This is a genomic window from Nostoc sp. KVJ20 (genome assembly GCF_001712795.1).
In the GTDB taxonomy this organism is placed as follows: domain Bacteria; phylum Cyanobacteriota; class Cyanobacteriia; order Cyanobacteriales; family Nostocaceae; genus Nostoc.
In genome coordinates this window covers 1-41500 of record NZ_KV757753.1, presented here as the reverse complement: position 1 = coordinate 41500, position 41500 = coordinate 1, and the positions used below count along the sequence as shown (strand labels likewise).

Annotated in this window: 34 protein-coding genes and 1 pseudogene; 22 read left to right on the top strand and 13 right to left on the bottom strand. The window is 40.1% G+C overall.

The features are described 5' to 3' along the window. The first annotated feature begins 19 nt into the window (after positions 1 to 19). On the top strand, positions 20 to 604 hold the full coding sequence (locus A4S05_RS34830; protein ID WP_069074331.1) for a TetR/AcrR family transcriptional regulator: 585 nt from the start codon (positions 20 to 22) through the stop codon (positions 602 to 604). Between the two features lie 142 nt (positions 605 to 746). On the opposite strand, the gene patD is transcribed toward A4S05_RS34830, so the two are convergent. Beyond that, positions 747 to 1100 carry a heterocyst frequency control protein PatD gene (gene patD, locus A4S05_RS34825; protein ID WP_069074330.1) on the bottom strand — a complete coding sequence of 118 codons (354 nt, stop codon included), beginning with the start codon at positions 1098 to 1100 and terminating at the stop codon, positions 747 to 749. Between the two features lie 295 nt (positions 1101 to 1395). On the opposite strand from patD, the gene A4S05_RS34820 reads away from it, so the two are divergent. Beyond that, positions 1396 to 3666 (top strand): RelA/SpoT family protein, encoded by a 2271-nt coding sequence (locus A4S05_RS34820; RefSeq protein ID WP_069074329.1) that lies wholly within the window; start codon positions 1396 to 1398, stop codon positions 3664 to 3666. 205 nt (positions 3667 to 3871) lie between these two features. Here A4S05_RS34820 and A4S05_RS34815 read toward each other — a convergent pair whose 3' ends face one another. Further along, positions 3872 to 4912, bottom strand: a complete 1041-nt coding sequence (locus A4S05_RS34815; protein ID WP_069074328.1) for a hemolysin family protein — start codon at positions 4910 to 4912, stop codon at positions 3872 to 3874. A 947-nt stretch (positions 4913 to 5859) separates the two neighbouring features. On the opposite strand from A4S05_RS34815, the gene A4S05_RS34810 reads away from it, so the two are divergent. Continuing rightward, complete coding sequence (locus A4S05_RS34810) at positions 5860 to 6885, top strand: D-alanine--D-alanine ligase family protein (protein WP_069074327.1); 1026 nt, start codon at positions 5860 to 5862, stop codon at positions 6883 to 6885. Positions 6886 to 7033: 148 nt separating this feature from the next. Here the strand turns inward: A4S05_RS34810 and A4S05_RS34805 are convergent, their stop codons facing one another. The 3 genes from A4S05_RS34805 to A4S05_RS34795 all read right to left on the bottom strand — a co-directional run bounded on the left by A4S05_RS34805 (position 7034) and on the right by A4S05_RS34795 (position 10623). Continuing rightward, complete coding sequence (locus A4S05_RS34805; protein ID WP_069074326.1) at positions 7034 to 8422, bottom strand: ATP-grasp domain-containing protein; 1389 nt, start codon at positions 8420 to 8422, stop codon at positions 7034 to 7036. A 130-nt stretch (positions 8423 to 8552) separates the two neighbouring features. Continuing rightward, the gene (locus A4S05_RS34800; protein WP_069074325.1) at positions 8553 to 9386 is read right to left on the bottom strand and encodes an O-methyltransferase; all 834 of its coding nucleotides are present in this window, start codon (positions 9384 to 9386) and stop codon (positions 8553 to 8555) included. A gap of 4 nt (positions 9387 to 9390) precedes the next feature. Next, entirely contained in the window at positions 9391 to 10623 is a 1233-nt protein-coding gene (locus tag A4S05_RS34795) for a sedoheptulose 7-phosphate cyclase (RefSeq protein ID WP_069074324.1), read from the bottom strand. 946 nt (positions 10624 to 11569) lie between these two features. On the opposite strand from A4S05_RS34795, the gene A4S05_RS34790 reads away from it, so the two are divergent. From A4S05_RS34790 to A4S05_RS34775, 4 genes are all read left to right on the top strand, one after another. Next, positions 11570 to 12286 carry a class I SAM-dependent methyltransferase gene (locus A4S05_RS34790; protein ID WP_069074323.1) on the top strand — a complete coding sequence of 239 codons (717 nt, stop codon included), beginning with the start codon at positions 11570 to 11572 and terminating at the stop codon, positions 12284 to 12286. A 402-nt stretch (positions 12287 to 12688) separates the two neighbouring features. Next, a complete protein-coding gene (locus tag A4S05_RS34785; RefSeq protein WP_069074322.1) occupies positions 12689 to 13768 on the top strand; it encodes a M4 family metallopeptidase in 1080 nt (359 codons plus the stop codon). Between the two features lie 176 nt (positions 13769 to 13944). Further along, positions 13945 to 14244, top strand: a complete 300-nt coding sequence (locus A4S05_RS34780; protein ID WP_069074321.1) for a protealysin inhibitor emfourin — start codon at positions 13945 to 13947, stop codon at positions 14242 to 14244. A gap of 160 nt (positions 14245 to 14404) precedes the next feature. Next, a complete protein-coding gene (locus A4S05_RS34775) occupies positions 14405 to 15310 on the top strand; it encodes a DUF4437 domain-containing protein (RefSeq protein ID WP_069074320.1) in 906 nt (301 codons plus the stop codon). A 30-nt stretch (positions 15311 to 15340) separates the two neighbouring features. On the opposite strand, the gene A4S05_RS34770 is transcribed toward A4S05_RS34775, so the two are convergent. Continuing rightward, positions 15341 to 16825 carry an amidohydrolase family protein gene (locus A4S05_RS34770; RefSeq protein WP_069074319.1) on the bottom strand — a complete coding sequence of 495 codons (1485 nt, stop codon included), beginning with the start codon at positions 16823 to 16825 and terminating at the stop codon, positions 15341 to 15343. Positions 16826 to 16942: 117 nt separating this feature from the next. Here A4S05_RS34770 and A4S05_RS34765 point away from each other — a divergent pair, with 117 nt between their 5' ends. The 3 genes from A4S05_RS34765 to A4S05_RS34755 all read left to right on the top strand — a co-directional run bounded on the left by A4S05_RS34765 (position 16943) and on the right by A4S05_RS34755 (position 19441). Beyond that, positions 16943 to 17737, top strand: coding sequence for an aspartyl/asparaginyl beta-hydroxylase domain-containing protein (locus A4S05_RS34765; protein WP_069074318.1), 795 nt, complete (start codon positions 16943 to 16945; stop codon positions 17735 to 17737). 259 nt (positions 17738 to 17996) lie between these two features. Next, positions 17997 to 19004: a zinc-binding dehydrogenase gene (locus tag A4S05_RS34760; protein WP_069074317.1), complete on the top strand. Its 1008-nt coding sequence runs from the start codon at positions 17997 to 17999 to the stop codon at positions 19002 to 19004. 38 nt (positions 19005 to 19042) lie between these two features. Then, the gene (locus A4S05_RS34755; RefSeq protein ID WP_069074316.1) at positions 19043 to 19441 is read left to right on the top strand and encodes a nuclear transport factor 2 family protein; all 399 of its coding nucleotides are present in this window, start codon (positions 19043 to 19045) and stop codon (positions 19439 to 19441) included. 36 nt (positions 19442 to 19477) lie between these two features. Here A4S05_RS34755 and A4S05_RS34750 read toward each other — a convergent pair whose 3' ends face one another. From A4S05_RS34750 to A4S05_RS34725, 6 genes are all read right to left on the bottom strand, one after another. Then, a complete protein-coding gene (locus tag A4S05_RS34750; protein WP_069074315.1) occupies positions 19478 to 19954 on the bottom strand; it encodes a transglutaminase-like domain-containing protein in 477 nt (158 codons plus the stop codon). Positions 19955 to 20079: 125 nt separating this feature from the next. Then, the gene (locus A4S05_RS34745; protein WP_069074314.1) at positions 20080 to 22476 is read right to left on the bottom strand and encodes a hybrid sensor histidine kinase/response regulator; all 2397 of its coding nucleotides are present in this window, start codon (positions 22474 to 22476) and stop codon (positions 20080 to 20082) included. Positions 22477 to 23431: 955 nt separating this feature from the next. Next, entirely contained in the window at positions 23432 to 24031 is a 600-nt protein-coding gene (hpsU, locus tag A4S05_RS34740; RefSeq protein ID WP_069074313.1) for a hormogonium polysaccharide biosynthesis acetyltransferase HpsU, read from the bottom strand. A 95-nt stretch (positions 24032 to 24126) separates the two neighbouring features. Continuing rightward, on the bottom strand, positions 24127 to 25083 hold the full coding sequence (locus A4S05_RS34735; protein WP_069074312.1) for a glycosyltransferase family 2 protein: 957 nt from the start codon (positions 25081 to 25083) through the stop codon (positions 24127 to 24129). Between the two features lie 23 nt (positions 25084 to 25106). Next, entirely contained in the window at positions 25107 to 26039 is a 933-nt protein-coding gene (locus tag A4S05_RS34730) for a glycosyltransferase family 2 protein (RefSeq protein WP_069074311.1), read from the bottom strand. A 134-nt stretch (positions 26040 to 26173) separates the two neighbouring features. Continuing rightward, positions 26174 to 27001 carry a hypothetical protein gene (locus tag A4S05_RS34725; RefSeq protein ID WP_069074310.1) on the bottom strand — a complete coding sequence of 276 codons (828 nt, stop codon included), beginning with the start codon at positions 26999 to 27001 and terminating at the stop codon, positions 26174 to 26176. A gap of 215 nt (positions 27002 to 27216) precedes the next feature. Here A4S05_RS34725 and cobU point away from each other — a divergent pair, with 215 nt between their 5' ends. The 12 genes and pseudogenes from cobU to A4S05_RS34665 all read left to right on the top strand — a co-directional run. Beyond that, a complete protein-coding gene (cobU, locus tag A4S05_RS34720; RefSeq protein ID WP_069074309.1) occupies positions 27217 to 27792 on the top strand; it encodes a bifunctional adenosylcobinamide kinase/adenosylcobinamide-phosphate guanylyltransferase in 576 nt (191 codons plus the stop codon). 52 nt (positions 27793 to 27844) lie between these two features. Continuing rightward, the gene (locus A4S05_RS34715) at positions 27845 to 28264 is read left to right on the top strand and encodes a hypothetical protein (RefSeq protein WP_069074308.1); all 420 of its coding nucleotides are present in this window, start codon (positions 27845 to 27847) and stop codon (positions 28262 to 28264) included. Positions 28265 to 28716: 452 nt separating this feature from the next. Continuing rightward, entirely contained in the window at positions 28717 to 28968 is a 252-nt protein-coding gene (locus tag A4S05_RS34710) for a CTB family bacteriocin (RefSeq protein WP_084227372.1), read from the top strand. 167 nt (positions 28969 to 29135) lie between these two features. Continuing rightward, a complete protein-coding gene (locus tag A4S05_RS34705) occupies positions 29136 to 29387 on the top strand; it encodes a CTB family bacteriocin (RefSeq protein ID WP_084227372.1) in 252 nt (83 codons plus the stop codon). A gap of 131 nt (positions 29388 to 29518) precedes the next feature. Next, the gene (locus A4S05_RS34700; protein ID WP_069074306.1) at positions 29519 to 29770 is read left to right on the top strand and encodes a CTB family bacteriocin; all 252 of its coding nucleotides are present in this window, start codon (positions 29519 to 29521) and stop codon (positions 29768 to 29770) included. A 165-nt stretch (positions 29771 to 29935) separates the two neighbouring features. Beyond that, positions 29936 to 30181, top strand: coding sequence for a CTB family bacteriocin (locus A4S05_RS34695; protein ID WP_069074305.1), 246 nt, complete (start codon positions 29936 to 29938; stop codon positions 30179 to 30181). 286 nt (positions 30182 to 30467) lie between these two features. Further along, positions 30468 to 30764, top strand: coding sequence for a hypothetical protein (locus tag A4S05_RS34690; RefSeq protein WP_069074304.1), 297 nt, complete (start codon positions 30468 to 30470; stop codon positions 30762 to 30764). Between the two features lie 121 nt (positions 30765 to 30885). Continuing rightward, a complete protein-coding gene (locus tag A4S05_RS34685; RefSeq protein ID WP_069074303.1) occupies positions 30886 to 33036 on the top strand; it encodes a peptidase domain-containing ABC transporter in 2151 nt (716 codons plus the stop codon). Between the two features lie 243 nt (positions 33037 to 33279). Further along, on the top strand, positions 33280 to 34683 hold the full coding sequence (locus A4S05_RS34680; protein ID WP_069074302.1) for an HlyD family secretion protein: 1404 nt from the start codon (positions 33280 to 33282) through the stop codon (positions 34681 to 34683). A 322-nt stretch (positions 34684 to 35005) separates the two neighbouring features. Then, positions 35006 to 35665, top strand: a complete 660-nt coding sequence (locus A4S05_RS34675; RefSeq protein WP_069074301.1) for a hypothetical protein — start codon at positions 35006 to 35008, stop codon at positions 35663 to 35665. A gap of 144 nt (positions 35666 to 35809) precedes the next feature. Further along, complete coding sequence (locus tag A4S05_RS34670; protein ID WP_069074300.1) at positions 35810 to 36487, top strand: response regulator transcription factor; 678 nt, start codon at positions 35810 to 35812, stop codon at positions 36485 to 36487. Positions 36488 to 36782: 295 nt separating this feature from the next. Beyond that, a pseudogene (locus tag A4S05_RS34665) lies at positions 36783 to 37727 on the top strand (histidine kinase); the annotation flags it as partial. A 1038-nt stretch (positions 37728 to 38765) separates the two neighbouring features. Here the strand turns inward: A4S05_RS34665 and A4S05_RS34660 are convergent. After that, a complete protein-coding gene (locus tag A4S05_RS34660; RefSeq protein ID WP_069074299.1) occupies positions 38766 to 40514 on the bottom strand; it encodes an endonuclease in 1749 nt (582 codons plus the stop codon). Between the last annotated feature and the right edge of the window lie 986 nt (positions 40515 to 41500).

Genomic DNA, 41500 nt, shown 5'->3' with positions numbered 1-41500 from the left:
TCCCCATTCCCCATTCCCTATGTCAAGTTCTTCTGGACGCCCACGTAGCATCCACGCCGACCAAGCCATTCTGCAAGCGACCCTAGATTTGCTTGCAGAGGTAGGATATGAAAGCATGAGTATAGAAGCGATCGCTTCCCGTGCTGGAGTTGGTAAAACGACCATCTATCGGCGTTACACTTCCAAAGAAGAATTAGTTGCAGACGCGATCGAAAGTTTGAGAGATGATTTAGTGATCCCCGATACTGATAGCTTTTGGGGAGACATGGATATCCTGATTAATAATGCCGCCAAAAAAATAGATAGTCCCCTTGGTCGTCAGACACTTGCGCTGATCATTAGTACAGCGTCTAGCAATCCTCAGTTTGCAGAGGTTTACTGGACAAAATATACAAAACTCCGACGTGAAGCCTTTTCTAAAATACTTGAGCGTGCCAAGTCTAGAGGCGAAATTCACAAGGATGCAGACGTAGAACTAATTATCGACCTTGTAAGCGGGTCACTATATTATGCACTGATCTTCAAACCCACAACTGAGCCAGTAGAAGCATACATGCGCCGCACCATGAATCTTCTTATGAAGGGAGTAGGGAATAGGGAATAGGGAGTAGGGTGCAAAGGAGACGGAATAACCAATGCCCAATGCCCCATTCCCCATGCCCAATTCCAACTTGTTAGCAAAATAACTTTTCACTATAGGTCATAAATGAGATGATGGAGAAATTAGAGAAAAAGGTGAACAATTGTTATTTTTCTCCTTCCGCTTCTGGTTGCAGAATGGCATCACAGTATTGAATGAGGGTTGTCAAGCGATCGCAAATCGTCTGAAGTCTCGTTTGTGCAGTAGATGCTTGCCGCGCTCCTTGGAAAAACATCACATCTATTTCCAACAAGCGCAATTGCTTGCTCATCTCCGTTTGATAAGACTGCACTCGCCAGTTTTCATCAGCCAAAGGCACAATCTCTTGCCCGAAAAATTGCTGCAACGAGGCTATACGCTGTCGCAGTTCAGGCGCAACTATTTGGGTAGTTGTGGCATCGGAGCGTAATTGCTCTAGCAAGGTTACGAGTGCCAGATATTTCTCACGGTTTAAAGACATCCAGTGCTAGTTAAGATAGTATTAATGTCAAGTAATTTTTCTTCTACAATAAACTTTCTTAAGTACTTATCAGCACTAAAAGCCTCAAATCATGGTTTGAGGCTTTGTTTGCCATCAATGGATTTTCAAGTTTATGATCCTTGAAACCCGCAGTGGATGACTACCGTCTGCAATTGGAGAATCATCCTTACACTGTTTTTTCTACCCTTCTCTGGGCGACAGCATCTTCTTAGAGCGATGCTGCCAGTTTTATTTATCATTCAGTTATCTACCGATCCTATCCAAACCCAATTGTATGAGCAGTCTAGCTATAAATTCATCAGTTGATCTCGCCATTCCGGAATGGTTAAAAAAATGTTTGAAGGAGTCATCCACAACTAGCGGTGTAGGGGAAGATGACCGAAGGCATAGTGATACAGTCTTGATTGGTCGCGCATTTGAATTTGCTTACCAACTGCATCAAGGTCAATACCGCAAATCTGGAGAACCATACATTGCCCATCCCGTTGCTGTAGCCGACTTGCTGCGTGACTTGGGAGGTAGTGCTGCTATGATAGCAGCTGGATTTCTCCATGATGTCGTTGAAGATACAGAAGTTACAAGTCAAGAAATAGAAGAACGCTTTGGCCCAGAAGTGCGGCAGTTGGTTGAAGGTGTCACCAAGCTTTCTAAGATCAATTTCACCAGCAAAACCGAAAGCCAAGCCGAAAACTTCCGGCGGATGTTTTTGGCAATGGCGCAAGATATTCGGGTAATTGTGGTGAAATTGGCAGATCGTTTGCATAATATGCGAACTTTACAATATATGTCAGAGGCCAGCCGCCGCCGCAGTGCCCAAGAAACGCGAGATATATTCGCGCCCTTAGCCAATCGCTTGGGAATTTGGCGAATTAAATGGGAACTGGAAGATTTGGCTTTTAAATATTTGGAACCAGAAGCTTTCCGCCAAATGCAAGAGCATGTTTCCGAAAAACGGACGGCGCGAGAAGAGAAATTGGCTAGAGCTACGAACATGTTGCAAGAGCGTTTGCAGCAAGCCGGAATCCAGTTTCAGGATATCAGCGGTCGTCCCAAGCACCTTTATAGCATTTACCAAAAAATGCACCGCCAGCAAAAGGAATTTCATGAAATTTACGATTTGGCAGCGCTGCGAATTATTGTTCAAACTAATGAGGAATGCTATCGGGCGTTGGCGGTGGTTCATGATGCTTTTCGCCCAATTCCTGGGAGATTTAAAGACTACATTGGACTGCCAAAGCCTAATCGTTACCAGTCGTTACATACTGGGGTGATTGGACTAACTGGCCGTCCTTTAGAGGTGCAAATTCGGACAATCGAAATGCATCATATCGCCGAGTATGGGATTGCCGCCCATTGGAAGTATAAAGAAACCGGAGGTTCTAGTATTAGCCATTTGACAGCGACAGATGACAAGTTTACTTGGCTACGGCAACTGCTAGAATGGCAAACTGATCTCAAGGATGCCCAAGAATATCTTGATAGCGTCAAAGATAATCTATTTGAAGATGATGTCTATGTCTTCACCCCTAAGGGGGATGTTGTTCCTTTAAGTCCTGGTGCTACCACTGTAGATTTTGCTTATCGCATTCATACGGAAGTGGGGAACCACTGTTCAGGGGCGCGGGTGAATGGGCGAATGGTGCCACTGTCAACGCGGCTGCAAAATGGCGATATTGTCGAGGTTTTAACCCAAAAGAACTGCCATCCGAGTTTAGATTGGTTGAACTTTGCCAGAACTTCGGCAGCGAAATATCGGATAAAACAATGGTACAAGCGATCGCGCCGGGAAGAAAATGTTGCCCGTGGACGGGAGTTGTTAGAAAAGGAACTTGGTAAAACTGGTTTTGATAGTTTGCTGAAGTCCGATGCGATGCAGATTGTCGCTGAAAAGTGTAACTACCACAGCGTAGACGATTTACTTGCCGGTTTGGGTTACGGTGAAATTACCTTGAACCTAGTGCTAAATCGTTGGCGAGAAGTAGCGAAGGGACAACAACCAGCTTCCACTGTGTCGCCATTTATCCCCAAAGAACCAGCGACATCAAAAGCTTTGCGAGATGCACCTCCAACTACCTCACGCTCCACAGATTCGCCAATTTTTGGGGTGGAAGGTTTGGTATATTATTTAGCTGGGTGTTGTACCCCGATTCCTGGCGAACCAATTATTGGTGTGGTGACGCGAGGTCGGGGGATTTCAATCCATCGCCAAGGCTGCCATAATTTGGAGACTGTGGAGTATGAGCGCTTAGTACCAGTTAGGTGGAACCCAGGCGCAGAAAATAGTGGTCGTCCGCACACATACCCAGTGGATGTTCAAATTGAAGCCCTTGACCGCGTAGGGGTGCTAAAGGATATTTTGTCACGCTTAAGTGACCAAGGGATTAACGTTCGCCATGCTCAGGTGAAAACCTCTGCTGGTCAACCTGCATTGATCGACTTAGGAATAGATATACGCGATCGCTCACAACTAGAGCAAGTGTTCGTCCAAATTAAGAAAATGAGCGACATTTTGAATATCCGCCGCCTTGGTCAAATTGACGAGTAAGTTTGCCAATTGCTAGGGTGCGTTAACGCAGTGTAACGCACCAGTTTATACCAACCTGAAAAAATAAATGCGACAAATAGACCATCTTGCTTGTAGAGACGCGATTCATCGCGTCTTCACTCAAGGATTTATTACAAAGAGTCTGCACTGTCAGCATGGAAACAATGCAGATTATTTATCATATTCAGGCTGCTCAGAATTAAGGTTAATTGTTAATATTCATAGACTGCAACATTTTTTCTCGCTTCTTGCGGGCAATTTCTTGCAAGTCAACAGTTCTATCAGTCTCATCTACAATTTCACCAGTTATCACCTCAAGCACATCTTCCAAAGTGATGACACCAGCGATACTTCCATATTCGTCTACCACTACTGCAAGATGTTCACGAGCTTCTATAAAATTTTTCAACAATTTATCTGCCCGAATTATCTCAGGAACAAAGTTGACTTTTCGAGTCAGACTAACAATTTTTTGATCGTTACTTCCTTCAACCATTGCTGTCAGTAAATTCTGTTTTAAAGCAAATCCAATGACTTCATCAAGAGATCCATCTATTACAATAATCCGGGTGTGTTGGGACGCAATAATGTTGGTTTTCGCTTCCGCAAGAGTCATATCTCCGTAGATATATGTCAGCATGATTCGGGGTGTCATTAAATCAGATGCAGTCACATCATTTAATCTAAACACCCGCTGAATCATTTCTGCTTCCTCACTTTCGATAATTCCCTCTTGATGACCAATCTTCGCCAACAGCTTTATTTCAGCCTCATTTGTAGTTGGTCGTTTTTGCCCTTTAGAAAAAGGTGCAGTAACATTTTCTAGAATCCAAACTAAGGGTGTGAAAGCAATAGCAAGTCCAGCCACAGGTATAGCCGCAAGTATAGCGATTTGCTCAGAATAACGTTCTCCAATTGTCTTGGGAATGATTTCACCAAAGATGATAATCAGAAATGTCAATACTCCTGAAAATACACCAAGCCATCTATCTCCTAATACTTGAGTAGCAATATTACCTGTGAGAATACTGCCAATGATATTGAAAGTATTGTTGAGGATTACAATAGCCGCAATCGGTCGATTCATGTTTTCACGAATCGCTAAAAGTGTTACTAATGAACGGTTATTTGATTGTGCTAATTGTCTGACTCTTAGGGTCGAAACAGAGAACAGGGCCGTTTCTACACTAGAACAAAGGGCTGAACCTAAAAGAACAACAAACACAATGATTACAAGCTGTAGCATAAAGTTTCCCAAATATGGGAAGCGAAAGTTGAGCTTAAATGATAGCTAAAGGAGTTGCTATCTTGTTATTTTCTGAGTTTAGCGTTTTCCTATTTTAAGCTCATTGTCCGGGAAGGCTTTGCTCCCATAGCACTAGATTTTCAGCTTGTAGGTACTTTATTTATTATGTCTGCTTGATTGGTTATTAAACCTGGAGAACCTACCCTGACAAAGCTCTGACAATTCAGGTTATGTGAAAAAGTCCACAAAAACCTAACCCCCTTCCCGACGCGGGAAGGGAGAAACCGGAAAATCTTGTTCCCTCCCCAATGCATCGGGAGGGTTAGGGTGGGGTAAAACCTTGGTTAATCAGCTATTTCAGACTTGTGTGTACACCGTAGCTCCTTTTAGGAGAGAGGAATGAAAAACTCCACGCCACTTGCGGGATGGAGTTTCCCGCCGCTTTCAATGAAATTTTTCTCTCTTCCCGAAGCCTACGGTGTACACACAAGTCCTAAAAACCTAGCTTGATAAGCATTTCCTCGTTCCCAGGCGGAGCCTGGGAATGCATTCTTGAGTCAGAGACTCAATATCTGACTAGAGGCAGAGCCTCTAATCAGGCATTCCTATGCAGAGCATAGGAACGAGATAAACGAGAGAATAATGCGAAATTGATCTTTTTTTGACTTGTGTGTACACCGTAGCTTCCCGAAGCGGGAAGGGAGATAGAGATTAGAACTCTAGCATAAATATTTTATAGTGTGATTGAGAGTTATTTTTTTTCTAAATTATAGCAATTAAAAATAGTAATAATTTACCAACTTGTCTTCAATAACTGTTCTTTGAGAGTACTAAAACACCTGAAATAATTAATTTGTTTATTCCATATTAACTATATGATAATAAGAGGAATGCGATATTGTATCCAGCATTGAATAACCATTAAAGCTTACTCAAGAAGATGAATTATGCCAGTACTTAATATCCTTCATTTAGTTGGGTCTGCACACAATAATTTTTACTGTGATTTATCACGCCTTTATGCCCAAGACTGTTTAACAGCAATAGCAGATAAATCACTTTATAACTTTCAGATTGCATACATCACACCTGATCGTCAGTGGCGATTTCCTCACTCACTTAGTCGAGAAGATATTGCTCTCACTAAACCAATTCCTCTGTTTGATGCGATACAGTTTCTAACAGGACAAAACATTGACATCATGTTACCACAAATGTTTTGTATTCCTGGAATGACTCAGTACCGCGCCTTATTCGATTTGCTCAACATCCCTTATATAGGGAATACTCCCGATATCATGGCCATAGCGGCCCACAAAGCTAGAGCCAAAGCAATTGTCGAAGCCGCAGGGGTGAAAGTGCCTCGTGGAGAACTGCTCCGCCAAGGAGATATTCCGACAATTACACCTCCAGTAGTCATTAAACCTGTAAGTTCCGACAACTCTTTAGGAGTGACTTTAGTCAAAGAGGTTACTGAATATGATGCTGCTCTGAAAAAAGCATTTGAATATGCTTCGGAGGTCATTGTAGAAGAGTTTATTGAACTCGGTCGAGAAGTCAGATGCGGTATCATTGCCAAAGACGGGGAACTAATCGGTTTACCCCTTGAAGAGTATCTGGTAGACCCCCATAATAAACCCATCCGCAACTATGCTGATAAACTCCAACAAACTGACGATGGAGACTTGCATTTGACCGCTAAAGATAATATCAAGGCTTGGATTTTAGACCCTAACGACCCAATTACCCAAAAGGTTCAAGAAGTGGCTAAGAAGTGTCATCAGGCTTTAGGTTGTCGCCACTACAGTTTATTTGATTTCCGCATCGACCCAAAGGGGCAACCTTGGTTTTTAGAAGCCGGATTGTATTGTTCTTTTGCTCCCAAAAGCGTGATTTCCTCTATGGCGAAAGCAGCAGGAATCCCTCTAAATGATTTGTTAATAACCGCTATCAATGAAACGTTGGGCAAGTAATACAACAGAGTTCAGAATTAATTCATTGGTCAAAATGGGCTTGTTCGTAATAAGGACTTTAGTCCTGTCTTTGGGGACTGAAGTCCCCACTACAAACTGTTTATTATGGGTAATTTGGCGGACATCATAATTACGAATTACGAATTACTTAGTCCCCGCCTAATTCCACGAGTTTACCGATATTGAAGTCAATTTTTACCCAACCTTTGAGTTTTTGCAGATTTTGTAGCAAAAGTAAAGTAATCTGCCAATGGTGCAAAGTTAAAAACGGTATTGGATCATTTATTTGATAAATAGCATCTGTACCTCGTACTAATCTCTGAAACCAAGTTTGCAATTGTTTTGCAGAACGAATACCAGTCAGTCGCCAGATTTCGTGATATATCCAGTAAGTGGGCTTGCTATCAGCTAAAGGTTCTAGGGGTGCAGCTAGGAGAGTTTTCCCAAAATAGGCTTCTGCAACACCTGGGTGATTGTAAAACATTGTAATCGCCGAATGGGTGCGGGGATTACATTCAATGGCGTAGGCTGTACCATCTTCAGCTTGGATAAAGTCGAAAGAGACTTGTCCAGTTAGTCCCAAACTTTTGACGAAATGTTGCACCCATTGCCGAATTTGGGGATTTTCGACATTTTCATAATTAATCTGAAACGCAGAAGAATCTGAGCAGCAATGCAACCTTAATTCACCATCCCGCACTGTGCTATGGGTGCATAATTCTTTCCCAGGAATAAACTCTTGCATAATCCAAGGTTTTTCTGGGCTGATGGGTAAACTCTTGACAAAGGCTGCTGTCTCTTCTGGAGTGTCACAGGGAAGTTTGGTTAAATTTAAGCGGCGAACGGAGTCGTAAGAAATACTTTTTATAATATATTTGCGCGTTTCTTTACTAAAATCAAAGTTGATAACTTGTTCAGCATCGGTAATTTTAAAAGATTTGGGAACAGATAAACCAAGCGATCGCGCCTGATCGGTAAAGGCAAATTTATCATCCAGCATCTTGGTTATCTCAGCATCGAAGTGGAAAACCTCGCAGTATGCTGACAGTGAAGGTTTTGCTAAAGAGTCGTAATAACTAGCCACAGGACTGCATACTGGTACATAAATGTCAACTTTTTCTTTTTTGACGATTTCCAATAGCGCCTGTATATAGCCTTCTGGGTCATCTTGTGGTGCTGGAACTGTATAAAAACGACTCACAGCATTTGAGAATCTATGCCCGGATAACCAGTATTTGTGACCTTCAACCAGAATAACTCTGTGTCCGGCGGCATGGAATGAGCGAGCAAGTTGCAATGCTTTGGTCATTTTGCCGCCACTGACTAAGATAGTCTGAGGATGGGCTGCTACGGCAGGTTTTTTTGTAAATAGAATGCTCCACAGCAGAGATAGTAATACGATCAAAGCGTTGATAGGTAAAGCTATCAGCAGTAATGTTAGAGTTCCCAGAGTCTTGAATAGAGCTACTATTTTTATTCTTATACCCGTTGAGGGCGTTGTGGATTCAGGGAGTGATAAGGAGATTGATTGAGCCATAAGTTTTTCTTTTACGTGGAATGCGGTCTTTTGTAGGGGCGCACAGATATGCACCCCTACCGGATATTGCATCCAAATAAGAACCGCTATAGAGTCGCCTTTTTGTGATGCTTTGAATTGATAGTGCCTATTACACCAAGCGTCTAATCAGGGTTATACCATCTCGTATGGGTAACAGAACTTGCTCTACACGCGGATCTGCGGCGACAATGCGGTTGAATTTAGCGATCGCCTCACCATTAGCAGTACGCTGTTCGGATGGTAAGTAAACTTGTCCTTGCAACAACGTATTATCGACGCAGATTAACCCGTCGGGAGCCAGTAAGTGGCTATCCAAGATAATTTGGAAGTACTCTACATACTCCTTTTTATCGGCATCAATGAAGATCAGATCAAATGATTCTTTTTTAGCCGCCAACTTGTGCAATGTCTCTAATGCAGGTGCTACTTCTACAACAATCTTGTCGCCGTGTGGAGACTCCTGAAAACAAGTTTGAGCAAATTCAGCCACATAAGAGTCTACTTCACAAGCAATGAGTCGTCCATCGTGTGGTAACGCTTCCGCCATCGCCAAAGCCGAATATCCTGTAAACATTCCCACTTCCAGGATGCTCTTAGCTTTGGTAATATGCACAAACATCTTTAGTGTTTGTCCTTCAAGATGTCCTGAGAGCATTTCCTGCTCTAGTTGACGCACCGTTTCACCATCACTAAAGCGTTTGCTCCAGTCTTCTTTGCTGGTCTTTTGCGCTAGTGCTGTCAATGCGGCCGATTCGGGAGTAGTGCAATCATCCAAATAGGGATCTAAACCTGCTGCTAATTGCAAACCTTGGCGCAGAGATGTCAATATCTCTAAAGGAATATTACTCTCTTCTGCTATTCGGAGAGTTTTCTGTAGCTGTGCTACGAGGATGCTGTGTGGCGTAATTGGTCTTGCGGTATCTCGTCCTAAAATACTGGTCATGTTTTCACACTCCCAATAGTTTGGATTCTTCTTGAGTTTCTATGTAAGCGTCAATCCCATCTCCACCACGAGGGTATTTAGCACACAAACGTTTGTGTTCAGCTAAGGCTACATCTAGTTCTTCACGGGTGAAATCGTTAACAAAGAAGCACTCACCAATGGGTTTTGGCATAGCTGCGCGTTGTTTACCGTCTCGCGTCAAGCTGATAGATTGGGTTGCATACCAGAGCAAATCGCTATCTAGTAAAGGATGATCGATTGATAAACCGATACGGCTCATCAAGCTTAAAATGCGATCGCGTTCTCCAGTTGTAATGTAACCACGTCTTGCTGCAATGGTTGCAGATAAAGCCATGTCTATATTCACAGCGTGACCGTGAAATAGCGGTACCATCGGAGCTAATTCTAAGGTAGGACTCCAAGTGTGACCGTAGGCGATGACGCGATCGAGGTCTAACTCATGCAAATTAGGAGTTTCCAACTCCAGCATAGTTTTAATTGCCTCGTAATTGAGTTTGTGTGCGATCGCTTTCAGTTCACTTGTGCCATTCACATGTCCAAAGTGAGTACGCAGCAACTCTTCGCCATATTCATCCAGCAATTCAAAGACTTCAGAGTTGGCAACAACAGCAATTTTGATTAATTCTGCCATGCCATTACGAACTTGAGCCGTTGGTAATGTTTGCAAAAAGGAGAAATCGAGGATCACTTTCAAAGGAGCATGATATGCACCCAAACGATTTTTTAACTTGCGATGGTTGACTGCAACCTTAATCGCCACACCTGCATCAATTAAACCAATCAGTGTAGTAGGAATACGAATGTAGTTACTCTTGCGACGGTAAGAAGCACATGCAAACCCAGCTACATCAGTGATTAAACCACCACCCACAACTAACACCGGTTCCTTGCGGATTAAGCCAAAATCAGAAAAAGCATCAACAATTTTTTCAAAGGTTGCAAGGGTTTTAGTCGGTTCAGTAATGACAATAGGAACTACAGTCAGATCAATGCCATAGTGTTTAAAATATGACTTGATTTGCTTCCCGTATAGCCTATTGACATTGGCATCAATCACTGTCAAACAGCGGCCAAATTTCTCATAGCTGTCTGCAATTTCTCTGTTATTGATATCAAATGCACCGTTCACATAGACCAGACTAAACTCAATTTTTTCGTAACCTTCCACGCGAAATTCAGCTTCCGTTGCTTCAAAGGATGCTTGAACATTATTCATTGCTGTTGTCCTTAATACAAGTGAAAAAGTTGTGATATTCAGGCAATATTTCAGATTTACCTGATGTATGGCAATAACAAATGATGCTATTAGTTGCCTAAAATTTTAGGCATCCTAAAGCAAGCTTTCACTAGAAAAGCTGATTATTATTACCAGATGATGTTAATAAATAACACCATCACTTAGTTAAATTCTTTCAGCCAACCTTTTATAGGTTGCTTCAAAATTGGTCAAATTACCCCATCGAAAACTTATCGCTATAACGCTTAAGCTCTTTTGGGATTGTTGACATTAATTAAGCAAGTTAACCTTAATTTAGATTAACTCAGCATGAGTTTTCAGAAATTACCCTAAATGCAGATTAACTATAGGATAAAACCTACTATATCGAGACTATAGTGGCTTTCCGACCGTTCTACTTCGCAAAATTTCTAACAGAGAAAACCGCACAGATAGTTTACCTCCGGGCTTCCATTTGAGATTACAGCCTTCATTAACTTTCTGTTCGCTGTTTTTTAGCATTAGTCTTGAACCTTGTATCGCTACACTCTGTTTGACTCAGAATGACAGTGGACTTCTAGTTTGATTTAGTTAACTTTCTGTTCAGTATTTAATATACCAACGTCAGTAACTTTTGAAAACCAAGAATTTATTTATCAGAGTTACTAATCACACACATTAGTTTAACTCAATATGTGAACATTTTTATCTTTACAAATCTTAAAAAAGAGTTAAATTGGCTTTTTCCCTTAAAATCATGGGATTTCAGCTTCAATTTAAGAGATAATTTTCTTGCACATAACATAAAATGTGATGTATGTATTCTGCCAAAAGTATACTGAGTGAATATTTTTTAATACAAAAACTTGTTTCTATCGATGTAGCACGTACCTCGGTAATGATGGATGATTAATATGGAAAAGTGTGTCTATTTATTCCAATACCTATGCAACAGTTATTTCCCGGAGAGGTATTCGCCAAAACTGCTGATTTTGACATTGGTATTCGCCAACTGTTACCCAAATACGATGAGATGTTGGAGGTAATTACCCGTTGTCTACCTTCCACAAGTCGGCGTATTTTAGAATTAGGTTGCGGTACTGGTGAACTTAGTCTCAAGATACTCAACCACTTTCCAGATGCCCAAGTAATTGCCTTAGATTATTCACCTCGAATGCTGCAATTTGCCCAAGATAAAATTACAGCAGTTGGGCATCAAAAACGTTGGACTGGCATACAAGCAGATTTTGGTGACTGGGCAAATAATCCAGAAAAATTGGATATTGGTAGCGAATTTGATGCTTGTGTCTCATCCTTGGCAATTCACCATCTCCAAGATGAAATGAAATTCAAGTTATTTGAGCGAATTGCTGCTAGCCTGACTCAAGACGGCTGTTTTTGGAATGCAGACCCCACTTTACCAGAATCACCAGCCTTAGCAGAAGCTTACAAGGCGGCACGAGAGGAATGGTCAGTTGAACAGGGAACTAGTTTAACAGAGATTCGAGCCAAGCTTGGCACTAGCAGCACCCAAGGTTACTCCAGTCAAGATCAGCTAGCTACCCTGGATGCTCATTTACAAATGTTGAGCAAAGCTGGATTTAAGACAGTTGCAGTGCCTTGGAAATATTATGGACTGGCGGTGTTTGGTGGCTGCCTGTGAAAATTTGAGGTTTTGGATGCTTTAATTTGGCTCCAAGTGGGTATTTATAGCATTAAGAGCTTGATAGTAACAAAACAGCAATAAATAACATGATCTTTTTTAAGAAGAACTAATATATAAACGCATTAGGTCTGTAAAGGAGGTTTTGCTAACTCACGCAAGGATTTTAGCTGAAATTTGCGGTATATAAGCTTGCCTTGTGTTTTTATGCAATATTTCTACATCAGAAGTACCCGTGAGGGTACTATCAATCCTCCACAGACCTATCCCAAAATACAGAGTAGAAAATTTTATTCAAAAAAACCAGGGGCACGCGATTTGGATTCGTTTTTCTGCTCGTTTCAAAAGTGGAGTTAAAGCCACTGTTTGCCATCACCTAGTTTCAAAAGGAGAATATCTTGGATGGCTCGAAATAAAAAGAAATCAGCCGGGTTTAAGTATGAGCATCCACTTTACTCTAGATGCCCGATTTGTTGTATCATCCCGCCCCACATGCTGGAAAATGTTGTGGTGAATGGCAACCCCCAGCAACGGAGTTGGGCTTTTCATACATTAAATGCTTCAGCACAGTTTCGCGGACGGAGAGATGTCATAGGTACTGTATCATTTGCACCTTCTCCGGGTGAAAAGCGCCGCACCATCTACGATGCAAAAAATGGCCAGCAACTTCCTGGTACATTGGTGCGAAGTGAAGGAGACCCACCAAGCAGTGATGCAGCAGTGAATGAAGCCTATGATTCTGCTGGTGCTACTTATGACTTGTTTTATGAGATATTCGATCGCAATTCCATTGATGACAAAGGACTACGTTTAGACTCCACCGTGCATTATGGCGTCAAGTATGACAACGCCTTTTGGAACGGCGACCAAATGGTTTATGGTGATGGCGACGGAGAAATGTTTCAGCGCTTCACAAAGTCGATTGATGTGATTGGGCATGAGTTAGCTCATGGGATAACTCAGTATGAAGCGGGTTTACAGTATTATGGCGAACCTGGGGCACTAAATGAATCATTTTCTGATGTCTTTGGTTGCCTGGTGAAACAAAAGACTAAAAATCAGACTGCACAAGAAGCAGATTGGATAATTGGCGAAGGTCTTTTAGTACCGACTGTCAAAGGTGTTGGCATCCGTTCCATGAAAGCACCAGGAACAGCATACAATGACCCAGTACTAGGTAAAGATCCCCAACCAGGTCACATGAAAGATAAATATACTGGTGCTGAAGATAATGCTGGGGTGCATATCAACTCAGGAATCCCTAACCATGCCTTTTATCTAGCATCTGTTGAGATTGGTGGCTATGCTTGGGAAAAAGCTGGTAAAATCTGGTACATAGCTTTGCGCGATCGCTTGCGTGCCAAAGCAGATTTTAAAAAAGCTGCCAACGTTACTATTCAAGTTGCTGGCGAACTCTACGGTAATGACAGTGATGAACAAAAAGCTGTGCAGAACGCTTGGCAAAAGGTAGGAGTTATTTAGAAGTTAGGAGTGTTGAGTGAGGAGTTAGGAATAATGGTCAATACCTTCCACTGCCTCACTCAACACTCAGGACTGATAAATCTGTTGTTTGTTATTGCTAAAGTGGGAGGTGAAAACTATCACCTCCCAATATTTGTATTTATCCCAACCAAATAACACAACGGAGAGCAAAAAAAATGCGAGTATCACTTGAACGCACAGGTGGCTTTGCCGGAATTAGCAAAAAGACAACCGTTGATACAGATACTCTCCCACCACATGAAGCAGCGACACTTCCCCGACTGGTGGAAGTTGCAGATTTATTTAGGCTACCTGAACTAATTACCTCGCCAAATCCTCAGAGCGATCGCTTTCAGTATAAGTTAACAGTGGAAGATAACGGTAAGCAGCATACGGTAACTGTCAGTGAGTCAGCATTACCAGGAACCTTAAGACCACTGATTGAATGGTTGCAAACCGTAGCACAAAAAAAGTAATTTGCTGAATTAACAAATAAAATTAAATGCCTATCAGATAAAACCAAAACACTTGTAGAGACGGCGATTTATCGCGTCTCAAAAACTCGAAAACCCATAGTTTTGTACAATTAGCCCTTAACCCAAGCGTATTGGCATATAAACAGGAGAATGTGAAGTCGTGGGCGAAGAAAATATAAATTTTAATTTTGCAGAAGAAAATCAAACTGATGATTTTTTGCACGTAGCATCTATAAAAGAGGATTGGGGTGGAGACGGAAGAGGGCGCATGAACCTATCAGGTAGGTGTACAGCCATCTCCAAACACGTACCTCGCAAATACCAGTTTTTTGACACCAATACTCTGCCAGAAGAACAACAGTGGCGAGTCAGTGGAATGCCAGAAGGTGTTGTGCCTGGAAGCCGCCGAACACTAACATGGCATGACTCTGGTGCATCCACTTCAAAAGTAGTTTTACCGCCTCAGTTTGAAGCACCTTCTGGCTTCTTTACTACCGATTTAGAGATTTTTGTACTCAGGGGCGCTATTCAATTAGGAGAGTGGCAATTAAACAAGCATGGCTACTCCTTTATCCCCGCAGGAGTGAAAATAGGCCCTTGGAAAGTTCTAGGTAATGAAGAAGTTGAAATCCTCTGGATGGAGAATGGCCCTATTCCATTGAAATATAAAAATGCAACAAACGATCATCCAGATGCTAGACTACGTGACTTTATCCCTGCCTTGAATAGTAAATTGCTACCGTGGAACAAGACAGATACAGTTCAATTTGAAGTATCTAAAAAAAAGTATTTAAGAAAAGATAGTAATGGCGGTGGAGTATGGTTGCTTGGTATCTTGGCACATTATGATGGCAGTTATCCAATGATTCAATCATATAATGAAGAAGCATATTGCTTGGCTGGATACTGTGATATAGGAGATTTTCGATTTGTAAAGGATTGGTTTGGCTATGTTCCTAGTTTTACCACTGTCCCTTGGCACAGAACAGATGATGGTTCCTTATTCTTTATCCGCGTTGATAGGGATTTATCAAAGCTTGCAACAGTATTATCATATTCACACTAATAAACACATAGTTTGTAAACAGCAAGGTTTCTATGTGGCCATTCTAGAAGGTCTTTTTAAATAACGTCCAATAGGTGAACCTAGAACTTTCCCATTGTTGCAAATCAAGTTTCCGCGCAGAAAAGTACTCTTCACCTTTCCAGTTAATTCCACTCCTTCAAAAGGTGTATAACCTTGTTGTGACTCTGACTCAGCAGCACTTACCACAAAGCTTTCATTTGGGTCTAACAGCACCAAGTCAGCATCATAACCAATAGCAATATCGCCTTTTTCTAACAAACCAAAGCGTCGGGATGGGTTCCAAGATAGCAATTTAGCCATCTGGTTGTAAGACATCCCCCGCTTACTACCTTCACTAAACACACCAGAAAGTAAATATTCTGTACCGCCAAAACCAGACTTTGCTAACCAAATATTATTCGGGTCTTTAACATTTCTTTTTTGTTCAGCAGAACAGCAAGCATGGTCACTAACTATCCAATCTACTTGATTGTTGAGTACTGCTTGCCATAAATATTCAACATCGGCACGGGGACGAATAGGAGGGTTGACTTTTGCCCAAATCGTATTAGGAGTATCGACATCTAACAACAAATGTCCAACAGTAACTTCTCGCCGAAAGTTGATATGAGGAAAAGCAGCTTGCATAGTTAAAGCTGCTTCCATTGCTTTACGCGAACTCAAGTGCAATAAATTAATATTTGCACAGTTAGTCTCGTTTGCTAAATAAGCAGCAATGCAAATTGCTAATCCTTCGGAATGAGGTGGACGCGCTGCACTATAAGCGTGTAATCCGCTCAGACTAGAGTCATTTTCAACTATTTTGGTATAAGCATTTAGAATTTCTGCAACTTCGCAGTGCAAACTCAAGCTGATAGTATCTCGCGCTTCTGGATGTTTTTCCATCAAGCGAGTTAGACCGCGCATAATAAATTCAAAATGGGCGAAATCATACCGTTCCTCTTTATTAATCATTAAAAAGAGGTTTTGCTGGTCTGACAAACCATGCAATCCATAGCCGCCATAAAACATGAATATTTTAAACGAAGATACACCGTGTTCTTCAAACAATAAAGGTATTTCGTCGATATGCTGGCTAGCTATAGGTGCGATGTGATAGCTGTAATCTACAAAAAAATTACCTGCGGATAAAGCCAACACCTCTGGAAAAAAATCGCGGTAGGAGCCGCCTTTGTTGAGATAATACTGCCCTGTACGGATATAATTTAAGCTGGTAGTTACGCCTCCCATTGCGGCTGCTTTGGTTTCAGTTACAGCATCTTTGTCGAGAGATTGATAGATACCGATGTGCATGTGGGCATCTACGACCCCAGGAAAGCCCAGTAAATTTTTGCCATTAAATACCTCTTTGCCTGTGTCTGGGCTAATATTAGGGGCAATCTGAGCAAATTTTCCATCCTTAATTCCTAAATCAAGTAGTTCGATTACATCCTGATGGGGACGAACTACCCGCACATTTTTGATAATTTGATCTAATACGGGAGTTTCAGACACAGTAGACCTCACACTAAAATGAGTTTAGTTAGAAATTCCAACATCGAATCGAGACGAAGACCAAATCTCATCATTATATAACGGTTTTTTATGAAATCACCTTCAGGGGAAAAGACAATGGCAAGTTTTAATGAGTATCATATAGACCCAAAGGAATTTACTTTTCTGAAAAGTTTTGAAGATAACTGGCAAGTGATTAGAGATGAGTTTACATCCTTTATTAAGGATGCATCTGATGACGAGTTAAAAGTAACTTATGATATTTTGGGGCCTAAAAGTCAAACGATTAAAACCAAGGGTGATGCAAAATATAGTGCTTTTGGGATTTTATTTCAAGGTATGTTTATTGAACAATATATTAAAGCGTATCAAATACAATATCCTGATTATGGGTCAGATGATGCATCACAAAAAGCACTTGCATTAAGAGAGAAATATTTCCCAAATTTAGCTCAGGTGATAGAAAAAGTTAACTTTGGTGATGATGAGATAATTAGAAACGTGTATTATGGTACATTCCATCCAGGCTTAGATATCAAGTTGCATGTGAACTATAATCCTCACATGAATCGTGGCTATCTAGGATTAATCGTGCCAGAGGGAGATGTGGCTATGAAAATATGCCATGAACAGCTTTATTGGCATGAGGGAAAATTTCTGGTTTTAGATCACAGCTATCCACACTGTCCGCATAATTACACTAATTATGATCGAACTGTCTTGGTTGTAGACTTTTTTAAACCGGATAAACCTAGAGAGGAAGTCATCCGATTTGAGAAAGAACAAATCAGACAACGGATGCAAGATAATCCTTACAGTTTAGGTGTTTTTGGTAAAAGCGATAAAGCTAAAAAAGAAGATTTCATCAAGTATGGTTTAGCTCATCAGTTAGAGTGGGATAAAGCTTTATAGTAAAATTTAGCACCCAGAAGTCAGAAGTCAGAAATCAGAATTTAAAAGGAGTACAGCATGATTAGTACCTTTATGTATCAAATTTTCTCCTATTTTTTAATTATTCTGAATTCTGTTAGCGATAGCGGGGCGTTTAGCCCATTCTGACTCCTGAATTCTTACGCTTTATAAGTATTAGTAATGCACCTTAAATTGTTGATGGTGCATTAGCTGAAAGCATAACGATCCTCCATTTATATTTCTTATATAAGACTGGTAAATGAACTCAAAAACTTACAGAAAATTAAGAGCAAAGCAACTTAATCAAGATTTTAAATCTGCCGTTGAAATTGTCGAAATTTCTATTTCCCAACCTGCGGCTAGTGAACTTGTAATTCAAAACAAATTTGCTGGCGTTAACGGTGGCTTTGACACGTTACTTTGTCATGGTGATGTTCCCTATATTAACTTAATTCCTCCCTTCGATTTAGGTGTGGAAGCTGTAGGGACAGTTATCGCGATGGGTGAAAATGTCAAAGATTTCCAAATAGGTGATGCTGTAGTCACGACTTGGCGGGGTGGCGGCTATCGAGAATATCAGGTTATCGATGCAAACTTAGCAGTGAAGGTGCGGGAAGCAACACCAGAATTGCTAACACTAATGCCTACAGGTGTATCAGCTTTGGTGGCATTGGAACAAGTAGGGGAAATGAAAAGTAATGAAGTGGTTTTAGTGACAGCAGCAGCAGGAGGAACTGGTCATATTGCGGTGCAATTGGCAAAGCTAGCTGGTAATCATGTCATTGGTACTTGTAGTTCTGAGGCGAAGGCAAAGTTACTAAGAGAACTAGGGTGCGATCGCATTATCAACTATCGCACAGAAAATCTCAATCAAGTCCTCAAGCAAGAATACCCTAATGGGATTAATTTAATTTTTGACTGTGTAGGTAAAAGTGTATTTGATACCTGCGTTGAAAACTTGGCGGTGCGGGGACGATTAGTAGTGGTGGGTTTCATCTCCGAATACGTAAATAGCGCAGAACAAATTACACAGCCACGCCTTTATCACCAGTTATTTTGGAAAGCAGCTTCCGTGAGAGGCTTTCTCATGTCACATTATAAAGAATATATGACAGAGGCACGCGATCGCCTTTTAAACCTGTTCTACACAGACAAACTCAAAATTGCCGTTGACCCAACCCAGTTTCAAGGCATAGAATCAATACCCGACGCTGTACAATATCTCCTCAGTGGTCAGAATTGTGGCAAAGTAGTTGTGAGGTTTTAAGTAACACTGTATCAGTTTATATCCAGTTGGTGGTGATAATGACACAAGATTCAGAAAATACTTTAAAAGTTGCTCGACAGGCATTTGAGCATCTGACGCATGGTATGTCAACAGGAGAGTGGGAAGCATTATTAGATATGCTCACAGAAGATTTTACCCTTTGGTTTCCAATGGGCAAATTCCACGGTTCAAATGTGGGAAAAGAGCGAGCTAGAGAATTTTTCGAGTACGTTTTTGAATCGTTCAATCCTGGTTTGAACCTGACTGGTTTAGACCGTGTTACTAGTAATGAAACGACGGCTGTCTTTGAGTTTCGAGATGAGGGACTTTTGTTTGGACAGCTTTATAAAAATCGGGTAGCAGTTTCCTTTGATGTCCGTGGAGACAAGATTTGTGGTTATAGGGAATACTTTGGCAGCGATGGTAAATCGTATTAAATAATTCGTAATTACAAATTATTTAATTTACTTTTTTTAGTTTCTTTCAGGGTTGAGTTCGTTGATTTCTTTGCACTTCGCCTCTGCGGCTTGATATGCTGCTAAATAATCTTGACCACCCAACATTATATCACCGTAATATTCATAAGGTGGATCACCATAAATTGGCAATGGTTCATCTTCTGGATAATCTTCTTTTGATTCTTCAATGATGGCTTTCAGTTTTTTAACGGTTAGCCTTTGTGCTACAAAATACCAGAGTTCTTCGGGTTTTTTGTTCAGGTGCGGTAATGTAGGATCGATAATGCGGACATCGGAGGCGTCGCCTACCTCAATCCAACTGTGTTCAACCGGTCTATATGGCTTCCCAGCAAAAGCCAAAAATCCCTGAATGTATCTTGCTCCCTCAGTGGATAATGCTGCTTTGTAAGCATTATCAAACGGAGTACTAGCTCTGCTGTTTATCTGTTCAGCAGTTTTGATTGACAGCGTTTCATCCAATAGTTTGTTCATCAATAGTAAGGATTAGAGCAGCCATAAAAATATATTACCACTGCTACTTACCATTTTGCTTGGACATTGATTATTCACTTTGAACTAAAGACAAATAGCAAATGACCAATGACAAATGACAACCTCTACTTTGTGTTAATCACCATCTGTAAATTTATTAACAAGTCGCTTGAGGTGTAAGGCTTAGATAAAAGGGTTTTGACGCTATTACCGAGTATTTTAATCATTTCATGATTAGAGGCTAATCCACTAACACCAATAATTTTGATGTCGGGATTAATTTTTTTCAACACATTGATAGTTGTTGGGCCATCCATACATGGCATCATCATATCAATCAACACTACACTAATTTCTTGTTGATGTTCTGTATAAAGTGCGATCGCATCAATACCATCACTAGCCACCAAAACTTTATAGGCATTTTTTTCTAACCAGGTTTGAGTAACCTCTCGAATTGAATCTTCATCATCAACAACGAGAATCAATTCTCCATGACCTGCGGGTAATTCCTGCTCTCCAGCTAATTTCTTATCTGCATCGATTGTCTGCGTCACGGGTAAGCAAACTTGAAACTCTGTACCCTTCCCAACTTCAGTAACTACATTCACAAAACCATTGTGGCTTTTGATAATACCAAGCACTGTTGAAAGACCAAGCCCTGTGCCTTTACCCAGTTCCTTGGTTGTGAAAAATGGCTCAAAAATTCTATCTACTATTTCTCTGTTAATTCCTGTACCTGTATCACAGACGCTAATCATTACATAAGAACCTACCTTAGCATCAATATTCATTCGGGCATAGTTGCTATCAACCCAAAAATTCTTTGCAGAAATCTCTAGAATGCCGCCATGAGGCATAGCATCACGAGCATTAATACAGAGATTCATCAGCACTTGGTGTAACTGAGTAGCATCGCCAAAGATATTCCACAGGTTTTGCCCAGGAACATCAATGCGGATTTCAATAGCTCTGGAAAATGTTTGCTTAACAATATTTTCAATTTCAGAAATTAAATACTGTACATGTAAGGTTTTAAAGTTACCTACAGAACCGCGTGAAAACCACAGCACTTGTTTAACTAAATCTGCCGCACGTTTAACATTTGTTTCCATAATTGTCAGCCATTGCTGACTTTTTTCGTCAGGAAGTTTTGCTTCTAAAAGTTGTACTGTCATCATCATTGGTGTCAGTGCATTATTGAGATCATGGGCGATACCACTTGCCAGAGTTCCAAGACTTTCCATCCGCTGGGCCCGGAGAAACTGCGCTTCGAGTTGCTTTTTCTCTGTAATATCGGAGTTGACAATCAGGATAGATTTGGCTTGTCCCTCATCATCATTTACTAGTGTCCAGCGGCTAGCAACGATAATTTCTTTGCCTTCTTTGGTGACTTGATGTAATTCACCTTGCCATGAACCACTCTCAGCTAAAGTTTCCTGGATCTTTTTCAGTTGGCAAAAACTTTGCTTTCGATATAAAAGCTGATTGGCATTTTTGGCTAGTGCTTCTTCTAGCATCCAACCGTAGAGATGTTCAGCCCCTTTATTCCAAAATTCAATTTGGTTAACTAAATCTTGAACGATAATCGCGTCTGTGGTGATATCGAGCAAAGCAGCTTGTTCACGGATTTTCTGTTCTGCATTTTTGCGATCGCGTAGCGCAGCTTGCTGTTCGGTAATATCAATTATAAAGCCCGCCATCCGAGCAACTTTGCCTGTAGAGTCTAAAAAGATATACCCGTTATTCTCAACTGTGATGTAAGTGCCATCTTTGCGACAGATGCGAAATTCCAGGTGGAATCGCTCTTTTGTGGATAAAACGCGGTTAATCTCTTTGTTAAAGAAGTTTCTATCATCAGGATGAATTAACTCTAGCCAACGCTTCAAACCTCCTAACATCTCAGGTATAGAGTAACCTAATATTCGCTCTACATTGCCACCATATATAATATCGTTGGTATGCAAATGCCAGTCATAGAGAATCTGACCACTGGCTTGAATTATTGCTTGATAGCGATTGTTCCACTCGTCTAATGCATTGGAATGACATCGCAGTTTTTCCTCTACCTGCTGGCGCTCAAAGATTTCCATCTCTAGACGCTTATTTTGCTCTGTGAGTTTTTTTGTGAGGTTTCGTAAACGTAAATGGGTATTTACTCTAGCTAAAACTTCTTCATGTTCTAAAGGTTTAGTGATGTAATCTACTGCGCCAAGATTCAAACCTTTGACTTTATCCACCTTGTCATTCATGGCAGTTATGAAGATTACGGGAATATCTTGAGTGGCTGGATTTTTTTTCAAAAGTCTGCAAGTCTCAAAACCATCGATTCCTGGCATTAATACATCCAATAAAATTAGATCAGGTGAGGCATGTTCTGCTATATTAATTGCACTGCTTCCATCTTCAGTTATTAAAACTTTAAAACCGTAATATTCTAAAAAATCGAATAACACTTCTAGATTAATAGGAGTATCATCAACTATTAAAATGACAGATTTTTCTTTTTTATTAAAATTCATACTTGCCTCTTATTAAATTCACTTTAAAGTTTATCGAATTTGTTTGTCTTTAAAATTTTTTGCAAGATGAGAAAAATGGATGGTAATCGGCACTTGATTACCTACTTGTTGGAATGGCACAAAAATTTACTAATTAGACTATATACTGGCTGATTTTGCATATCACATCTTCTGCTAATTTTTTTAGATATGCACGAATTTTAAACTTGAAAACAAAAAGATTTAATTAAAAGTAAATTATTTCTAGAGAATAGCAATCTGATCGCGAAGTGGTAGTGAGTCTTGTCTACGACACGCTANNATCTGATCGCGAAGTGGTAGTGAGTCTTGTCTACGACACGCTACGCGAACGAGCGTCTTTGATTCCTGAATCACTCATAGATATAGGGAATATATAGCAATATAGTTCAGATAAGACGAAAACACTTGTAGAGACGGCGATTTATCGCGTCTTAAGAACCCACAACTTTGTGCGATTAGCCCTTAACTGAACCGTATTGGAATATATAGGACTCATATTTGATTTGTGTTCTAGGTTAGAGCACTGCAAGTTGAGAATTCAATGTCGGCGATGCCTGCGGTTTTTACAAGCCTACGCTACTTGCAATTTTAGCTTGCCGATTCACCTATCGCCGATCAATCAAAATCTTCTAAATATAATAATTACCGATTTTGACAAGTACTTAACTTATTATGAGAGTAAACGCTTTAAGTATATAGCGATCGCACTTTTATTCTCTTCCCAAAAGCAAATCAATATGTCGCAAAAGTAGGGGCGCAAAGCTAGCTGTACGCCCCTACTAAGTAAACAAAAATAGCTCAAACTATGTTAAGCAATGTAAATAAATTTAATTCTATTGGTTTGTAGTAAGTGGCTCCAGCCTCTACTACAAACCTGAGCAAATCACAGGGCGGTTTAAAACCACCACCAAATTTTTAATTTGGGGCTGCTTATTCAGGAGTGATCTGAATCCCCAATCGAGGTAAAACCTCCTGCCTCTTTCAACCGAACCGTCTTAGGACGACAGGGGCTTCCCCAACAAACTTGCCCAGAGGGCATATTAGTAAAAACACTACTACGAGCGCCAATCACAGCATTAGCCCCGATTTGCACTCCTGGCCCAACGAAACAATCTGCCGCTACCCATGCACCATTGTCAATAGTGATACTCGCTGTTTTCAACCCAAAAGCAGGGTCTTGGATATCATGACTACCAGTACACAGATAGCTTTTTTGGGAAATTACGCAGTGTTCACCAATATGAATTTGATCAAGGCTGTATAAAACTACGTTATCACCAACCCAACTGTAGTTGCCAATAGTGACTTTCCAAGGATAGGTGAAGCGGGCGGTGGGTCGAATTAATACGCCTTTGCCGATACGAGCGCCAAATAATCGTAGCAAAGCACAACGCAGAATATTTAACGGTTGAGGAGTGAGAGGAAAAGCGATCGCTTGTACAAACCACCATAATAATACATACCAACTTGGACGCCCCCGGTCAAACCAAGATTGGTCATATTTACGTAAATCTACGAAAGGGTCATTAGTCATTCAATTTTGGATTTTAGATTTTGGATTTTAGATTTTAGATTTTAAATTTTTCCTTCAATCCAAAATTCAAAATTCAAAATCTAAAATTGGCAGAGTTAGGAGTCAATAGTCAATAGCTTTCCTTCTGCTCCCCTGCTTCCCTGCTCCTCTGCTTCCTCCTTCGGGGTTGTTGCAGTATTTAAGTGACCACCACAATTGCGTAATTCGTAAAGTTTTACGCCAATTTGATATTCATATTGACTCAGCAAACGTGCATAGATATATCCTGCTTTGCCATCCAAAAAACCACGTTGAATTATATAAAATAAAACAAACCGCAAAAGGGGTTTAAATGGCAGGTGTACCCACACTTTTTTCAAAAAGCGCTTGCGTTGTACGGCATCACCAAATAGATTCGCGCCGATAGTACCGCTATCATCTTTACCTGTGAGAATATTAAAATAAACACTGGCTTCCCAGTTGGAGTAACGGTTGTGCCGTTCTAACCAGTGGTAAAGGTCGCGGAAGTCTTCGTGAAGCATATCATTTTTGAGATACCCAACTTTCCCCTGCAAAATCACGTGTTCGTGAACTTCGTTATCACCAGTATTAGGAATATCTTCTGTATTTAGATTTTCGTAGCGACCTTTTTTATGCTGAAATAAACGTAGATTCCAATCGGGATATTTACCACCATAGCGAATCCATTTTCCTAAGAAAAATACACGGCGGTTCAGATAATAACCTGTATATTCATTGTTTTGAATTGCTTGGTCAATTTCTTCCCAAAGTTCGGGGGTGATGCGCTCATCGCAATCTACAATTAGTACCCATTCGTTGCGAAAAGGTAGATTCTCTAAAGACCAATTTTTCTTTTTAGGCCAGCGTCCATTGAAGTTGAATTGCACGACATTTACACCGTGACTTTTAGCAATTTCAATGCTGTTGTCGGTACTTTGAGAATCTACTACAAATATTTCATCTGCTCTACTAAGGCTAGTAAGGCACGCAGGCAAATTTACTTGTTCATTTTTAGCTGGAATTAGTACTGAAACTGGTATTTTAGATGACATACGTGTATAAATTATGTTATTGGTTATTTCTTATTTGATGTAGATAAAAGACCTTGAATAGCAGCATTTAAGTAACCAATCTGACCGTAAGCATAAACAAGTTTGTCAAACCGTTCTGCGGGATCAGAGAAATATTGCAATGCCTTATACAAGCCGCGTACAAACCGTTCGCTACCTCGCTGCAATTGAGCGATCCCAGCTTTACCAGCGAGTTGTTCTCGATAACATTCACTGATACCTTGCCACCAGCCTCGGTTTAAAAACCAGGAGCGTTGGAGGCGCTCTGGGGATACATTGTGAGCGACTAGTGCTTCGGGAAGATAAGCGACTTGCCAACCACGCTGTAGGGCAAATTCGGTCATTTGCAGTTCTTCATTTGATAATAGATTTTTCCCTACTCGACCGAGATGTGGATCAAAACCGCCAATTTCTTCTAGGAAACTGCGGCGGATGGAGTAATTTAAGCCTCTGGGTGTTGAGCCAGGTTGCTCAATGTAGATGTTACTGTCACCCAAGTCGTATGCACCCAAATTTGCAGCTAGGCCTGGAGATAGCCACCGTGGTTGTTGAATTCCTGGGGGCCAGATGAGAGTAACTTTACCTCCTGCGATCGCAAGCTTAGAGTTATTGTAATAGGCAAAATATAAAACTTGTAGCCAGTGAGGGCAGGCAACAGCATCATCATCCAGATAAGCAAGAATATCACCACTGGCTACTTTTGCACCCGTGTTGCGGGCGACAGATAAACCAATGGTGGGTTCAAAAACATATTTCAGGCGCGGATTGTGGGCCCTTTCTTCTACAACTTCACGAGTGCGATCGCTAGATCCATTATCAATTACCACAATTTCAAAGTCAGCAGCAAAATCTTGCGCTAAAAGACTATCAATTGCAGCCCCTAAATAGGTATCTCGATTGTGGGTACAGATAATGGCAGAGATTTGGGTGTCTGGCATGGATTTAATTTTGGATTTGAGATTTGGGATTTTAGATTAAAATCTTAAATCCAACGCACAACTGCTGAGAGTTAATCTAAACCAAAAGTTACCGACCCACCAACCGAGTTTCTTCGGAAATAATCTTTAAAACTTCACGTTTGTTGAATATGACTGTGTAAAACTACAAGAGTTTGGGCTAGTTGACTAAGGCGGGTTTCCAAGGATTGCTTGCGCCCTAACAGTTGACGTAACTTTTGGTAACGAGCGATCGCCATACTAACATTGGGAACCTGATCCGCTGGACATGGACGCGACCAGACTTTACCAGTGTCGTCCACACCACAGAGGCGATAGCCAGTAATAGATGATTGATAAGATACTTTCCCACCACTGGCGCAAATTTCTTCTACGTAGTTCATCAGGCGGTCAACTTCTGCATGGCGCAGTGTTGCGGTTCCTCCTGGTTCTGGTTCGGTGGGATTGGATTCTAACCAGCCATTGACAATTGGGCCTTCTAAGTAAATATCCTGAATTTGCTTCAAAATATTTTGCAATTCTGTTTGCCAACCGGCGACAGTTTCCTGAATTTCTTGCAATAGATTCATCGCCAATCCTGGATTAGCACCGTGGCGATGATTACTAAAGGTCGGAGTTTTCAACTTGGGTAGGCTGGGTGTTTTGCCACCATTATCTTCTGCTTGAAAGGTCTGCACAGAGTCGTGGTGAGGAAAGAAATTTTGCTCGTGAGAATAATCACTCTCAGTATCTACACCCAAGTCAATTGTTTGTTCTTGTGTATTTAGTTCCCCATTCTGAGATGATGGAGTTTGTTTATTTTCTGTGGGTTCGTTGGCTCCGACGCTGATTCTAAAAGAGAAAGGCCGTTTTGTCGTCGAATCACCTGTTTCAGCGGCAGAGGCAGTGCCGCGATTGCCTAAATCGTGTAGAGTTGCTTCAATGCGTTTTAAGCCTGCGTTCATAAAAACATCCTAAAGTTTGCTGTCCCCAGTAGTATTGAATAATTAAAAATGGGGTTGTTGGGATTTTCGGCTTTTGCCAATTGTGGCATCAATGATGCTGGTGCTAATTTTATCCCTTAAAAGTTATTTGAAACCAAAAATCTCACCGATGAAAGAAAAAACTTTAGTGATAAATTGCAACCCTAGCATATTGTTAAAATACTCAGGAAACCATTTTGGGTAAAATCATCTTAGTAACAGGGCCAGCACGATCTGGTAAAAGTGAATGGGCGGAAACTCTGGCCATGCAGTCAGGAAAAGCAGTTGTTTACGTAGCAACAGCCACCGATAACCCAGATGACCAAGAGTGGCATCAACGCATTCTAGACCACCAACAACGTCGTCCCGAAGACTGGGTAACTGTATCTGTGCCTGTGGAGTTGTCTGCTACCCTGGCTGATGCGAAACCCTATACCTGCCTTTTAGTTGATTCTTTAGGAACTTGGGTTGCTAATCTCCTGGAACAGGACGAATCTAGCTGGGAAAACATTCTTGCAGAGTTGTTAGAGACGGTGGATTTGGTTGCTGCTGATATAGTGTTTGTAGCAGAAGAGGTGGGTTGGGGTGTGATACCAGCTTATCCCCTTGGAAGGATGTTCCGCGATCGCCTGGGTTCTTTAGTGCGCCAGCTAAGTGTATTCAGCGAAACTGTTTATTTAGTTACTGGTGGTTATGTTCTTAATCTCAGCGTCCTTGGTTCGCCATTGCCAAATAGAGAAGATGCTGGAACATTCAGGAGTCAAGATTCTTAACTCTTGATTCAAATTAATCCAAAATCTAAAATCTAAAATCTAAAATTGTAATATGGCAACCAAACAAGAAGTTAGAGGATACCTTGCCTACTGGTTTCAGTTGGGTAAGAAAGTAATTACGGGCAACGGTAAGGCAAGCCTTTTGCCTGAATCGGTGCTAAATGGCGATCGCTATAGTGAAGAATTTGAAGAGTGCTGGCAGAAAATTATCTCACCAGAATCGGGTGACTGTTACCTAGAAGGTACATACGAAACCATTGCTGAACTGTTGACACCAGCATGGGATATGTTGCCTTGTGGTCGTTGCAATATGCCAGTAGCAGCGCGAAACGTCGGAATGCCGGCATTATTATGCCCCTGTAATGATTTACCTAACTGGCCTAATACCGAATTGCCAGCACCGCGAGAGCCAATTAAAACTCAAGACAGACTCAAAACAATTCGCGATCGGCTTGTAGATAATATTGCATAAACAAACAACCAAGTTGTAAATCTGATAAGTTTTTTCTAATTATTTGATTATCTTAATTTTTCCTGTACTGGCTTTTAGTTCCACTACAGGATTTTTGTATGTCTGTGTCAGGGGATATTGCATACAAAATACAAGATTTTAATTTTATATTTTTCCTACGGATAATTGGGCAAAAGTTTATTTTTTACCTTATTCTTAACAGCCTATTGTAATTTATCATCCTCCAGACAGAGGATAAAACCCAGTTTTTATCCATACGTATTTTTAGGACAGACTACTGGCTTAATTGTGCAACAACTTTTTACAAACATGGAAACTAAGTTTGCATAAAAAGCAAATGACTATTCTAATTGCTTACCTCTATTGTATTAACAAGCGACGAGTTGAGGCGCAAAAAGCACAATCACCTAATAGCTAAAAACTCATCTAAATAAATTACGAGGTTTGTAATTATGTCTAACGTATTGTTTACCGAATTATCCAACGAGCAACAAGAAATTGTAGCTGGCGGTGTTGATTTTCAACTAGATGCAACTTTTTTCGCAGCGCGGGAAAATGTTCTTAATGGTGGTACTAGTTCTGATCCTAGTGGCAGTACTGCTGACTCAAATGGTAGGTCTACAGAGATTGCAACTGCTGGACTAGCTTTTTTAGCTTTGGGTGCTAATGACATTCCCGAAATTTCCAAAGGATACGGTCATTAAGTTGAGCAGCTAAAAAAGAGCAATCAACTAATACGTGAGTTTTATGAAATAAATTTAGTAACGAAGGAGTTAGATAGGATGACAAAATTAATCTTCTCAGCCTCCGTCACAAACTCACGTATCTAATACTCAATGTTCATCAACTCAAAATTACGAGGTTTGTAATTATGTCTAACGTATTGTTTACCGAATTATCCAACGAGCAACAAGAAATTGTAGCTGGCGGTGTTGATTTTCAACTAGATGCAACTTTTTTCGCAGCGCGGGAAAATGTTCTTAATGGTGGTACTAGTTCTGATCCTAGTGGCAGTACTGCTGACTCAAATGGTAGGTCTACAGAGATTGCAACTGCTGGACTAGCTTTTTTAGCCTTGGGTGCTAATGACATTCCCGAAATTTCCAAAGGATACGGTCATTAAGTTGAGCAGCTAAAAAACAGCAATCAATTAATACATGAGTTCGACAAAATTCATCTTCTAACTCTCTGCAAAAAACTCATGTAGCTCTAAAGGTCCATTCAATAAAAACAAAGACTAGGAGTTTTACAGCTATGTCTCATGAATTGTTTACCGAATTATCCAACGAGCAACAAGAAGTTGTAGCTGGTGGTGTTGATTTTCAACTAGATGTCAGTTTTTTCGCAGGAGAGGAAAATATTCTCAATGGCGATAGTAGTTCTGATCCTCATGGCAGTACCGCTGATTCTAACGGTAAGTCTACAGAGATTAAGACTGGTGGACTAGCTTTCTTAGGCTTAGGTGCTCATGACACTCCTGATATTTCCAAAGTATACAGCTATTAAGTTAGTAGCTAAAAACCGACAATCAACTAATGCATGAGTTCAATGAAAATAGTTTCAAAACAAAGGACTTAATAGAATGACAAAATCAATCTTTCAAGCCTTAGTCACGAACTCATGTAGTTAATACTAAACGTTCATCAAATCAAAAGTAGGAAGTTTGCAGCTATGTCTCACGAATTGTTTACAGATTTATCCAACAAGCAACAAGAAGTTGTAGCTGGTGGTGTCGATTTTCAAATAGATGCTACTTTTTACAACGCTAGTGAAAATATTCTAAATGGCAGTAGTTCTTCAGGGCCACATGGCAGCACCGCTGAATCTAATGGTAAGTCTAAAAATATTAAGACTGCTGGACTAGCTTTCTTAGCCTTAGATGCTAATCACATTCCTAACCTTTTAGACGACCACTAAAAAATAATCCACAGAGGCGTTGTTTAAAACTTCTGCATTGGGAACATTAGCGGCACACTTAAAAACAACTTGGTACTAAAGATTTTACGGATGACCCATAATAAGACGATTATATGGGTCATCTTTTGTTCCAAAGTAGTACCTGATATTTCGCTGTTGTAATTTTGTATTTTTCAACATTGATTATCTTTGGGTGCTTACAACATTACTACGTCAAAAGATTTGATTATTTTGCTGTTCATGCTGTTGCAAACTGTTTAGATTGCCAAAGTATAGAGCTAATACTATGTCTAACAATATCAAACACAAGAAATGTGAGTTATTTCTTGATTTATCTGAACAAGAGCAAGAAATTGTATCTGCCGGAAGTTTATTCTCTAATCCTAATTCTTTTTTCTTGCAAAAGACAAATATAGAAACTTTTGCCATTAATGAAAGTAATATTTCTGATGGTGATTCTAGTTTCTCTAGTAAGCAAGAAACTGGATATGCGCTTTCACAAACTACGATTGGATTTAGTGGAAAAGGCGGGAGTAGCTTAAGTTTTTGCGATAAATTGTTTCTGATGTTTTTATTATGGTGAAAATCATAAATTAGCTTGGTTGATAGCAGAAGAATTTAATAGTCTTTAGGAATTCAAAAATATCGCAATAGATTGACAACATTTTAGGGTAGCAGTTGTCATTATGTAGGGCAATTTACCGATGAAATACCAGTTTGTTAAACAGCATAGTGAAGAAGACTGCGGAGCTGCTTGTCTTGCTGCTATTGCCAAATATTATGGACGTACTTTCACTCTCAGTCGCATTCGTGAAGCCGTAGGGACTGGGCAATTTGGAACTACTTTATTAGGGTTAAAACGGGGAGCAGAAACACTTGGTTTTAACGCTCGTCCAGTGAAAACTTCCCCAGAACTTCTCAACCGAATGAATGAAGCGCCTCTACCGGCAATTATTCACTGGAAAGGGAATCATTGGGTTGTTTTATATGGTAAAAAAGGCAAAAAATGTTTAGTTGCAGATCCGGCTGTAGGTATTCGCTATCTTTCTCAACAAGAGATAGCAGAAGGTTGGACAGATTGGTTGATCCTTTTATTGGAACCTGATCCAATACGCTTTTTTGCCCAAAAGGATGAGAAAGTTGGCGGATTTTGGCGTTTCTTTAAGCGCGTTTGGATTTATCGCGCTATTTTAGCTCAAGTTTTGCCCCTGAACATAATGTTGGGTTTGCTGTCTTTAGCTTCCCCTTTTCTGCTACAAATTTTGACTGATGATGTGCTGGTTCGAGGTGATACAAAGTTACTTACGACTGTAGCGATCGCAGTTGTGGTGATGAATGTTGTTTCGCGTAGTCTGTCGTTTGTACAGTCTAACTTGATTGCTCACTTTGCACAACGTCTGCAATTAGGGCTAGTTCTAGAATTTGGGCGGCAAATTCTGCGATTACCTCTCTCTTATTATGAAGCTCGTCGTAGTGGTGAAATCGTTAGCCGCCTGCGAGATATTGACCAAATTAATCAGTTAGTTGCTCATTTAATTATCAGTCTACCCAGCCAATTTTTTATTGCATTGATTTCTTTTGGTTTCATGGCTTTTTATAGCTGGAAACTTACAGTAGTGGCCGTATTTATTGCTGTAGTGATGAGCATATCTACAGTAGTATTCCAGCCGACTTTGCGCCAAAAGACTCGTGAACTTTTAGTTCAAGAAGCCGAAACACAAGGGGTTTTAGTAGAAACATTTAAAGGTGCTCTGACCCTCAAAACCACCGCATCTAGACCGCAATTTTGGGACGAATTTCAAAGCCGATTTGCTCGTCTTGCTAATGTCACATTTAGCACGATTCAAATTGGAATTATCAATAATACTTTCTCTAGCTTTGTTGCTAGTATTGGTGGCGTTATTTTGCTTTGGTTCGGTGGTAATTTAGTAATTAACCCAGCAGAAAATCTGAGTATTGGGCAATTACTTGCTTTTAACTCAATGAATGGTAATTTTCTGGGCTTAATTGCAACTGTAATCAGTTTTGTTGAAGAATTTACTCGTGCAAAAACAGCTACACAACGCCTCACAGAAGTTATAGACGCTACTTCCGAAAATGAAGGTGATGAGATCAAGCCTTTTGCAGAGATTCCGGGAGATGCTGATATTGTTTGTACAAATATTAACTTTCACTATGCTGGTAGGCTTGATTTAATCGATGACTTTTCTTTAACTATTCCTGGTGGAAAAGTTGTCGCTATTATCGGTAAATCAGGTTGTGGTAAAAGTACTCTAGCTAAATTGATTGCTGGGTTATATCCGCTACAATCTGGCAATATTCGGATTGGACTTTATAACCTCCAAGACCTTTCTCTTGATTGTTTGCGTCAACAGGTAGTTCTTGTTCCCCAAGAGCCTCATTTCTGGAGTCGTTCTATTGTGGAAAACTTTCGCTTAGGCGCACCACAGGTTACCTTTGAACAGATTGTCAGAGCTTGCCAAGTTGCGGAAGCTGATGAATTTATCAGTAAGTTACCTGACAAATATCAAACTGTTTTAGGTGAATTTGGTGCAAATATTTCTGGTGGTCAACGTCAAAGGTTAGCAATAGCAAGAGCCATTGTGACCAATCCATCAGTTCTCATTTTGGATGAATCTACTGGTGGACTTGATCCAGTAAGTGAAGCAGAAGTGTTGGATAAATTGTTTAAGCATCGCTGGGGTAAAACTACTATTTTAATTACTCACCGTCCGAAGGTAGTGAATCGCGCTGATTGGATTGTATTGCTAGATCAAGGTAAGTTGAAAATTCAAGGTTCTTTGGAAGAGTTGCGAACCAAACCCGGAGATCATATAGACTTTTTAATTCCTTGAAGAAGAATTCAGGAGTCAGAATTCAGAATTCAGAATTCAGAATCAATTAGTGGGGAATAAATCTACAGAAGCTCCACTAATTGTAGACCACCAAATTAAAAAGTTACTGGGGAATTAAACCCGTTTATTTATCCACTAGTCTACAGAATTAAATTCTGTTAGCGGATAGCTAAGGTTTAGCCCATTCTGGCTCCTGACTCCTGAATTCTGTTTTGTTAAATATTTCCAATTATTCGGAGAAACATGCTTTACACTCATAATCAAAAATTTTTACCATCGGTTCAAAAGGATGAATTTCTTCCTCCCATTAGTGCTTGGACATCATTAGCTGGAATATTTCTTGTGGGAACGATTGGTTCTGCGATCGCTCTCTCTTCATGGGTTAAATACAATGTCATGGTGGAAACGGCTGCAACTGTTCGGCCCATAGGCGACACCAAGCTAGTGCAACCATCTATTGAGGGAACTGTTGAAACTATCTTTGTGAAAGAAAATCAGATTGTCAAAAAGGGAGAAGCGATCGCTCGTCTCGATACGGAGCAACTGCAAATCAAAAAAAGCCAACTGCAAGGCAATATTGAACAGGGTAGATTGCAACTAGTTCAAATTGATGCCCAAAGTGGCACTTTAGATACTCAGATTCTCGCTGAAAAAAGATTCACCGAACGGAGTGTTGCTTCTGCAAAAGCAGAGTTGGCACGTAACCTACGTGAGTATCAAGAACGACAAGTTACTACTCAAAGCGAATTCCTGGTTTCCCAAGCCAGTTTGCAAAAAGCTAGGGCAAGTTTACAAAAAGCCCAAGCTGATTTAGACTTTGCCAAGATGGATAGCGATCGCTATGAGCAACTAGCACAAGTTGGCGCAATTGGTCGGCGTGAATTTGAGCAAAAAAAATTAGTTGTTGAGCAGAGTAAATTAATACTTGAAGCTGAAAGAATATCTATTGAAATTGCTCAGGCTAAATTGCAATCAGCTAAAGTTGTAGTTAATCCTAGTATGGCAATAATTGCGATCGCTCAAGAACGCATTGCCCAAGAAATTGCTAGAGGCGAAGCAACTATCGCTACTTTAAACCAACAAAAACAAGCTTTAATGCAGCGACAAGTTGAAATGCAAACCCAACTCAAGCAATATCAAAAAGAACTTCAACAAATTGAAACTCAACTGCAAAATAGCATCATTCGCGCCACCAGTGACGGTATCATTCTCAAGCTCAATTTGCGAAACCCTGGTCAAGTGGTGCGTGCTAGCGAATCTATTGCTGAAATTGTTCCTCAGAATGCTCCTTTAGTAATTAAAGCAATGATTCCGACCGCAGAGATTAAAAAAGTTGCCGTTGGTCAAAAAGTACAATTGCGAGTTGATGCCTGTCCATATCCTGATTATGGTACTCTCAGTGCTGTTGTTAGTGCCATTTCTCCAGATGTAATTACACCTCAAACTAATAATATTAACGTACCGACATCAACTCCTGGTGCTGGCTATTTTGAAGCAACTATTCAACCGGAAATGCTGACATTTGGTAATAACGCTCATCAGTGTCATATCCAATCAGGGATGGATGCAAAAGCTAATATCATCTCCCAAGAAGAGACAGCACTGCAATTTATGCTGAGAAAGGCCAGACTTACCACTGATCTGTGAGCAGATATGAATGTAATGTCTAGTGTTTACCCACCACAACTTGTTATTGACTGGCATAAATAGGTAAGAGAATTTTGTCCTTTTTATATTCAGCAATGGCGAGAAATATCACATGAAATGCGTTAGCGATCTACTGTGAAGTTTTCGGAAATCATCATGGCGCTTTTGAGCAACCATTTTGCAAACGTTGACAGTTTTTTTTGGCATAAATATGCCGCGGGTTGCATATAACTTTTTTCTGATGCTACTAAAATAGCTGACATAACAAGATTATGTGAGCGTGGAATTATGTACGCAAATTATACTTTGAATTGTCTACGTTATGTCCCTTGTTCGGTTTCTGACATCTTATCATAGTATTCAACAAGCATTGCAGTGGTGGTCTTCTAGGCAGTCAATAAAGCTGTTTTTAGAAGCAGAAAAAATTCGGGATAATTTATTACAAGACTCTTTTACAATCCGTCGCAACTTAGATTTGTTGTCAGTAGATAATTTAAATTTATCAGACAATAGAATTCAAGAATGCTTAAAGCACATTGATAACTTTCATCACTCTTTAGTGCAATTGAGCGATCGCTTATTTCCAGCATCCCTTCAAGATAGCTTTCCGCTAGCTATTGAGTGCCTATTAGAACCTTGGCTAGCATCGAATTCGCAGTTATATTTTCAAATCGATATGCCAGTCTATTGGCGACATGAGCCAGCAGAACGCAGTCTAATTGTTTTAACAGCTTTAAATGAGTTACTGATCATCTCTTTAGCAGAAGTTTTGGCACCAACATCAATTTATATCAATTTAAAACAACACAGCAACATAGGACAACTAATTGTAGAGATTACCTACCCTAATCTCTCTGCATTTGTTTTACATTCTCGCCTACCAGAATTAAATTATCTTTGTGAAAGTTTTCGGTTATTAACATCAGGTAAATGCTTTAGTCGCACTAGAAATCTAAGCGTTTCTTGGTACTTTCATTGGTAACTGTTTTAGCTTTCCTTTGCATATTTTTAATATTTGCTATATTTAACCGTCATCAAACAATATAATCTGACAGCAAATAATTGGCTAATGTAGATAAATAAGAGGAAAATTAAAACTGTATGCTCAATCAGCAGGCTATTAATTATGAAACAAGAAATATCCGATAAGTCATTGCTGAAAATTTTGGTAATTGATGACCATGAATCAGTTTTAAGTGGAACGGTAGATATCTTACAAAAACATTATCCTAGTGCTAAAATTGCTACTGCCATAAATGCTAATAATGCTCTCCAACAAATTATTAACCCTGGGCTAGACCTTGTGGTTATGGATCTTTCTATTCCAGAAGATTATGGGATGACAGCGCGACCTGATACAGGTGTTCAACTACTCAGAACTCTTATGAAACACCATCCCAACTTAAATATTATTGTCCAAACTGCTCATGTCAGAACACTAGTGAGAATTAGACTTGATATTGATAGTCATAAAGGAGGTTTTACAGTTGCCGATAAAAGTCTTTCCAGCCAAGAAATGTTAACCAGAGTTGATTGGGCATTACAGGGATTAACTCATACGAAAGATATCAAAGGAATTTATGCAGGATTAGAATTTAAACCAGAGTGGCTTAGAGTACTAACTCTTGCGTTTGGGGAAGGATTACAAGATAAAGCTATTGCCGAACGAATGTGTATATCTGAACGAATGGTGCGTCATTACTGGAGTAAGCTACAAGACGCTTTAGATGTTTATCCTGATGAGGGTAAAAATATTCGTATTCAAACTGAAATACGAGCTAGGGAAGAAGGTTTAATTGATTAGTTAATAATCAATATTTAAGGGTTGTCTGTCATTAGCTTTTAATAAAATTTATTTTTTTATTTATTAAATTGACTTACTAATTACTTTTAGCTAAAGGCTAGGAGACAAGCTTATGCAGCCTGGACTTTTGAAAATAATCAAAAAAGAAATTAGCATTTGGCGTGTAGGTGTATTACCAGGAATTGTAGTTATTGCATTGGTGATAATTGCCCATTTTAGTGGTTCAATGAAATCTTTAGAGTCGATAGCTTTTGATCGTCTTCTCCACCTGCATCCTCAAGAAGTACGGCCCTACCGACCACTTTTAGAAACTTGGAAAGATGAATGGGAATATCTGTGGATTTTTGCCTGGGGTTTTTTAGGAATTGCGATCGCTCGATTTACTAAATCTTCTTTAGCAAATTTGATAATTGTTGGTATAACTAGTGCTATTTTAGTGGTCACGAGTTATTTATTTTTAACTTGGGGTTGGTGGGTTCCAGTAATCCCCACAATTCTTGTCTTGGCTGTAAATGGCATAGAACTTACTGCTTTATATCAATGTGACAAAGTTTTGCGATCGGGACTCAAAGCTAGACAAGATGTCATTGAACGCACATTTGAAACAATTCATAATGGCCCACTACAAAGTCTTGCAAAAGTTTTGAAACTGGTTCGATGCCAAGAATTACCAATAAAAGAATTGCTCCCAGAATTGGAAAAAGAACTGGAGAAATTAAACCATGAACTCCGAGGAATTTATGAGTTTTTACAACGAGAACCTCCAACTCAAGACAATAGTCTTTATTTAGGAAATACTTTAGTATTAAATTTGCAAGACCCCCTTCACGAAATTCTCTATCAAGTTTACAGCTATACCCTAGCGCGAGACTTTCCCTGCTTTAGAAGCATTAAAATTAAAATCCGTACCTTTGAGCCGATAGATGAGCGATGCTTAAGCATTGAACAAAAGCAAGGACTCTGCCGATTTTTAGAAGAGGCTTTGTGCAATGTCGGCAAACACGCCACAGGAGTCACGCGTCTTGAAGTGACTTGCTTTGCATCTGAAGGTTGGTACACTTTGAGCATTATAGATGATGGGTTGGGTATTAACTCATCTAGAGAAGGTCACGGCACGCAACAGTCTAGAAATTTAGCCAAGCAACTTAAAGGTAAATTTCAACGAGTATCCCTTTCTTCTAGAGGGACTATTTGTGAATTGTCTTGGCCTGTAACTAAGTTTTGGTTTAGTAATAAATGATCTCAATCAAGCAGAACAGATATGATAATGCGCGAACTACTGAAATGAATACGCTATATACCAAAATGAGAAAGCATTTAAGCTAAATGAGAAAGCAATATGCCTTTTTGCTTGCTGAATCTACCGAAATGAATACGCGATATACCGAAATGAGAAAGCATTTAAACTAAATGAGAAAACAATATGTCTTTTTGCTTGCTGAATCTACCGAAATGAATACGCGATATACCGAAATGAGAAAGCATTTAAGCTAAATGAGAAAGCAATATGTCTTTTTGCTTGCTGAATCTACCGAAATGAGAAAGCAATCAGCCTTTTTGCTTTCTAAATATACCAAAATCAGAAAGCAATCAGCAAAATGACTGACTGAATTTGACTTTATTTATATTGTTCTGATGTAGTAACTGAATAATTACTTATAGCCATTTTCAATCTGGTGAGTACAGGTATGCAAATAGACCTAAGAGGTTGTTTGAAAAGTGTTTCGCTGTGATTTTAGGCACTTTAGATCCCCCCTAACTCCCCTTAAAAAAGGGGGAACCGGAGTCAAAGTCCCCCAATTTATCGGGGGATTTAGGGGGATCTAAAACTTTTGATACCGACAAGAGGACTTTTCAAACATCTTCTAACCCCCAACTCGTTGCGGGAAGGGAGAAAATTCAAAGTCTCTCTCCTTTTAGGAGAGAGATTTAGAGAGAAATACAGTTCAGAATGAGCAACAAAACACTTGTAGAGACGGCGATTCATCGCGTCTTCAAAGACAAATTATCTACACCAGTAACCTTAACCTAAGCGTATTGATTTAGAGAGAGGTTTTCCAGATGCCGTGAAAAGTCAGGTCAGATATTGAGTCAGAGACTCAANNAAATGCTTATCAAGCTAGGTTTTTAGAACTTGTGTGTACACCGTAGCCTTTTAAGAGAGAGGAATGGAAGTGAGGTCAAAATTGTACTTCACGCTTGTGGAGAACCGCTATACCAAAAATATCAGAGGTCTAAAACTCTTTCAAATAGGATAGAGTTAAGACCTCTATACTTTTTAATTGCAGTAGGTTCGTTGTGGCAGAGTAGGATCTAACACAAAGGGATTATCATTACCTTGGGGTGTTTTAGCGATCGCATTACTGCGTGCTACCTCCCCAGCATCAACTGGATCTTCTCCTTGCCACTTACAGAGAGTATCCTTTTGTTTCTCAAAGAAGCTGGCATTTGCTAGTTCTGGGTAGACTGTGCGGAAATAGAAAATTATCCGAGCAATATCTCCTTTTTTCGCCTCCCGTGGCTCAAAAAATCCCCGTTTGAATTCACTGTACTTGTCAATATCTTGGGGATTCGGTTTCAAACTCAGTTCTTCATCGTCGAGATACCAAGAAGTGGTTTGATTATCAGGAATATCTCCAAAGGGAAAGTTGGCGCGATCGCTATTAATTTCCATCCGTGAAGCAAAAAGGTTATGCAAATCGCTTTTTGCTGGGCCTTCGGCTCCCATGCTCTGCGGCCAAACGTGTTCTGCATTGATTCTGTGTCGTGCAGCTTCTTCTCTGGGTTTGTCTGAATTTTGGTTGAGCGGCACACTGTAACCAGCGTAGATGTCTGTTAATATACCGCCTTGGTTATCTATTTTGGTGTAGAGCAGGTCACGAGCGCTACCATATCCAAGGCTAGTACGAGGAGAGTAAAGGCTATCCAATTTTTTCAGTAAATCATCTCCAGTAATCCCAGAAAGAATCGTGCTTGGTGTAACTGCTGGTTCAGGATTGGTAACTGGGACTGATGTAATAGGAGTAGCTTCTCCAACAGCTGATAGAGTAAACCGAGCAATCACAGGATCGTGATCGCTGGCTGATCTAGAAATACCTGCGTTAATGTGAACAGCATTGATCTCAGGATTTCCATTGTTACGCAAGTTTGGAGTAACCAGGATTTGGTCAATTTGTTGCTTACTTCCTTGAAAGACAAAAGAAAAGCGGTCTGCTAGTGGAATTTTATTTACCAAATTTTCTAGCTGATTTCCTGCAAGAGCTTTTATCGGCCGGGAGTCTGGAGTATCATTCAAATCGCCAAGAACGACAATATTTGCATTGGGGTCAGTAGTTAAGCGATCTGCAACAAATTCGTTCACAATTGTTGCTTGCTTTATCCGTTTTGGGTTAGAAGCCGCTCCTCCGCTTTTAGAAGCAAAGTGGTTGTTTATCAGAGTGATGGGAATATTATTGAAAGTAAATTCACCCACTAAAGGTTTGCGACTTTCTAAAAAAGCTGGGTCATCCGCAAAGCGTTCAAGTTTTTGTAGCTTAACTCGTTGAGGATTGAACAAAAAACCTACTCGAATATTGCCACCTGGTTGGCCTCCATCTCGTCCGTTTTGAGGAGGAATTTCTTGATATTCATACCTTGGGCCTCCTACAGATTGAATTGAATCGATCAAAGTCTTAGCTGTCACAGCAGCATCAACCACTGAACTCAACTCAGCGCCATCATTGTCTTGTACTTCTTGCAAAGCAATAATGTCTGGTGCTTCAAGATTAGTAACAATCTGATTTGCCAAAGCTGTAAACTTACCGTTTCTGACATCATCATCGACGTTTCTAGTCGAATTGCGATCAACCTTAGAAACATCTTCCTTTTTAGGATCAAGATTTTCGACATTGAAGGTAGCAACTGTCAGTTGCGTAGGACTTCCTACCAAAGATGTAACTTCTACACCATAAGCGATTCCTGAAGGAAGGCAGAATGCAAGAAAAACAATAAGGCATAGTGTCTGCAAGACTTTTCGGATAGAACTCATGAACATTGTCCTTAGTTGCAAATAGAGACTGAATTCAGTTGCAGTGCCATCCCAAAGCAATACTTGTCGGGTTTTGGGGAAAAGGGTAAGGGGAAAGAAAAAACCTTTAACCTTTTCCCCAAACCCAATTCCGAGTTTAAAATGCTTATCCGAGCAGTATTACATCCCAAAGAATATGAGAAACAAATAAATTGAAGTCCTTCTCAAGCCATTTGGCTGTGAAAAACAATCTATCTGTCTCAACTCAAATCAAGCATTGAGTGCAAGTTTTTTCTTGTATTAAGAGGTGTACTTAGTTCGACTTTATCCAAAATTAAGAATTTGCTTCTCTTTCTCCAGCAAAAACCCTAGTCTTTTAGCAAAACTTTTACCATGTCACTGATTTTCGGTGAAATCGAAAAAGTAAAACAACAGTCCCACTAAGGTTTCAGCGTTAGCAATCGTGTTCAGAGAAAATGGATAAAGTCGAGCTTAGATTTCAAAAAAGAAATCATTGCCATAATACAGCAGTTATTTAGTATTTATCAACTGGTTTTTAAGTTACTTTTTGGTACTTAATTGCGACTAGAGTATCCCAGTTTTTTGCGAAGAGATAATCAGGCTAAAATAAACCAATGCTTAACCATTGATTATACTTTCCTTAACATTTGCGAGTGCGATCGCAAGCACTCAGAAAAACTTTAGACCTACGTATTAAATTATCAACAAAGTTGAGTATTTATCATTAATAAGACTTAGAGCAATTCATGTAGACGCGCAGGGGCTACTCTTACGAGAATGCTTGTCGATATCAAAAATTTTAGATCCCCCTAAATCCCCCCCTTTCCAAGAAATCAAGTTCCCTCCCTTTTATAAGGCTACGGTGTACACACAAGTCGAATTACCCCCCTTAATCCCCCCTTGGCAAGGGGGGAAACATAAAAATCCAGTTCCCTCCCCTTTGCAAGGGGAGGGTTAGGGTGGGGTAAAACCTTGGGTTTTTCAGC

Excerpts from the sequence above, each read along its gene's own strand:
- A4S05_RS34725 (WP_069074310.1), bottom strand. The coding sequence starts at position 27,001 with ATGAACGCAGGCTTAAAACGCATTGAAGCAACTCTACACGATTTAGGC.
- A4S05_RS34705 (WP_084227372.1), top strand. The coding sequence starts at position 29,136 with ATGTCTAACGTATTGTTTACCGAATTATCCAACGAGCAACAAGAAATT.
- A4S05_RS34715 (WP_069074308.1), top strand. The coding sequence starts at position 27,845 with ATGGCAACCAAACAAGAAGTTAGAGGATACCTTGCCTACTGGTTTCAG.
- A4S05_RS34695 (WP_069074305.1), top strand. The coding sequence starts at position 29,936 with ATGTCTCACGAATTGTTTACAGATTTATCCAACAAGCAACAAGAAGTT.
- A4S05_RS34795 (WP_069074324.1), bottom strand. The coding sequence starts at position 10,623 with ATGAATAATGTTCAAGCATCCTTTGAAGCAACGGAAGCTGAATTTCGC.
- A4S05_RS34820 (WP_069074329.1), top strand. The coding sequence starts at position 1,396 with ATGAGCAGTCTAGCTATAAATTCATCAGTTGATCTCGCCATTCCGGAA.
- A4S05_RS34730 (WP_069074311.1), bottom strand. The coding sequence starts at position 26,039 with ATGCCAGACACCCAAATCTCTGCCATTATCTGTACCCACAATCGAGAT.
- A4S05_RS34750 (WP_069074315.1), bottom strand. The coding sequence starts at position 19,954 with ATGAACAAACTATTGGATGAAACGCTGTCAATCAAAACTGCTGAACAG.
- A4S05_RS34745 (WP_069074314.1), bottom strand. The coding sequence starts at position 22,476 with ATGAATTTTAATAAAAAAGAAAAATCTGTCATTTTAATAGTTGATGAT.
- A4S05_RS34760 (WP_069074317.1), top strand. The coding sequence starts at position 17,997 with ATGAACTCAAAAACTTACAGAAAATTAAGAGCAAAGCAACTTAATCAA.
- A4S05_RS34680 (WP_069074302.1), top strand. The coding sequence starts at position 33,280 with ATGCTTTACACTCATAATCAAAAATTTTTACCATCGGTTCAAAAGGAT.
- A4S05_RS34755 (WP_069074316.1), top strand. The coding sequence starts at position 19,043 with ATGACACAAGATTCAGAAAATACTTTAAAAGTTGCTCGACAGGCATTT.
- A4S05_RS34830 (WP_069074331.1), top strand. The coding sequence starts at position 20 with ATGTCAAGTTCTTCTGGACGCCCACGTAGCATCCACGCCGACCAAGCC.
- A4S05_RS34660 (WP_069074299.1), bottom strand. The coding sequence starts at position 40,514 with ATGAGTTCTATCCGAAAAGTCTTGCAGACACTATGCCTTATTGTTTTT.
- A4S05_RS34815 (WP_069074328.1), bottom strand. The coding sequence starts at position 4,912 with ATGCTACAGCTTGTAATCATTGTGTTTGTTGTTCTTTTAGGTTCAGCC.
- A4S05_RS34700 (WP_069074306.1), top strand. The coding sequence starts at position 29,519 with ATGTCTCATGAATTGTTTACCGAATTATCCAACGAGCAACAAGAAGTT.
- A4S05_RS34810 (WP_069074327.1), top strand. The coding sequence starts at position 5,860 with ATGCCAGTACTTAATATCCTTCATTTAGTTGGGTCTGCACACAATAAT.
- A4S05_RS34710 (WP_084227372.1), top strand. The coding sequence starts at position 28,717 with ATGTCTAACGTATTGTTTACCGAATTATCCAACGAGCAACAAGAAATT.
- A4S05_RS34805 (WP_069074326.1), bottom strand. The coding sequence starts at position 8,422 with ATGGCTCAATCAATCTCCTTATCACTCCCTGAATCCACAACGCCCTCA.
- A4S05_RS34675 (WP_069074301.1), top strand. The coding sequence starts at position 35,006 with ATGTCCCTTGTTCGGTTTCTGACATCTTATCATAGTATTCAACAAGCA.
- hpsU (WP_069074313.1), bottom strand. The coding sequence starts at position 24,031 with ATGACTAATGACCCTTTCGTAGATTTACGTAAATATGACCAATCTTGG.
- A4S05_RS34800 (WP_069074325.1), bottom strand. The coding sequence starts at position 9,386 with ATGACCAGTATTTTAGGACGAGATACCGCAAGACCAATTACGCCACAC.
- A4S05_RS34685 (WP_069074303.1), top strand. The coding sequence starts at position 30,886 with ATGAAATACCAGTTTGTTAAACAGCATAGTGAAGAAGACTGCGGAGCT.
- A4S05_RS34735 (WP_069074312.1), bottom strand. The coding sequence starts at position 25,083 with ATGTCATCTAAAATACCAGTTTCAGTACTAATTCCAGCTAAAAATGAA.
- A4S05_RS34785 (WP_069074322.1), top strand. The coding sequence starts at position 12,689 with ATGGCTCGAAATAAAAAGAAATCAGCCGGGTTTAAGTATGAGCATCCA.
- A4S05_RS34765 (WP_069074318.1), top strand. The coding sequence starts at position 16,943 with ATGGCAAGTTTTAATGAGTATCATATAGACCCAAAGGAATTTACTTTT.
- A4S05_RS34780 (WP_069074321.1), top strand. The coding sequence starts at position 13,945 with ATGCGAGTATCACTTGAACGCACAGGTGGCTTTGCCGGAATTAGCAAA.
- patD (WP_069074330.1), bottom strand. The coding sequence starts at position 1,100 with ATGTCTTTAAACCGTGAGAAATATCTGGCACTCGTAACCTTGCTAGAG.
- A4S05_RS34690 (WP_069074304.1), top strand. The coding sequence starts at position 30,468 with ATGTCTAACAATATCAAACACAAGAAATGTGAGTTATTTCTTGATTTA.
- A4S05_RS34670 (WP_069074300.1), top strand. The coding sequence starts at position 35,810 with ATGAAACAAGAAATATCCGATAAGTCATTGCTGAAAATTTTGGTAATT.
- A4S05_RS34790 (WP_069074323.1), top strand. The coding sequence starts at position 11,570 with ATGCAACAGTTATTTCCCGGAGAGGTATTCGCCAAAACTGCTGATTTT.